The 57671-nt window shown below is 34.1% G+C and carries 51 protein-coding genes, 1 tRNA gene, 1 pseudogene, 1 riboswitch and 1 other annotated feature (1 of these 55 running past the window's edge); of the genes and pseudogenes, 38 read left to right on the top strand and 15 right to left on the bottom strand.

Annotated features, from left to right (window positions below; all coding sequences use genetic code 11):
• Positions 1-64 precede the first annotated feature (64 nt).
• The 4 genes from lacD to RYK07_RS01730 form a co-directional block, all read right to left on the bottom strand.
• Positions 65-1069, bottom strand: coding sequence for a tagatose-bisphosphate aldolase (gene lacD, locus RYK07_RS01715; RefSeq protein ID WP_314852098.1), 1005 nt, complete (start codon positions 1067-1069; stop codon positions 65-67).
• A 66-nt stretch (positions 1070-1135) separates the two neighbouring features.
• A complete protein-coding gene (gene nagA / locus RYK07_RS01720; protein WP_314852099.1) occupies positions 1136-2296 on the bottom strand; it encodes an N-acetylglucosamine-6-phosphate deacetylase in 1161 nt (386 codons plus the stop codon).
• 46 nt (positions 2297-2342) lie between these two features.
• On the bottom strand, positions 2343-3509 hold the full coding sequence (locus RYK07_RS01725; protein ID WP_006703138.1) for an SIS domain-containing protein: 1167 nt from the start codon (positions 3507-3509) through the stop codon (positions 2343-2345).
• 22 nt (positions 3510-3531) lie between these two features.
• Positions 3532-4266 (bottom strand): GntR family transcriptional regulator, encoded by a 735-nt coding sequence (locus tag RYK07_RS01730; protein ID WP_006703139.1) that lies wholly within the window; start codon positions 4264-4266, stop codon positions 3532-3534.
• Positions 4267-4542: 276 nt separating this feature from the next.
• On the opposite strand from RYK07_RS01730, the gene sdaAB reads away from it, so the two are divergent.
• The 10 genes from sdaAB to RYK07_RS01780 all read left to right on the top strand — a co-directional run bounded on the left by sdaAB (position 4543) and on the right by RYK07_RS01780 (position 13153).
• Positions 4543-5214, top strand: coding sequence for an L-serine ammonia-lyase, iron-sulfur-dependent subunit beta (gene sdaAB / locus RYK07_RS01735; RefSeq protein ID WP_006703140.1), 672 nt, complete (start codon positions 4543-4545; stop codon positions 5212-5214).
• A 20-nt stretch (positions 5215-5234) separates the two neighbouring features.
• Positions 5235-6137, top strand: coding sequence for an L-serine ammonia-lyase, iron-sulfur-dependent, subunit alpha (gene sdaAA, locus RYK07_RS01740; RefSeq protein ID WP_006703141.1), 903 nt, complete (start codon positions 5235-5237; stop codon positions 6135-6137).
• A 2-nt stretch (positions 6138-6139) separates the two neighbouring features.
• Positions 6140-6661: a peptide-methionine (S)-S-oxide reductase MsrA gene (gene msrA / locus RYK07_RS01745; RefSeq protein ID WP_084443534.1), complete on the top strand. Its 522-nt coding sequence runs from the start codon at positions 6140-6142 to the stop codon at positions 6659-6661.
• Positions 6662-6967: 306 nt separating this feature from the next.
• Positions 6968-8920, top strand: coding sequence for a BglG family transcription antiterminator (locus tag RYK07_RS01750; protein ID WP_006703143.1), 1953 nt, complete (start codon positions 6968-6970; stop codon positions 8918-8920).
• On the top strand, positions 8910-9374 hold the full coding sequence (locus tag RYK07_RS01755) for a PTS sugar transporter subunit IIA (RefSeq protein ID WP_006703144.1): 465 nt from the start codon (positions 8910-8912) through the stop codon (positions 9372-9374). Before RYK07_RS01750 ends, RYK07_RS01755 begins: the two co-directional genes overlap by 11 nt.
• Positions 9375-9475: 101 nt before the next feature.
• The gene (locus RYK07_RS01760; protein ID WP_006703145.1) at positions 9476-10801 is read left to right on the top strand and encodes a PTS galactitol transporter subunit IIC; all 1326 of its coding nucleotides are present in this window, start codon (positions 9476-9478) and stop codon (positions 10799-10801) included.
• Between the two features lie 12 nt (positions 10802-10813).
• Entirely contained in the window at positions 10814-11098 is a 285-nt protein-coding gene (locus RYK07_RS01765; protein WP_314852101.1) for a PTS sugar transporter subunit IIB, read from the top strand.
• 3 nt (positions 11099-11101) lie between these two features.
• The gene (locus RYK07_RS01770) at positions 11102-11926 is read left to right on the top strand and encodes a class II fructose-bisphosphate aldolase (protein ID WP_314852102.1); all 825 of its coding nucleotides are present in this window, start codon (positions 11102-11104) and stop codon (positions 11924-11926) included.
• 13 nt (positions 11927-11939) lie between these two features.
• Complete coding sequence (locus tag RYK07_RS01775) at positions 11940-12635, top strand: triose-phosphate isomerase (protein ID WP_006703148.1); 696 nt, start codon at positions 11940-11942, stop codon at positions 12633-12635.
• The gene (locus RYK07_RS01780; protein ID WP_006703149.1) at positions 12632-13153 is read left to right on the top strand and encodes a YjbQ family protein; all 522 of its coding nucleotides are present in this window, start codon (positions 12632-12634) and stop codon (positions 13151-13153) included. Before RYK07_RS01775 ends, RYK07_RS01780 begins: the two co-directional genes overlap by 4 nt.
• A gap of 70 nt (positions 13154-13223) precedes the next feature.
• Here RYK07_RS01780 and brnQ read toward each other — a convergent pair whose 3' ends face one another.
• Positions 13224-14540: a branched-chain amino acid transport system II carrier protein gene (gene brnQ / locus RYK07_RS01785; protein ID WP_314852103.1), complete on the bottom strand. Its 1317-nt coding sequence runs from the start codon at positions 14538-14540 to the stop codon at positions 13224-13226.
• A gap of 170 nt (positions 14541-14710) precedes the next feature.
• On the opposite strand from brnQ, the gene RYK07_RS01790 reads away from it, so the two are divergent.
• From RYK07_RS01790 to RYK07_RS01855, 14 genes and pseudogenes are all read left to right on the top strand, one after another.
• Positions 14711-15652: a nucleoside hydrolase gene (locus tag RYK07_RS01790; protein WP_314852104.1), complete on the top strand. Its 942-nt coding sequence runs from the start codon at positions 14711-14713 to the stop codon at positions 15650-15652.
• Positions 15653-15792: 140 nt separating this feature from the next.
• Positions 15793-16812, top strand: coding sequence for a tRNA dihydrouridine synthase DusB (gene dusB / locus RYK07_RS01795; protein ID WP_006703153.1), 1020 nt, complete (start codon positions 15793-15795; stop codon positions 16810-16812).
• Between the two features lie 90 nt (positions 16813-16902).
• A pseudogene (locus RYK07_RS01800) lies at positions 16903-17960 on the top strand (DMT family transporter).
• Positions 17961-18195: 235 nt separating this feature from the next.
• The gene (gene lysS / locus RYK07_RS01805) at positions 18196-19701 is read left to right on the top strand and encodes a lysine--tRNA ligase (protein WP_006703155.1); all 1506 of its coding nucleotides are present in this window, start codon (positions 18196-18198) and stop codon (positions 19699-19701) included.
• Positions 19702-19852: 151 nt separating this feature from the next.
• Entirely contained in the window at positions 19853-21238 is a 1386-nt protein-coding gene (dnaB, locus tag RYK07_RS01810; RefSeq protein ID WP_006703156.1) for a replicative DNA helicase, read from the top strand.
• Between the two features lie 26 nt (positions 21239-21264).
• The gene (locus tag RYK07_RS01815) at positions 21265-22560 is read left to right on the top strand and encodes an adenylosuccinate synthase (protein WP_314852105.1); all 1296 of its coding nucleotides are present in this window, start codon (positions 21265-21267) and stop codon (positions 22558-22560) included.
• Between the two features lie 38 nt (positions 22561-22598).
• Positions 22599-23315: a response regulator YycF gene (gene yycF / locus RYK07_RS01820; RefSeq protein ID WP_314852106.1), complete on the top strand. Its 717-nt coding sequence runs from the start codon at positions 22599-22601 to the stop codon at positions 23313-23315.
• A gap of 74 nt (positions 23316-23389) precedes the next feature.
• Complete coding sequence (gene walK / locus RYK07_RS01825; protein ID WP_314852107.1) at positions 23390-25240, top strand: cell wall metabolism sensor histidine kinase WalK; 1851 nt, start codon at positions 23390-23392, stop codon at positions 25238-25240.
• Positions 25231-26565 (top strand): two-component system activity regulator YycH, encoded by a 1335-nt coding sequence (locus RYK07_RS01830; RefSeq protein WP_314852109.1) that lies wholly within the window; start codon positions 25231-25233, stop codon positions 26563-26565. Before walK ends, RYK07_RS01830 begins: the two co-directional genes overlap by 10 nt.
• Positions 26555-27382, top strand: coding sequence for a two-component system regulatory protein YycI (yycI, locus tag RYK07_RS01835; RefSeq protein ID WP_314852110.1), 828 nt, complete (start codon positions 26555-26557; stop codon positions 27380-27382). The genes RYK07_RS01830 and yycI overlap by 11 nt, the downstream gene beginning before the upstream one ends.
• 33 nt (positions 27383-27415) lie before the next feature.
• The gene (locus tag RYK07_RS01840; RefSeq protein ID WP_314852111.1) at positions 27416-28222 is read left to right on the top strand and encodes an MBL fold metallo-hydrolase; all 807 of its coding nucleotides are present in this window, start codon (positions 27416-27418) and stop codon (positions 28220-28222) included.
• Positions 28223-28372: 150 nt separating this feature from the next.
• Complete coding sequence (locus RYK07_RS01845) at positions 28373-29686, top strand: trypsin-like peptidase domain-containing protein (RefSeq protein ID WP_314852112.1); 1314 nt, start codon at positions 28373-28375, stop codon at positions 29684-29686.
• Between the two features lie 465 nt (positions 29687-30151).
• Positions 30152-30239: transfer RNA gene (locus tag RYK07_RS01850), tRNA-Ser, on the top strand.
• A 158-nt stretch (positions 30240-30397) separates the two neighbouring features.
• Complete coding sequence (locus RYK07_RS01855; protein WP_314852113.1) at positions 30398-33169, top strand: AAA family ATPase; 2772 nt, start codon at positions 30398-30400, stop codon at positions 33167-33169.
• Between the two features lie 38 nt (positions 33170-33207).
• Here RYK07_RS01855 and larD read toward each other — a convergent pair whose 3' ends face one another.
• Genes larD through larA form a run of 4 tightly spaced genes read right to left on the bottom strand, consistent with a single transcriptional unit; the run spans position 33208 to position 37497 of the window.
• Positions 33208-33939, bottom strand: coding sequence for a D/L-lactic acid transporter LarD (gene larD, locus RYK07_RS01860; RefSeq protein WP_314679826.1), 732 nt, complete (start codon positions 33937-33939; stop codon positions 33208-33210).
• Positions 33940-33970: 31 nt separating this feature from the next.
• Positions 33971-35470, bottom strand: a complete 1500-nt coding sequence (gene larC / locus RYK07_RS01865) for a nickel pincer cofactor biosynthesis protein LarC (protein ID WP_314852115.1) — start codon at positions 35468-35470, stop codon at positions 33971-33973.
• A complete protein-coding gene (larB, locus tag RYK07_RS01870) occupies positions 35467-36210 on the bottom strand; it encodes a nickel pincer cofactor biosynthesis protein LarB (protein ID WP_314852116.1) in 744 nt (247 codons plus the stop codon). The genes larC and larB overlap by 4 nt, the downstream gene beginning before the upstream one ends.
• 9 nt (positions 36211-36219) lie before the next feature.
• On the bottom strand, positions 36220-37497 hold the full coding sequence (gene larA / locus RYK07_RS01875; RefSeq protein WP_314852117.1) for a nickel-dependent lactate racemase: 1278 nt from the start codon (positions 37495-37497) through the stop codon (positions 36220-36222).
• 165 nt (positions 37498-37662) lie between these two features.
• Between larA and RYK07_RS01880 the strand changes: the two genes are divergently transcribed.
• From RYK07_RS01880 to serS, 7 genes are all read left to right on the top strand, one after another.
• On the top strand, positions 37663-38325 hold the full coding sequence (locus RYK07_RS01880) for a Crp/Fnr family transcriptional regulator (protein WP_314852118.1): 663 nt from the start codon (positions 37663-37665) through the stop codon (positions 38323-38325).
• 27 nt (positions 38326-38352) lie between these two features.
• Positions 38353-39174 (top strand): ATP-dependent sacrificial sulfur transferase LarE, encoded by an 822-nt coding sequence (gene larE, locus RYK07_RS01885; RefSeq protein ID WP_314852119.1) that lies wholly within the window; start codon positions 38353-38355, stop codon positions 39172-39174.
• 60 nt (positions 39175-39234) lie between these two features.
• On the top strand, positions 39235-39765 hold the full coding sequence (locus RYK07_RS01890) for a DUF924 family protein (protein ID WP_314449968.1): 531 nt from the start codon (positions 39235-39237) through the stop codon (positions 39763-39765).
• A 123-nt stretch (positions 39766-39888) separates the two neighbouring features.
• Entirely contained in the window at positions 39889-41283 is a 1395-nt protein-coding gene (locus tag RYK07_RS01895) for a D-alanyl-D-alanine carboxypeptidase family protein (RefSeq protein WP_314852120.1), read from the top strand.
• Between the two features lie 184 nt (positions 41284-41467).
• Positions 41468-42067: a nitroreductase family protein gene (locus RYK07_RS01900; RefSeq protein WP_314852121.1), complete on the top strand. Its 600-nt coding sequence runs from the start codon at positions 41468-41470 to the stop codon at positions 42065-42067.
• A gap of 33 nt (positions 42068-42100) precedes the next feature.
• Positions 42101-42946 carry a VOC family protein gene (locus RYK07_RS01905; protein ID WP_314852122.1) on the top strand — a complete coding sequence of 282 codons (846 nt, stop codon included), beginning with the start codon at positions 42101-42103 and terminating at the stop codon, positions 42944-42946.
• Between the two features lie 57 nt (positions 42947-43003).
• Positions 43004-43221: a binding site (T-box leader), on the top strand.
• A gap of 91 nt (positions 43222-43312) precedes the next feature.
• Entirely contained in the window at positions 43313-44593 is a 1281-nt protein-coding gene (serS, locus tag RYK07_RS01910) for a serine--tRNA ligase (RefSeq protein WP_314852123.1), read from the top strand.
• Between the two features lie 55 nt (positions 44594-44648).
• On the opposite strand, the gene RYK07_RS01915 is transcribed toward serS, so the two are convergent.
• The 4 genes from RYK07_RS01915 to RYK07_RS01930 form a co-directional block, all read right to left on the bottom strand.
• The gene (locus RYK07_RS01915; protein WP_314852124.1) at positions 44649-45698 is read right to left on the bottom strand and encodes a HAMP domain-containing sensor histidine kinase; all 1050 of its coding nucleotides are present in this window, start codon (positions 45696-45698) and stop codon (positions 44649-44651) included.
• The gene (locus RYK07_RS01920) at positions 45695-46393 is read right to left on the bottom strand and encodes a response regulator transcription factor (RefSeq protein WP_314852125.1); all 699 of its coding nucleotides are present in this window, start codon (positions 46391-46393) and stop codon (positions 45695-45697) included. Before RYK07_RS01920 ends, RYK07_RS01915 begins: the two co-directional genes overlap by 4 nt.
• 70 nt (positions 46394-46463) lie before the next feature.
• Positions 46464-47645: an SSURE domain-containing protein gene (locus RYK07_RS01925; RefSeq protein WP_314852126.1), complete on the bottom strand. Its 1182-nt coding sequence runs from the start codon at positions 47643-47645 to the stop codon at positions 46464-46466.
• Positions 47646-47865: 220 nt separating this feature from the next.
• On the bottom strand, positions 47866-49653 hold the full coding sequence (locus RYK07_RS01930; RefSeq protein ID WP_314256692.1) for a glycerophosphodiester phosphodiesterase: 1788 nt from the start codon (positions 49651-49653) through the stop codon (positions 47866-47868).
• Positions 49654-49818: 165 nt separating this feature from the next.
• Here RYK07_RS01930 and RYK07_RS01935 point away from each other — a divergent pair, with 165 nt between their 5' ends.
• From RYK07_RS01935 to RYK07_RS01965, 7 genes are all read left to right on the top strand, one after another.
• On the top strand, positions 49819-50955 hold the full coding sequence (locus RYK07_RS01935) for an acyl-CoA dehydrogenase family protein (RefSeq protein WP_314852127.1): 1137 nt from the start codon (positions 49819-49821) through the stop codon (positions 50953-50955).
• 112 nt (positions 50956-51067) lie between these two features.
• A riboswitch (PreQ1 riboswitch) is annotated at positions 51068-51114 on the top strand.
• A 5-nt stretch (positions 51115-51119) separates the two neighbouring features.
• Positions 51120-51629: a QueT transporter family protein gene (locus tag RYK07_RS01940; RefSeq protein WP_314852128.1), complete on the top strand. Its 510-nt coding sequence runs from the start codon at positions 51120-51122 to the stop codon at positions 51627-51629.
• Positions 51630-51797: 168 nt separating this feature from the next.
• Positions 51798-52436 (top strand): MBL fold metallo-hydrolase, encoded by a 639-nt coding sequence (locus RYK07_RS01945; RefSeq protein WP_314852129.1) that lies wholly within the window; start codon positions 51798-51800, stop codon positions 52434-52436.
• A 21-nt stretch (positions 52437-52457) separates the two neighbouring features.
• Positions 52458-53240: a TatD family hydrolase gene (locus RYK07_RS01950; protein ID WP_314852130.1), complete on the top strand. Its 783-nt coding sequence runs from the start codon at positions 52458-52460 to the stop codon at positions 53238-53240.
• The gene (gene rnmV / locus RYK07_RS01955) at positions 53237-53788 is read left to right on the top strand and encodes a ribonuclease M5 (RefSeq protein ID WP_314852131.1); all 552 of its coding nucleotides are present in this window, start codon (positions 53237-53239) and stop codon (positions 53786-53788) included. Before RYK07_RS01950 ends, rnmV begins: the two co-directional genes overlap by 4 nt.
• Before the next feature lie 4 nt (positions 53789-53792).
• The gene (gene rsmA, locus RYK07_RS01960) at positions 53793-54677 is read left to right on the top strand and encodes a 16S rRNA (adenine(1518)-N(6)/adenine(1519)-N(6))-dimethyltransferase RsmA (protein ID WP_314852132.1); all 885 of its coding nucleotides are present in this window, start codon (positions 53793-53795) and stop codon (positions 54675-54677) included.
• Between the two features lie 71 nt (positions 54678-54748).
• On the top strand, positions 54749-55738 hold the full coding sequence (locus RYK07_RS01965; RefSeq protein ID WP_314852133.1) for a YeiH family protein: 990 nt from the start codon (positions 54749-54751) through the stop codon (positions 55736-55738).
• Positions 55739-56267: 529 nt separating this feature from the next.
• Here the strand turns inward: RYK07_RS01965 and fni are convergent.
• Both fni and RYK07_RS01975 read right to left on the bottom strand, forming a co-directional pair.
• The gene (gene fni, locus RYK07_RS01970) at positions 56268-57344 is read right to left on the bottom strand and encodes a type 2 isopentenyl-diphosphate Delta-isomerase (RefSeq protein ID WP_314852135.1); all 1077 of its coding nucleotides are present in this window, start codon (positions 57342-57344) and stop codon (positions 56268-56270) included.
• Positions 57341-57671: the end of a phosphomevalonate kinase gene (locus RYK07_RS01975; RefSeq protein ID WP_314852136.1), read on the bottom strand. The gene runs 782 nt beyond the window's last position; 331 of the gene's 1113 nt are visible here — the last part of the coding sequence; its start codon lies off the right edge, out of view; its stop codon occupies positions 57341-57343. Before RYK07_RS01975 ends, fni begins: the two co-directional genes overlap by 4 nt.

Consider the following 57671-nt stretch of genomic DNA (forward strand, 5'->3'; position numbering starts at 1 on the left):
AATTTTATAGTGCTTTCTTCTATTTTTGAGACTTTTTGCCCAGCCTCTTTTTTGCTTTATTAACTTATTTTACTTCTACACGATCTAACCATGAAGTAGCTGTTTCATCTAAGACAACATTTAAGTCTTCAATATTTTGACGACCAGTTGAAGCTAACCATTCACGACCTTTGTTGTCACCTTCGTTAGCGTAAACTGCTACTGAATCTTTCCAAGTAGCACGTCCACATAATACTCCATTGAATTTAGAACCTGCTTCTTGAGCAAAGCGTAAAGTTTCTTGGAATAATGATGCAGATACACCAGCACTTAAGAAGATAAATGGTAAGTGAGTGATTTCTGATTGTTCTTTGAAGTATGTTAAAGCTTCTTGACGAGTATATACAGGTTCAACCCCTTCAGCTGTAAATCCTTCTACAAAGTTCATATTGACAGGAACTTCAACTTTTAAGACGTCTACTTGATAACGAGGGTCAGAGAATACTTTCATCGCATCATTTACTTTATGAGGTTTTAAGCTTGCATAATGAGCAGATTTTACATCTTCATTACTTGCATCATAAGAAACGATTTCTAAGAAGAAAGGAATATCTTCCGCAGTACATTCACTACCAACACGTTCTACCCATGCATGTTTAATATCGTTAATTGCTGGATCTTCATCAATATCATAGTATAGTAATACTTTTACAGCATCGGCTCCGATTTCTTTAATACGTTTTGCTGACCAGATTGGTAATAAGTCAGGTAAGCGTCCAACTTCTGTAGCGTCATATCCTGTTTTTTCATATGAAATTAATAATCCACAATCTGCATTTCTTTTTTCTGCAGCAGGTAATCCATATTCAGGGTCTAATAAAATTGAGCTAGAATATTTTGTTAATTCTTCAGAAATTAATTCTTTAAAATGAATAATTCCTTCATCACCTGTTTGGTCTGGATTTCCAGCGGCAATCATTTTTTTAAGAGAACCACGTTGATCGATCGCTAATGCACCGATGACATGATTTTCATTTGATAAACGACGTAAATGTTCGTATTTTCCTTTTGTAACTGTATGTTTTGACATATTTAACACTCCTAATCATTTTATTGCAAGGGTTTCTCACGCCTTATATTCTCTGTCTAACTTTTTTTATTTTTCAAAATAAGCTTTACCGTCTAAATAAGTGGCTTGTAATTGTAAGTCATCATCTAAAACGATAAAGTCAGCTGCATATCCTGGTTCTAGGTGTCCGCAAACATCATCAATTCCTACTGATTTTGCAGGGACTAAACTAGCCATTAATAGAGCTTCGTGAGGAGTTGCGATTCCCCATTTTACAACATTTTGAACACCTTGGATTAGTTCTAAAATACTACCAGCAAGGCTGCCATTATGTTTCAATCGAGCTGTGCCATCTTTTACAATAACGTCAAATTCTCCTAATGTAGATTCGCATTCGCCTAATCCACCAGCACGCATACAGTCTGTAATTAAAGCTGTACGGTGTCGGCCGCAACAATTCATGACAATATTCGCAGCAACTGGATGAACATGGTGACCATCACAAATTAATTCGTCAAACACATCAAATTCATTTGGAAGAGTTAAGGCTGCTCCAACTACACCTGGTTCACGGTGGTGAAGTCCACGCATACCGTTATAAGTATGAACGAAAATATTTGCACCTGCGTCAACTGCATTTTTACATTCTTCATATGTTGCATCTGTATGAGCTAAGGCAACGTAGATATCTTCTTTTACAGCATGTTTGATAAAGTCAACGGCTCCATCACGTTCAGGAGCAATCGCAATTTTCTTTACCCAACCATTTGCTTTTTGTTGCCATTCATCTAAAATTTCTGATTTTGGATCTCCCATATATTTAGGATTTTGAGCCCCTTTATGAATTTCACTAAAGAAAGGTCCTTCTAAGAAAATTCCTCTAATTTTCGCACCAGGAATAGATGCAGCATTATCCCCGATTGTTTGACAAACATCATTTAGTAACTCTCTAGAAGCTGTTAGAGTAGTTGGTAAGTAGGAAGTAACCCCACAACTAGGTAAACCAGCAGAAATGGTTTTTAAGCCTTCTACATCATTATCCATGACATCTGCGCCTTTGTATCCATGAATATGTGTATCCACAAGACCTGGGGCAATGCTATAGGTAGCATAGTCTATAATAGAACCATCTGTTGGTCTTTCTTCTTGAAATTCTCCAAACACCCCTGATTCTAAAATTGGTAAATATCCAGGGCCTTTGACAACATCTTCAAAATAAAATTGTTTTGCATAAATATAACTAGTCATAATATCCCTCCTTTTAATCTTTTTTTACGATATATTTATGAACGAATTAAACATTTAATGGGTGAATGGTTACCCCTTTTACAACACGGTTTACTGTTCCACTTGGAGAAGGTGTGTCAGGTTTATTTCCCACTTTAACAGAAGATAATAGTCCAATTGTTTGTCCGAAGATAGCATATGGTAGTGCTAAATAAGCATCTGGAACTGAAGAGAATTCTTCTGCAAAATTAAAGCTTGTTCCTTCATATTGACCTTCAACAGATACTCCTACTGCACAAACTAATGGAGCAATACTGTCCCCATTCATTTCTTCTAAAATATCTAAGTCATATTGACGTGTATAAGCATCATTTGAAACAAAGACAAATGCTAGAGAACGAGCATCTACGAATGATTTAGGACCGTGACGGAATCCCATAGAAGAATCATAGATTGTAGCAATTTTACCAGCTGTTAATTCTAGAATTTTTAATTGTACTTCACGTGCTAGACCCGCTAATGGACCAGATCCAAGATAAATGACACGATTATAGTCTAAGTCTACAAATTGTTGTAAGACATGTTCACGTTCTAACACACTTTCTCCCATTTGACGAATAGCTGTTATAAAAGCTGCTTTTTCTTCAAGTGAGTGTCCTTCATCGAAAATTAATAAAGCTGTTAATGTCATACAAGTAAAGCTACCAGTCATCGCAAAACCAGCATCATTTGAGCGGGCAGGCATCATTAATAATAAGTTATGGTCATCGCCAGGTGCTGCTAGAGCTAATTTTCCTTCTGGAGCACAAGTAATGGTAATTTGATAGAAGTCTTTCACAATTTGTTGTCCTAATTGAACGCTGGCTAAACTTTCTGGAGAATTTCCGCTACGTGCAAATGATACTAAAATAGTAGGGATTTCTGCTTTGAAATAATCTAGAGGATTACTTACTAAGTTAGTTGTTCCTACAGATTGGAATTCAAAACGATCCTCACGTCCATGACGTTTTAAATAAGGTAAAATTGTATCTCCTACATATTGAGATGTACCTGCACCGGTAAAAATAACACGATAGTGATCATGTGGTAATGACTTTAAGAATGCTTGAATACGGTTTAAGTTTTCTGAATAATAATCAAATGCTTCCTGCCATAATTCTGGTTGTTGGCGAATTTCACGAGTTGTGATTTCTGCTGTTAGTGCTTCTAGTTGTTCTTTTGAAAATTGAAACATTTCAAAACCTCCCATTTTTGATTTATTTATGTGAATTTCTATGGTAACGAACTTTATAGAAGAATTGGTCACTTCTTGCAACACTGATTGTAAATTCGATGACATGATTTTCGTTATTTACACTAATTCTTTTTAAGCGTAGACAAGCAGCATGCATCGGTGTTTCCAAGATAGGGGCCTCATCTTTTGTAAGAATACTCGCTGAAAATTCCTCATCTGCATAAATGATTTTTTGTTGAAAATCATCTGAGAAAACTTCATACAAGGAACGATTTTGTAATTGTTCTTGTGTGAGATTAGGGAATAGTCTAGCGGGTAAGAAGGTAGTTTCCTTCATCATTGGTACGCCATCTGCAAAACGAATTCGTTTGAGTCGATAAATATATTCACCAGTTTCAATTCCTAATTGCTGAGCAATATAGCTATCGGCTTTGTAGTAATGAAATGCAGTAATACTGGTTGAAGGAGTTCTGCCTAATTCTTTCATTTGTTCCGTAAAACTATAGCCTTCTAGTAAATTTTGACGTTCTTTCCATTGGCTAGAAATAAAAGTGCCTTTTCCATGGCGTTTGTAAATGTAGCCTAAGGATTCTAATTCTTTTAAGGCTGTGCGGACAGTCGTGCGACTTACACCATATTCTTTACAAATTTCTCGTTCGGACAACATTTTTTGGTGTACTTGTCCATGTGTTGTAATATATTCGATAAGATCTAAACTTAATTTAGAATAAAGTGGCACTTGTTCTGTTTCTACCATTGGATTTCCCTCCTTTCTAAAACATTAACGTCTACTGGTCATTACCAGTTATTGTTATTTTAAGTTTAAAAAACTCATAAGTCAAGAATTCTATCAAAAAAACTATTCTAAGCAAGAATTTTCCTTTCTTAGAAATAGTTTAAAAGAGAGTAGGCAATCTATAGCAAAAAGTGATGAGTGGTTTGTATTATTTTGAATAGGAGAAGATGATGCAAAACTTGACGAGCTTCTTAGAAAAAAAGTACAATAAAGGGTACAAAAGAGAGGGGTATCATTGTGGATAAAGTGTTCAATTATAAAAGTTGTTTCGATATTATCGGTCCTATTATGATTGGACCATCAAGTTCTCATACAGCAGGAGCGCTTGCGATTGGAAGATGCGCTAGACAATTGTTTGGTGGAACTCCCAAAAGTGTCCAATGTATTTATTATGAATCATTTGCTCAAACTCATAAAGGGCATGGCACAGATTTTGCCATTATTAGTGGAGTTCTGGGCTTTGAAACAGATGATGAACGTGTTCCACAAGCGGTGGAGATTGCTACGAAACAAGGCGTTTCCATTGAATTTATCGAAAGAGATGAACCAAGTCCAGTCGCTCATGCGAATACGGCGGATTTAACGTTGATGTCTGCAACAAGACGAGTCCGTTTAATCGGGACTTCTATTGGTGGAGGAACTGTGGAAATCAAATATGTGGAAGTAGATGGATTTATCTCCAATTTTTCAGGACCATTACCGATTATTTTAGAAATTCTTCCAATTGAAGAAAATTCAATAGTGAAACCTCTATTAGAAGAATTTGGTGTTTCGATTGGGAAACAAAAAGAATTAAAGGAAGGTTCATCGCGCTTTATTAGTTATGAATTGAATGGATTAATTTCTCCAACTCTTCAAGAAAAATTACAATTCATTCAACAAGAAAAAACAATCTATGTCTTTACATAAAATAAGAAAGGAATTTCGTGATGTTTGTTAGCATACAGGAATTAGTCGCATTAGCAACTAGCCAAAATAAATCTATTTCTGAAGTAATGATTGAACAAGAAATGGAAATGACCCAACAAAGTCGAGAATTTATTTGGGCGAAGATGGAAAAAAATCTTCAAACAATGAAAAATGCGGTAGAAAGAAGTGTACAGGGTCAAGGTGTATTCTCTCCAACAGGACTAACCGGTGGCGATGCTGTAAAAATGAAAAAATATCGCGAAAAGGGAAAAACTTTATCTGGAGATAATATTTTAGCAGGAGTGCAGTACGCTCTAGGAACAAATGAAGTGAATGCAGCAATGGGAATTGTGTGTGCGACACCAACTGCGGGAGCAAGTGGGACATTACCAGGCGTTATATTTTCCATTGCAGATAGCATGGACTTAACTCAAGAACAGCAAGTGAGATTCTTGTTCACTGCTTCAGCATTCGGAATGGTCGTTGCCAATAATGCGATGATTTCGGGCGCTATGGGTGGTTGCCAAGCAGAAGTGGGAAGTGCTAGTGCGATGTCTGCAGCAGCAGCTGTTGAAGCTGCTGGAGGGACGCCGCAACAATGTTCAGAAGCTTTTTCGATTGCATTAGGGAATTTGCTAGGATTAGTGTGTGACCCTGTTGCCGGATTAGTAGAAATCCCATGTGTGAAGAGAAATGCGATTGGAGCAGGAAATGCATTGATTGCGGCTGATATGGCGTTAGCAGGAATTACAAATGTCATTCCAGCAGATGAAACGATTGAAGCAATGCGTTCTATCGGTAGAAGAATGCCAAGTGAATTAAGAGAAACAGGATTAGGCGGAACCGCCGGTACTCGAACAGGACTAGCGATAAAAATGAAAATTTTCGGGCAAGATGTTTCGCTAGAAAAAGAGGAGGAATAATGATGGCAAAAGAAATCGCAACATTTGCAGGAGGCTGCTTCTGGTGTATGATTAAACCATTTGATACACAACCAGGAATTGAATCTGTCATTGCAGGTTATACAGGGGGACATAAGGAAAATCCTACTTATAAAGAAGTTTGTTCAGGAAAAACAGGACATACAGAAGCTGTACAAATTACCTTTGATCCAGAAATCTTCTCTTATGAACAATTAGTGGAAGTCTATTGGCAACAAACAGACCCAACAGATGCGATGGGACAATTTGTAGATAGAGGCGATTCTTATCGACCAGTGATTTTCTATCATTCTCCTGAACAAAAAGCGATCGCAGAAGCTTCGAAAAAAGCTTTACAAGAAAGTGGACGATTTAAAAAAGATATTGTAACAAAAATTGAACCAGCTAGTACATTTTATCCAGCTGAAGAATACCACCAAGATTTTTATAAGAAAAATCCAGATCATTACTACCGTTACCGTGGGATGTCTGGACGTGATACGTTTATTGAAGAAAGTTGGAAATAGGATTTCAGTTGAAGTTATTTAAAGAATTGAATCATAAGAAATGTGGACAACCCGTTTTACTTTTTAGGAAGTAAGCGGGTTGATTTTTTGTATTAGTATAGAAATAATCTTTATATATATTGAAAAAATACGAAATTTATAGGAATAAATGTTGTTGACAAATAGAGTTGAGGGGATAAAAATAGAAACACTTCCACATTAATATGGAAGTACATTGACTAAAAAATGGCAACTGCTTACTTTATACTAATAGTAAGTTAAACGGTACCATTAAATTCAATGAAACCTTGAGTTAGGGGTGAGGGGATGAATAAAAGGCAAGTATTATTATTAGAGTACCTAATGAAAAATATAGAGTATTTATCTGCTAATCAATTAGCTGATAGATATAAGGTTTCGACTAAAACTGTTTATCAAGATATTGATAAGATTAATGATTTTTTGAAGGGGAATTCAATAGAAACAGAAGTAATAAAAATTCCAAGAAAAGGAATTAAATTATTATCACAATTGGAAAATAAAAAGATTCACACGAAAATAATAAAACTGAATGGAGAAATGAAAGAATCATTTTCTCCTGAATATCGTGAAAAAGAGCTTATAAGGAAATTATTTATTACTCATGAAAAAGTAGACTTATATGAATTTTCAGAGGAAATGTTTGTTACTGACTCTACGATTCATAGACTGATTGATAAATTAAATAGTATATTTATTTCCTTTGACGTGAAGTTAAAAATAAAAAGGGATGAGATAATTCTAAAAGGAAATGAAAGAAATATACGTAAGGCTCTTGAAATATTTATTGTGAAATTTGTATCAAACGATAGAGATCGTTTTAAAAATTTGGAATTATTTTTTTCGAAAGAAGATATAAATAATTGTCAAAAATCTATTGTTAAACTATCAGAAAAGTATCAATTTCATTTTACAGATGAATACTTATATTCATTATTACTTGATTGTTTAATTTTTAAAAAACGAAACGAGGCTAATGAAATTTTAACTAATAGATTAAGTAACTTAGTTAATGATGTAAACCATTTAGAAGTATATTTCTTTGCTGGAGAATTATTAGAGACTATTCTAAATTTTACTCTTGAAAAAATTTCTCCTTATGAAATTGAAGCGATGGCATATAATTTATTAGCCTTTGGATTTAATATCCAGTCTGTTGAATATATGAAAAATGTTAACGAACAAGTAAAAACATTGATACAAAAGGTTTCTAATTTATTAAGTTTAAATCTTACAACAGACGAGCATTTACAGATGATGCTTAGTGCTCATATTTCAAAAATGATTATAAGATTACGAAATCAAAATTTTATTTCTAACCCTGCCTTGGAGGAAATAAAAAAACAATATTCTAGTTTATTTAATGTCATTTGGTTATCAATAAGAACTTTATCTCAATATTATGAATTAAGTATACCGAATGAAGAATTGGCTTTTATTGTTATACATTTTCAAGTAGCTATTGAAAAAATAATGAAACCTTTGAATATTGTCGTAATTTGCCAAAATGGAATTGCTACTTCTGAATTAATCATGAATAAGCTACGTAGAATCTTTTCTAGCAATGAGAAACTGACAACTATTAGTTTAAGAGAGCTAGATTTCTATGATTTAAGAAATATTGATTTAGTAATTTCTACTATTGGATTACCTGAACTAAATATACCTGTTATAGAAGTTAGTCCTATTATTACAAAAGAAGAGTTAAGAATGATTCAACAGTTTTATGCTGAACAAAGTACAGATAACTATCGAATGATGAAAACTTCTTTAAATGGAAGGGAATTTAATGTAGCATCTTTGAATACTCTATTAAAAGAACCAAAATTAATTAAGATAAATGTCAAAAATAAACAGGAATGTATTGAACGACTGATAATTGAATGTAGTATTGGAAATCAAACGGAAGAATTTAGAGATTCCATTAACCAAAGAGAGTTATTAGGAAGTACGAGTGTTTATACAGGTATAGCTTTACCACATTGTGATCCAAAAGTTGTTAAACAATCTGAACTAATTTTAATGAGTTTAGATAAACCTATTGAATGGGGAAAAAATCAAGTTAGTTTAGTATTACTAATAGCAATCGCTGAACAGGATATTCCAGTATTTAAAGACAGTCTAATAGCCTTATATTCCGTTATAGAAAATCAAAATTTGATGTCGGAATTAATGTTGATGTCAGATGGAAAGAAAATTAAGAATAAAATACTTGAGGAGGTGAGTCAAAATGCTAGATAAAGAAATTTTTGAAATTAATATAAAAAATATTAGTTCTAAAGAAGAAGCGTTGACTTATTTGTCAGATAAACTGATTGAAAAAGGAATTGTGAAAGAATCGTATAAGGAAGCTATTTTAAATAGAGAAAAAGTATTTCCAACAGGATTACAGTTTGAAAAATATGGAATCGCTATTCCTCATACAGATGTAGAACATGTTAATAAGGAACAAATAGCAGTAATGACGTTAGAAAATCCAGTTTCATTTTATCAAATGGGGACAAATGATGTGGAAGTTTCTGTAAAAGTAATTTTTATGCTTGCTTTGAAAGAGGCTCATAGTCAATTAACGATTTTACAACAATTAATAGAAATTCTTCAGGATAAAGAAATCATGGAGAAATTAATGAATATGGATGAATATACAACATCCAAAGAAGTAAAAGAATTGCTAGCAATTAAAAATATAAAATAATAAAGGAATAAGTTTAGTAAAAAAGAAAGGAGGAAAATTTACTAAACAACCAGAATCAGACTGTTTAAACTGAGTATTTTAATTATTAGGAGGAAAAGATTATGTTGGCATTATTTCAAAAATTTATCGATTTAGGCGCAATTGTAGTATTACCAATTTTAATTTTTATTTTTGGTATGATTTTAGGAACTAAACCTAAAAAAGCATTTGTATCGGGTGTAATTGTCGGGGTTGGTTTTGTTGGATTGAATATGGTAGTTGATTTATTAGGAGGTAGCTTAGGACCTGCAGCTCAAGCAATGGTTGAAAGATTTGGATTACATTTAACAACAATTGACGTTGGTTGGCCTGCAGCAGCAGCAATTTCTTATGGAACATTATTAGGAAGTTTAGCTATTCCAATTGGTATCGGAATTAATGTTTTATTACTATTCTTAGGATTAACAAAAACATTAATGGTAGATATGTGGAATTTCTGGCATGCAGCTTTTGTAGCATCTTTAGTATATGCACTTACTCAAGATTTTACATTAGGATTATATGCAACAATTGTATATTTAGTAATGATTTATTTATTAGCAGATATTATTGCTCCAGCTATTAAAAAATTCTATGGATTCCCTAACATTACATTCCCACATGGAACATCAGCACCTGGATTTTTAGTAGCTATTCCATTAAATTGGGTGTTTGATAGAATTCCTGGATTTAATAAAATTGAAGCAAATCCAGAAAGTATTCAAAAGAAATTTGGTATTTTTGGTGAAAGTACAGTATTAGGTCTTGTAATTGGTATTGTTATGGGATTATTAGCAGGTTACGATCCAAAAGGTGTTTTACAATTAGGTGTTAAGATGTCAGCTGTTATGGTCATTATGCCTCGTATGGTATCACTTTTAATGGAAGGTCTTACTCCAATTTCTGAGGCTGCAAATGAATTTGTTCAAAAACGATTCCCTGGTCGTGAAGTAAATATTGGTATGGACTCTGCTTTATCAGTTGGACATCCAGCAGTATTATCAAGTTCATTAATTTTAGTTCCAATTACAATTTTATTAGCAGTAATTTTACCAGGAAACCAAACATTACCATTTGGTGATTTAGCTACAATTCCATTTGTAGTATGTTTAATGGCAGCTGTATTTAGAGGAAATATTGTTCGTACAGTTGTTGGGGGAACAATTTATATTGCAAGTATTTTCTACATTACTTCATGGGTAGCTCCTTTAGTAACAAAAGCAGCTCAAGCAGCAAACTTTGATTTAGGTGGAAATACAAGTATTACTGCTTTAGCAGAAGGTGGATTATGGCCAACATGGTTGTTTGTGTTTGCAGGAAAAACTGCACCTTGGGTAATTCTGTCAGTAGTTCTAGTAGCTTCATTAGCAGGATTATATTATGTAAATAAAGTTCGTGCAGAGAAATAGGAGAATAAGATTATGAAAAAATTATTAATTATGTGTGGTTCTGGAATTGCAACATCAACAGTTGTTGCTGGGAAAGTAAAACAATGGTTATCTGATAATAATTATTCAGATAAAGTTCAAGTTTTTCAATCCAAAGTTTCAGAAGAAGTTAATCGTATTGATGAATATGATATTGTAATTTCTACAACAGTTGTACCTGATTCAATTAAAGATAAAGTGATTATGGGATTACCTTTATTGACAGGTATGGGAATTGACGCTTTATGGAGTGAATTGAAAGCAGCGTTGGAGGCTTAGTCAATGAAAGCATATATGAGAGATGTATTAGGAAAAGCAAAACAAGGTAATTTTGCAATTCCAGCAACAAACTTTATTGATTGGAATTCTGCCAAAGCGTATGTAGAAATGAGTGAAGAATTGAATCTTCCACTAATTTTAGCTTTTGCACAAGTACATTCTCCTTATTTAAGTTTAGAAGAGGCTGCTAGTATTGGAAAATATTTTCAGAAAAAAGCAAAAACTCCAGTTGTGTTACATCTAGATCATGGACAAGATTTAGCATTTATAAAAAGAGCAATTCAATTAGGATTTAATTCCGTAATGATTGATGCATCTTTAGATTCTTTTGAAGAAAATGTTAGAAAAACAAAAGAGGTTGTTGAAATTGCCCATGAATTTGGAGTTGATGTTGAAGCAGAAATTGGTTTTGTTGGAGCAAATGGAGATGTATCGAAAGACGAAATAAAGTCTATTTATACAAATGTTGAAGATGCTGAAAAATTTGTTCAAGAAACTAATGTTGATTCTTTAGCAGTTTCAATAGGGACTTCTCATGGCTTGTATAAAGGTATTCCAAAAATTAATTTCCAACGATTATCTGAGTTACGGAATGTATTAAATATTCCATTAGTTTTACATGGTGGATCAGGTTCAGGAGATGATAATTTGAACCGTTGTGCACGAGAAGGAATTTCAAAAATTAATATTTATAGTGATTTTATGGACTCTGGTGCAAAATCAGTTTCTGAAAAATCATTTACAAACTATATTGATGTATTAAAAGCTTCAAGAGAAGGTATGAAAACTACTTTAAAACATTATTATCGTGTGTTTGAGACTAAATAAAAGGAGAAAACAAATGGAAACTATTAAAGATAAATTTTTCATTTTTAATCCGAAGTCATATTTATTTGGAAATGAATTATTAGAATTAGCAAAAGAAGCTGATCGATTAGCTGAACAGTATCCAGAAATTAGTATTTTTGTGACGTGTCCATATGCAGATATTCATAAAGTATCCAGCGAAACGAAACATATTATTGTGACAGCTCAACACTTAGATGGAATTGATTGTGGTAGAGGAATGGGAGCAGTTTTGCCAGCTTCATTATATAACGCTGGAGCAAGAGCTACTTTTTTAAATCATGCTGAACATCCATTAACAACATCTCAAGTAGTCGCTTCAATCAATCAAGCTGAAAAATTGGGACTTATAACGATTTTGTGTGCAGATTCTATTAAAGAAGCACGAATGTTGGCAATGTTAAATCCAACAATCATGTTATGTGAACCTACAGAGTTGATTGGGACAGGACAAACAAGTGACGATTCATATATTTTAGAAACTAATCATCAAGTGAAATCTGTTAATTCAGATATTTTAATGATGCAAGGTGCTGGAATTATGAATGAGAATGATGTCTATCGTACAATTAAGCTTGGTGCAGATGGTACAGGCTGCACAAGTGGAATTGTTAAAGCAAAAGATCCGAAACTAATGTTAAAATTAATGATTGAAGCTATTGACAAAGCAATGAATGAGGAGAAAAAATGACGGTATTTCAAAAAGAATTTAAAGTAGATGCAAAAGAAGGTCAAGTATCATATATTGATATTACAAATTCTATACATCAAACTATTACTGAAAGTGGTATTCAATCAGGAATATGTACAGTTATCACAGCACATACAACATGTTCTGTTTTCTTTGAAGAGGATACACATGATAAAGATGAAAATGGTGTAGATTATTTACAATTAGATTTAAATACTATTTTAGACAAGATTATTCCACCCCATTTAAGTGCGGATAGTTATCATTATCCTGGTGAAAAACATTATCAAGAAGTTGAATCTTGGCCTAACCCTGAAGAATGGTTACCAAATGGAGATAGAAGTGCATTATGGAATGGAGATGCTCATCTAAAAGCCACAATCTTGGGTTCTAGTGAAACCTTAGCTGTTGTAGATGGTAAACTGGCAATAGGAAAAACAGGTTATGTTTATTTTGCAGACTTTGATAAAACTCGAGAAAGAACAAGAAAGTATCGAGTTGTGATTATTGGAGAATAATTAATAGATATACAACAAACCCCGAGGAAATTCGAAAAATGAAATTCCTCGGGGTTTCTACTTAATGTATTTAAAATCTCTTACTCCCCAACCCAGTGAATTTACTAATAACCGTAAAGACTACTGAACCGATAATAGCAGGTACTAACCATTCAAATCCAAATTGATGTAATGGTAAGGTGTTTGTCCAATCGGCTAATCCAGAGAGGAAGTTGCCACCTTGCATTTGAGAGAATAGATGAATAGCTTGAATTCCTCCAATGAAGAATGCTCCAACAACTGCACCGGTATAAGTCCAGTTATAAACAATATAGCGGTCAAAAATTGATAAAAAGATTAAGGCGATGACCATTGGGTAAATAGCGCTTAGTACTGGAACTGCTAATTGTAATAAGGCATCCACTCCTAAAAGTGATAGAAGGAAGGAAAGAACGACTGATACTACAACAATTTTTTTGTATTCTAATTTTCCATTTGTTAAGGTTGAAAAATAATGACCACAAGTTGTAATTAATCCAACAGATGTTGTTAAGCAAGCAAAGGATACAGCAATTCCCATAGCGACTTTACCAAATGAACCTAATAATTGTTCAATTAATCCGATTAGTAATGCAGGACGTTGAACTGTTGAGTCATAAACCGTACTTACAGTAGCTCCAGCATACGTTAAGCTGCTGTACACTAATGCTAGTAAAATGAAAGATACAATGCCGACTCCAAACATCATTTGATGTTGTTCTTTTTTCTCTGTATAACCTCGTCTAGTTAAGTCAGAAATCACAACTCCTGCCATTAAAGCTGCGCCAAGTGCGTCCATTGTTTGGTAGCCTTCTTTAAAACTTTGAGAAAATAATCCTGCAGAAGTTGTTGTTTGGAAGCTTGCATTTGGCTGAACTACAGCTGCAATAAATACTAGTAATAGAATGATTAATAAAATTGGAGTTAAATATTTTCCAATCGCATCAATAACGGTGTGCGAATGAATCGCAATATATAAGGTTAATCCAAAAAAGATAAGAGAGGTAATCCATTGTGGAGCAGTTGGTACAAATGATTGTACAAAAATCTCATGAGTAGTAGCTCCGGTTCTTGGAACGGCAAATAATGGTCCAATTAAGATAATGGAAATCGCTCCAATAATGATAGAAAAATGTTTACTAACTCTTTTTCCTAAATCGGTTGCTTGTCCTCCTAATAGAGCTGTTACAATTACCCCAAGAATTGGTAAAAGTGGATCTGATAGTAAGAATGCAATATTTGCAATTCCCCAGTTATTTCCAGAAATAACTCCTAAATAAGGGGGGAAGATTAAATTCCCAGCACCAAAGAAGATGGCAAATAATGCAAATCCACAAATAATAATATCAGTGATTTTCTTTCGAGACATAAATTTCCTCCTAGGCATATTCTTAAAAAATGATTAAAAAATAATTATAAATAGTGTACCATTTCTTTTTTAGGATTGCTAGTTTTATGTATAAATTTTCACGAGTAGATTTTATAAGAGTAATTGATTACAATATTAGTAGGAAAACAATTTGTTAGGAGGTTGCCCTTTTGCGTAAAGTATATTTAAACCATGATGGTGGAGTAGATGATTTAGTCTCATTATATTTATTATTAAAAATGGAAGATGTTGAACTAGTTGGTGTAGGTGTTATTGAAGCCGATTGTTACTTAGAACCTGCGGTTGAAGCAAGTAAGAAAATTATTCAAAAATTTGGTTCTACAAAAGATCAAAGAATCCGTGTTGCTTCTTCAAATTCACGACCGGTTCATCCATTTCCAAAAGAGTGGAGAATGCATGCATTTACAGTAGACGCTTTGCCAATCTTAAATGAACATAAACCGATTTTAGTACAAGATTCCCCTTATAAAGCACATGAGGATTTAGTGCATGTTTTAAAGGAATCAACGGATAAAGTGGATTTATTATTTGTAGGGCCATTAACGGATTTAGCTCGAGCATTAGATTTGGATGCAAGTATTGAAGAAAAAATTGGAAAATTATACTGGATGGGCGGTACATTTTTAGACCAAGGAAATATTGAAGAACCGGAACATGATGGAACAGCTGAATGGAACGTTTATTGGGATCCATTTGCTGCAAAACGTGTTTGGGAATCATCAATTCCAATTGAATTAGTCGCTTTAGAAAGTACTCGTATGGTTCCATTAACGTTGGATGTACGTGACCGTTGGGCGAGGGAACGTAAAGTAGAAGGTATTGATTTCTTAGGACAATGTTATGCCATTGTTCCTCCATTGACGCACTATGTTACGAATTCAACCTATTTCCTATGGGATGTATTAACAACAGCTTCTTTTGGAAAAGAAGATTTAGTGAAACGAGAAGTTGTTCCTTCAGATGTGATTACAATAGGTGCAAGTTCTGGTAGAACGATTCGTGTAGAAGACGGTCGTCCAGTTGACCTTGTTTATCATGTAGACCGTGATGCATTTTTTGATTATATTACAGGCTTAGCAAGAAAAGATTAAAAAGTTAGATTGACTACAAAAGGGAGAGATTCTTTTTGTAGTTTTTCTTTTTTATTATTGAAATAAACCATGATAATACACGAATGACAGCTATCTATGGTACAATAGCTAAGCAGAATGATTGAAAGTGAGGAAATGAAATGAGTTTTAAGATTGGCAATATTCAAATTGACAATCCAGTAGTCGTTGCACCGATGGCTGGAATTAGTAATTCAGCTTTTCGTGTAACGGTCAAAGAATTTGGAGCAGGCTTAGTTGTTTGCGAAATGATTAGTGATAAAGGGATTCAATTTAGAAATGAAAAAACATTAAGTATGTTGCATATTGAACCAAATGAATATCCATTAAGCGTCCAAATTATGGGTGGGAATAAAGATACATTAGTAGAAGCTGCAAAATATGTTGCAGAAAATACAGAGGCTGCAATTATTGATATTAATATGGGATGTCCTGTTAATAAGGTGATTAAAGCTGAAGCTGGTGCAAAATGGTTATTAGATCCAAATAAAGTTTATGAAATGGTTGCTGCAGTAGTGGATGCAGTCGATAAACCTGTAACAGTGAAAATGCGTACTGGTTGGGATGATGAACATTTATATGCCGTTGAAAATGCCCTTGCAGCAGAACGAGCAGGTGCAAGTGCTGTTGCGATGCATGGTAGAACTCGTGTACAAATGTATGATGGAAAAGCAAACTGGGAAATCCTTGGGGAAGTGAAGAAAAACTTAACACGCATTCCATTAATTGGAAATGGAGATGTGCGTTCTCCTCAAGATGCTAAGAAAATGATTGAAATAGCGGGTGTTGATGGAGTCATGATTGGTCGAGCTGCTCTAGCAAATCCATGGATGATTAAACAAACCGTTCATTATTTAGAAACGGGAGAATTATTACCGGAAAATACAGTTCCTGAAAAAATTGAAATTGCTAAAACTCATTTAGATCGTTTAGCTAACTTAAAAGGTGAGTCAGTAGCGACAAAAGAATTCCGTAAATTAGCTGCTTATTACTTAAAAGGAATTCCTCGTGCAACAAAAACAAAAGTTGCGATTAATGAATCTACAACGGTATCTCAAGTGAAACAAATTTTAGACCAATTTGTTCAAGAACATTTAGAACGTGTTGAAAGACAGTTAGAACGAGGAAAAGAAGTAGAGTAAAAAATTATCGAATTTACTATTATCACTAAAAATAGAGGCTGTTCTGATTAAGAATAGCTTCTTATATTTTTCTAGTATTGGGGATGAGATATTTTGAAGGGGAAAACAAAGACAAGTGCGATTATATTAGCGTTGTTAGCAGCTGTATTTTATGCCATTAATACACCGTTTTCAAAAATTCTATTGGAAAATGTTCAACCAACTTTTTAGCAGCTTTTCTGTATCTTGGAGCGGGTGTTGGGGTTGGAATGATGTATTTATTTCACATCAAAAAAGAAGATAAATCAGAGAGACTTACAAAACAGGATTTACCTTATACGGTTGGAATGATTCTATTAGATATAGTTGCACCTATATTTTTAATGATAGGAATAAAAATGGGGACAGCATCTAATGCCTCACTCCTCGGTAATTTTGAAATTGTAGTGACTACATTAATAGCGTTACTTATTTTTAAGGAAAAAGTATCAGGAAAACTGTGGATTGCAATAGGGTTTATTACATTATCAAGTATTGTTTTGTCATTTGAGGGAATCGGTAGTTTTCAGTTTTCTATAGGCTCTCTTTTCGTTATCTTAGCAACTTGTTGCTGGGGGCTTGAAAATAACTGTACAAGAAAGATATCAGAGAAAAGTACATATCAGATTGTTTTGTTAAAAGGAATTTTTTCCGGGGGAGGCGCATTTGTTATTGCTGTCTTACTTGGTGAAAAGATTCCAGAAATGAAATATATTGTCATGATTATGTTGCTTGGTTATGTTTCATATGGATTAAGTATTTTTCTTTATATACGAGCACAAAGAAATTTAGGTGCAGCTAAGACGAGTGCCTATTATGCAGTAGCACCTTTTGTAGGATCGTTTTTAGCGTTTGCAGTAAATGGAGAAAAACTAGCTGTAGAATATTTTGTGGGATTAGCTTTGATGTTCATTGGAACGGTGTTTGTCGTGTATGATACTATGATAAAAAATCATCTTCATGGGCATATGCATACGATTGTTCATACACATAATGGAGTCACACATACTCATTTGATTACTCATACTCATGAGCATTATCATTTTGGAAATGAAGAGTTTCATCATCATGAACATGAAGATTTTATCAATAGTCATGAACATAAATTGGCTCATGAGAATGGAGTATAAAATTCAGTTTATCACGTGAAATAGAGACGCAATAGGCGATAGAAAGGAAAATCTATCGTCTTTTTTATATGTATGTTTAAAAAATATTGACGATGATAAAAGAAAAAGACCAGAATGTCAGGAAGGCTTAATAAAGAGAAATAAACATAATCATAAACGCTTTATTTATCAGTCAATAATTGGTACAATAGACTAGAAATACAGTGGCTCATGTCACAAAAAAGGAGGAAATACAGTGTCTAACGAAGTAGAAGTACAAGAAACACTGAATGATCAATTACAAGTTCGCCGTGAAAAAATGCATCAATTACGTGAAAAAGGAGTAGAGCCTTTTTCAACAGGATTTAAACAAAAACAATCCACTGAAGAAATTCATCAACAATTTGAAGGTGCGACAAAAGAAAGCTTAGCTGAACAAGAAGAAGTGACTGTTCAAATCGCAGGTCGTATTATGACAAAACGTGGAAAAGGAAAAGCAGGTTTTGCTCATATTCAAGATGGTAAAGGTCAAATTCAAATTTATGTTCGTAAAGATGTTGTCGGAGACGAAGCTTATGAATTATTTGATAAAGCTGACTTAGGAGATATCGTTGGTGTTGTAGGGACAGTTATGGTGACAAACACTGGTGAATTATCTGTTAAAGCTACTCAATTTGTTCATTTAACAAAAGCTTTACGTCCATTACCGGATAAATATCATGGATTAACAAATGTAGAACAACAATATCGTCAACGTTACTTAGATTTAATTAGTAATCGTGACAGTATGGATCGTTTCGTAACACGTAGTAAAATTATCCGTGAAATTCGTCATTACTTAGATTCTCGTGATTATTTAGAAGTGGAAACACCAGTATTACACACATTAGCTGGGGGTGCGAATGCTCGTCCATTTATTACTCACCACAATGCTTTAGATATGGAATTATACATGCGTATCGCTCCAGAATTACACTTAAAACGTTTAGTAGTAGGTGGGATGGAACGTGTTTATGAAATTGGTCGTGTATTCCGTAATGAAGGAATTGATACAACTCACAACCCTGAGTTTACATCTATCGAAATCTATACTGCTTACACTGACTATCAAGATGTTATGGACTTAACAGAAGGAATCGTATCGAGTGTTGCGCAAGAAGTTTTAGGTAAAACAAAAGTTCCTTATGGAGAATATGAAGTTGAATTAAAAGCTCCTTGGAAGAGAGTTCATATGGTAGATGCCATTAAAGAAGTAACAGGAGTAGACTTCTGGGTAGAAATGACAGATGAAGAAGCTCGTGCGATTGCTAAAGAAAAAGGTGTGAAAGTTGAAGACTCAATGACTTATGGTCACGTCGTAAATGAATTCTTCGAAACTTTTGTAGAAGAAACATTAATTCAACCAACATTCATTTATGGACATCCAGTAGCAGTGTCTCCACTTGCTCGTAAAAATGATGAAGATCCACGATTCACAGATCGTTTCGAATGCTTCATTTGTACAAAAGAATATGCAAATGGATTTACAGAGTTAACTGATCCAATTGATCAACGTGAACGTTTCATGAAACAAGTAGAAGAAAAAGAAACAGGTAACGATGAAGCTCATCCATTAGATGAAGATTTCGTACAAGCATTAGAATATGGATTATCTCCAACTGGTGGGGTAGGTATCGGTATTGACCGTTTAGTAATGTTACTAACAAATAGCCAATCAATCCGTAACGTATTACTATTCCCAACAATGAAACATCAAGATTAATTATTAGAAAAAGGCACTTCTTAGAAAATCCAAGACGGAGAAATCGTCTTGGATTTTTTCTGTTCTACGAAAGGTTCTGTCTGTTTCTTTTGTAGAATTTATGGTAAAATGAAACCGTATGTATTGAATGAAAGAAGGTGTCAATGGACAAGTGGATGAACAATTTGAAGGAAGAATTCCACCGCAAAATTTAGATGCAGAACAATCTGTTTTAGGAGCAATTTTATTAGATCCAGATTCAATTGTGTCTGTAATGGAATTTTTAATGCCAGAAGATTTTTATCGAGTAAACCACCAAGTGATTTTTAAAGCGATGGTGGAATTAAATAATGATTCTTCGCCCATTGATATTGTTTCAGTTGCAGAACGTTTAAATCAAAATAAACAATTAGAAAATGCAGGAGGGCAATTTTATTTATTAGAATTAGCTGAAAAAGTTCCGACTGCTTCGAATGTAGAATATTATTCTAAAATCGTTAGTGAAAAATCAACTTTACGAAAATTAATTCGAACTTCTACGGATATTGCAACAGATGCATATGGTGAAACAGATGAAGTAGCAGCAGTGTTGGATAGAGCTGAGCGAAGTATTTTAGAAGTTTCTGAAAAGAGAAATCGAGCAGGATTTGTAGATATTACAAAAGTCTTGAACGAAGCCTATTTATCTCTTGAAGAGCGTATGAAAAATACGGGAGAAATTACAGGGATTCCAACAGGATACATTGATTTAGACCGAATGACATCAGGACTTCATTCGGATGAATTAATTATTTTAGCAGCTCGGCCATCTGTTGGTAAAACAGCGTTTGTATTAAATATTGCGAAAAATGTTGCGACAAAAACAAATGAAACAGTAGCAATTTTCAGTTTAGAAATGAGTGCCGAGTCCCTTGTAAACCGGATGTTATGTTCGGAAGGAAGCATTGATGCAAGTAATATGCGAAATGGTCGTTTAACGGAAGAAGAACTTCGTAGTTATTTTGTGGCATCGGGTACTTTGTCGAATGCTCCTATTTATATCGATGATACTCCAGGGATTCGAGTATCAGAAATTCGTGCAAAATGTAGACGATTAAAACAAGAGAGAAATAATTTAGGATTAATCGTAATTGATTACTTACAATTAATCGAAGGAAATGGACGAGAAAGTCGTCAACAAGAAGTTTCAGAAATTTCAAGAAATTTAAAGAAACTTGCTAAAGAATTAAGTGTTCCAGTCATTGCTTTATCTCAATTATCTCGTGGAGTAGAGCAAAGACAGGACAAACGTCCGGTGATGTCGGATATTCGTGAATCAGGTTCGATTGAGCAAGATGCGGATATTGTAGCATTCTTATATCGTGAGGATTATTACCGACAAGAACCAGATGAAGATGGAAATGTTCCAGAACAAGAGTCGAATAATATTATTGAAGTCATTATAGAAAAGAACCGTAGCGGTCCACGAGGAACCGTAGAATTAATGTTTATTAAAGAATATAATAAATTTACATCGATAGCATCGAAAAGTTTAGAAGCTTCAATGCCACCAATGTAGAAAAAATAATTTAAAGAGGTGCGGATATGTCATCAGTAGTAGTAGTAGGTACACAATGGGGAGACGAAGGAAAAGGTAAAATTACTGATTTCCTTAGTGAAAAAGCAGAGTATGTGGCTCGTTATCAAGGGGGCGATAACGCTGGACATACGATTCAGTTTGGTGGAGAAACTTATAAATTGCATTTAATTCCGTCAGGAATTTTCTCACCAGAAAAACTTTGTATTATTGGAAATGGGGTTGTGGTTAATCCAAAATCATTAGTAACAGAGTTAGCCTATTTACATGAACGAAATATTACGACTGATAATTTAAGAATTTCAGATCGTGCGCACGTAATTTTGCCATACCATATTGAATTGGATCGTTTACAAGAAGAAGCTAAAGGGGACAAGAAAATCGGTACAACGATTAAAGGAATTGGCCCTGCTTATATGGATAAAGCAGCTCGTGTAGGGATTCGTATTGCAGATTTATTAGATCGAGAAGTTTTTGAAGAACGTTTACGTTTGAATTTAGAAGACAAAAATCGTCAGTTTACGAAATTATATGATGCAAATCCGATGAATTTTGAAGAAATTTTTGAAGAATATTATGAATATGGTCAACAAATTAAGCAATATGTTTGCGATACTTCTGTATTATTAAATGATGCTTTAGATAATGGAAAACGAGTATTATTTGAAGGCGCACAAGGTGTAATGTTGGATATTGATCAAGGAACTTATCCATTTGTAACTTCTTCTAACCCATTAGCAGGTGGAGTGACAATTGGTAGTGGCGTAGGCCCTTCAAAAGTGACAAAAGTAGTCGGTGTTTGTAAAGCATATACATCTCGTGTTGGAGATGGCCCATTCCCTACAGAATTATTTGATGAAATTGGAAGTCGTATTCGTGAAGTTGGTCGTGAATATGGAACAACAACAGGACGTCCACGCCGTGTTGGATGGTTTGATAGTGTTGTGATGAGACACTCTAAACGTGTATCTGGTATTACAAATTTATGCTTAAATAGTATTGATGTATTAACTGGATTAGAAACAGTAAAAATTTGTGTTTCTTATCGTAAACCAAATGGAGAAGAAATTAGTCATTATCCAGCAAGTTTAGTAGAACTAGGACAGTGTGAACCAGTTTATGAAGAACTTCCTGGTTGGACTGAGGACATCACAGGATGCCGTACATTGGATGAATTACCAATTGAAGCACAAAACTATGTTCGTAGAGTTTCAGAATTAGTAGGAGTGAAGATTTCAACATTCTCAGTAGGTCCAGATAGAAACCAAACCAACATTTTAGAAGATGTTTGGGATAGTGAATAATATTTCCCAAACGCTCGATCGCAAGAGAGGAGCTAGTTATGAAAAAGATTTTAGTAGTAGATGATGAGAAACCAATCTCAGATATTGTCAAATTTAGTTTATCAAAAGAAGGTTTTGAAGTTGTTACCGCATTTGACGGTGAAGAAGGATTAGCAGTTTTTGCTGCAGAAAATCCTGATTTAGTTATTTTAGATTTAATGTTACCAAAAATTGAAGGCTTAGAAGTTTGCCGAGAAATTCGTAAAACAAGTAATGTTCCGATTATTATGGTAACCGCAAAAGACTCTGAAATTGATAAAGTTTTAGGGCTAGAATTAGGAGCTGATGACTACGTAACTAAACCATTTTCAAATCGAGAATTAATTGCTCGTGTGAAAGCTAATTTACGTCGTCAACATATTTCACCAAGTGAACCGGATGAAGAAAAATCTGCAAACGAAATTGTATTAGGAAGCTTAATTATTCATGAAGATGCCTATGTAGTATCTAAACGAGGCGAAGAAATTGAATTAACACATCGTGAATTTGAGTTACTTCACTATTTAGCAAAACATATTGGTCAAGTCATTACGAGAGAACACTTATTACAAACGGTTTGGGGATATGATTACTTCGGAGATGTTCGTACAGTAGACGTAACGGTTAGACGTTTACGTGAAAAAATTGAAGATACACCGAGTCATCCTACATGGATTATGACAAGACGTGGAGTAGGCTACTATATTAAAACTCCAGAACAAGAAAAAGAAGCTTAGAAAGATGCGCTTTTCTTTACCAAGAAATATTCTGGGAAGAAAGGCGCATTTATTTTTAATAAAGGAGAAAAAACATGCAAAAAGTGAAACGATTCTTTCGTTCCATTCAATTTAAAATCCCTGTGTTATTTATTTTTATGCTGATGATTTCGTTGCAATTGATTGTTGCAAACTTTCTTCGTCAATTAGAAACACAGATGATTTCAAACTTCCAAGAACAAATTCAATTACAAGTTGGATTTTTAAAAAATAGTGTTCAACCGATTGTGTCAAAAGATGATAAAGATGAAGTCAAAATAGCAGAAATTTCTAAAATACTGCAAGATTATCCAACAGGAAGTAGTATTGTAGAGGCTCGAGTATTAGATTCTCAAGGATATATTTTAGGGACTACGAATCAATCCCAACAATCTGTTGTAGGAACTCGAACGACAGAAGCAGATGCGCAACAAGTATTATTAACAAATACCGTGTATGCTTATAATTTTACAGAACATGATACTCGTTATTGGAAAATTGTCTCTCCAATTTCTTCCACTAGTGGAAATTCAGGAAATCCTCTAGGAATTATTTCTGTTACGACGAATATCGAGTCGAGATATACCCAAGTAAAAGATATCGGGGTTATTTTCGTAAGTTCATCTTTAATCGCTATTGTCTTGGTTATTATTATTACTTTCTTAATTTCTCAAGGAATTACAAAACCGATTGCGGAAATGAAAAAGCAAACGGAAAAAATTGCTGAAGGAAATTATACTGGTGAAGTAAAAATTTATAGTGATGATGAGATTGGTCAATTAGGGCAAGCTATTAATGATCTATCTTTTAAAATTAAGGAAGCTCAAGAAAGTACAGAATCGGAACGACAACGTTTAGATAGTGTCTTACGTCATATGAGTGATGGAGTAATCGCAACAGATAGACGTGGTCGTATTGTCATTATGAATACAGCAGCTTTAGATATTTTAAATTTAAAATCGGAAAAAGTAATAGGAATTCCATTATTATCTATTTTGCCGTTAGATGAAAAAGTAACGTTTAGAGAGTTATTAGAAACACAACAAGAAAGATTGATTCATTTAGAAGAAGATGGAGAAGACTCAATTGTTCAATGTGAGTTTTCTGTTATCCAGCGTGAATCTGGCTTTATTAGTGGGTTAGTTTGTGTTTTAACAGACGTTACGGAACAACAAAAGATTGATAGAGAACGTAGAAATTTCGTATCGAATGTATCACATGAATTACGTACACCATTGACAAGTATTAAGAGTTATACGGAAGCATTAGTAGATGGAGCTTGGGAAAATAAAGAAATTGCCCCAGGATTTTTAAAAGTTATTGAAACTGAAACTGATCGTATGATGCGAATGATTACGGACTTACTGAATTTATCTCGTATGGACCAAAATCGTCTAGGGTTGGAAAAAGAATTTATTAATATGAATGAATTGGTCGTTCATATTGTCAATCGTTTTGAGATGGTGTTGCAGTCTGAACCGTATCGAGAAAAAAATTATCGTATTTTAACAGATATTACCCAGCGTGACTTATGGGTCGAATTAGACCAAGATAAGATTACGCAAGTATTAGATAATATTATTAACAATGCGATTAAGTATTCTCCAGATGGGGGAAGAATTATTGTTCGTTTAATGGAAACTCATACGGATATTATTGTAAGTGTGAGTGATGAAGGCTTAGGAATTGCCCGAAAAGATATTCCTCATTTATTCGATCGATTCTATCGTGTAGATAAGGCACGTTCTCGTGCAATGGGAGGTAGTGGTCTTGGATTAGCGATTGCTCAAGAAGTTGTCCAATTACATGGTGGAAAAATCTGGGTGAATAGTATTGAAAACAAAGGTTCAACCTTCTTTGTTTCCTTACCATATATTCCATTTGAAGAGGATGGTGAATGGGAATGAAAATTCGTTTAAGATATTTAGTATTTATTTTAATACTATTAAGTATTATTAGTTTAGTATTAACGATGGCGGTTGTATTCCGTCCTGTAGAAATTTTCTCTCCAAATGGATTTACAAGAAATGTAGCTTCAACCAACCAAGATGCTAGTACTCAAACAAGAGTTTCTTATTCAATGGAAGATGTTTTTAGACCAACTCGCTTTATTATTTCCCATGAGAATAAAGGAAAAATGACGAGTGATTCTACAATCATTGCATCTGTTAATGAAGGTTTGGTTGGCAAATTTAAAGATATTTCAAAAAAAGAAATATTGAGTCAAGAAGTATATGAACAATTAGTATTAAGAGATTCATTTGGGCAGTTATTATTTGATGCACCAGTGACATTTGGAGTAATGACCAGATATTTTAATGATGTACCTGAGGAATACAAACAAGAAACATTTAGTCGAATTCTCTATCGTCATGATGATTCAAAAAATGTTTACTTTATTAATGATTATACAAAGCAAGTATTCCAAGCTAAAACAGATCAAGATATTCAATCAGAGTTATCTAACTATTATGATGATACAAAATTCCACTTAGTCGAATCATATATTTTAAAAAATAAACAGATTTTTATTGAAGTAAATGATCTAGCATTAGAAAAACAAACTTATCTGATGGAACAAATTCCAATGAGTTTTTATATTACTCAATTGTTTGCGAATCCTTCAGAATTAAGAAATAGAAGTGATGGACAATCCATTATATATAATGATAATCTATCCCAATTAAAAATGGATCGTTCTACGAATGTCATTTCCTATTATCAGAATCGAGTGGATGATGAACAGTTAACAACAACGGTTCATTTACAACAATCATTTGCGCAAATGAAGAAATTAGGCGGATGGAAATTAGGAATGAGTTTTTCGGACTTTGATAGTGAACGAAAAATTGTAGAATATATGCGTTATGTAGGAACGTATCCAATTCTTTCAAATGCAAAAGAAGGGTTATCTCAATTTATTATTACAGCAACAGGAATTGAAAAAATGCGAGTTTCTTCTCTAATTGCGGAGACTCCAATTCCTTCAAAAAATGAATCGATTGATTTAATGAGTGGAAAAGAATTAATGGATCAAATTTTAGGAAAAGGAATTGCATTAGATACATTAGAGGATATTCGTTTAGGGTATGCTTGGCAATTAAGCCGAGAAAGTAATCAAGTTGTTGAGTTTGTTCCAAATTGGTTTATCAAAATCGATCATAAATGGAAAACTTTAGAAGAAATTTCTTTACCAACATTGGATCAAGGAGGAGATAGCGATGGATTTTAGACGATCAACTTTAGTATTAATTCTTAGTTTTCTCTTTCTAGATATCTTTTTATTTGGAACTTTTTGGCAAATGAAAAAGGAAGTAAAAAGTCCTTTGAATACAAGTATTAATGTGATGGAGCAAATGAGAACGGATGGAATAACGGTGACAGGGGTAAATACGACGGTAGAATCTCTACCGATTATTCAAATTAGCCCTACTAATATTGAACATTTAATCAGCATTTTACCGAGCCAAGTTGCTACATATGATAAAGGGGTTATTTCATCACAATTATTAGCACCGATTCAATTGACATTAGATGCGAATACTACAGCTACCATCGAAAATTTTGCAGAATTAACAACTTATGTAGAAAGTGGTTCTATTATTAATGGAAATCAATATACATGGTTTAATTATAATCCGACAACACGTAAAGTGATTTATGCGCAACGTGCGAATCAAATTCCAGTCATGGATGGAAGTAGTCAAATTATTTTTACATTAAATGCGAATAATCAAGTGATCAGTTATGAACAGACTTTTGCAGGAAATGTATCAGTGCTTGGGACCAATCGTACTCTAATTACGTCTCAAAAAGCGATGGAAGTATTATACTTAGCTGGGAGAATTCCAACTCGTTCAACAGTTTCAGTTGTTCGATTATCGTATTACAAATCTTTAGCACTAAAAGATTTATCCATTTATTCTCCAGCTTGGTATGTAGAATTTAAACAAGTAGATGGACAAACTCTCGTTCGTCGAGTAGATGCAATTAGAGGTACTGTATTGACGAATGAAGCAACAGAAACGGTGAATACAACAACACCGTAATAGAACTGTAGCTGCAATAGAAAGGAAGACAATATGAGCGAATCAAGTTTTTTAGTGAGTTTACTAACGAGTGGAAGCTCGGGTAATGCAACGTATATTGAAACACCACAAAGAAAAATTTTAGTTGATTGTGGGTTAACTGGGAAAGCCATTGCAGCACAAATGGAAAAAATTGGACGATCAGTGGCAGATATTGATACGATTTTAGTCACGCATGAACATGTAGATCATATTAAAGGGATCGGAGTATTAGCAAGAAAATATGGCATGGATATTTATGCAAATGAGAAAACATGGAAAGCCATGGAAAATAAAAATATCGGTGTGATTAAGCAAGAGCAAAAACATTTATTTGAACCAGGAGTAACAAAAACTTTTGGAGATATTGATGTAATGAGTTTTGCAGTGTCTCATGATGCAGCTTGTCCCCAATTTTACTCATTTCAAAAAGATCAAAAACAATTTGTGATGTTAACTGATACAGGTTATGTTAGCGAGAAATTAAGGAGATTACTATCTAATGCGGATGCTTACTTAATGGAAAGTAATCATGATGTAGATATGCTTCGTATGGGAAATTATGCATGGCATTTAAAACAAAGAATTCTTAGCGATAAAGGGCATTTATCGAATGAAGATGGCGCATTAGCGATGTGTGAAATGCTAGGAGATAAGACAAAGAGAATTTATTTAGGACATTTAAGCCAAGATAACAATTTGAAAGAATTAGCGTATCAAACAGCTGAATCTATTTTATTACAGCACGACTGTGGAATTCATGAAACTTTTGAAGTCTATCATACCGATCCGTATGAACCGACTGAATTGTTTAGAGTTTAATAGAATTTTCAAAAAATAATGGAATTTTTAACAGCTTTATAACGATTTAATTACATTATCTTCAAACTTTTTTCAAAAAGCTAGATTAGTATAAGAGTGTCAAAAGAAAGCAATAAAGAAATTACTAAAGTGAAAAAGGAGGGGATATTCATGACAAATGAATTCCATGAAGAAGTAGAAAACACACAAGAAAATACAGTATTAAATGAAGAAACACAAGAACGTACTCCAGTAGAAAAGAAAAACACTAAGAAGAAAAAAGCTTTTCGTTCAGGTTTTGTTGGTGGAGTAACCGGTGGACTATTAGCCGTTATCATTGGATTTGGTGCTATGAGTGCGACAGGAACGTTAAACCAATTAACTGGAGCAAAATCAACTGCAACAAGTACAACAACTGTGAAAACAAGCCCGACAGCATTATCTAATAAGGGTGCTGGAGATGTTTCAGATGTTGTTTCAAATGTAAAAAATGCAGTCGTATCTGTGATTAATAAACAAAGTTTAAATCAAAATAATTTATTTGGAAGTAACGGACAAAGTCGTCGACAAAATCAAAAAACAGAAGATAGTGATTTAACAACTGCTTCTGAAGGTAGTGGAGTTATTTATAAAGTTGAAAATGGCTATGCTTATATTGTAACGAATAATCATGTTATTTCAGGTTCTCAAGAATTAGAAGTATTAATGGCAGATGGTACTCGTGAAAAAGCAGAATTAATTGGCGCAGATAAGTGGACTGACTTAGCAGTATTAAAAATTAAAGCAGATAAAGTAACTACAGTAGCTGAATTTGCGAATTCAGATGAAGTGAAAGCTGGTCAAACAGCAATTGCGATTGGTTCTCCTTTAGGAACTGAGTTTGCTACAAGTGTAACGCAAGGAATTGTATCTGCAAAAGATCGTTCTGTTCCAACAGATGTAGATGGTGATGGTAAACAAGACTGGGTTGTAAATGCTATTCAAACAGATGCAGCGATTAACCCAGGGAATTCTGGTGGTGCATTAGTTAATGCAGCAGGACAAGTTATCGGAATTAACTCTATGAAGATTAGTAAATCTAGCGTAGAAGGAATTGGATTTGCGATTCCAAGTAATGAGGTAGTTTCTATTATTAATCAATTAGAAAAATCTGGTAAAGTAATTCGTCCAGTTTTAGGAATTTCAATGGTAGATTTAACCTCTGTTTCTTCTCAAGGTCGTCAACAATTAGAGTTATCAAACGATGTTAAAGAAGGTGTCGTTGTAGCGGATGTCCAAGAAAATAGTAGTGCAAGTAAAGGTGGATTAAAACAATACGATGTCATTACAGAAATTGATGGTAAACCAGTTACAGGAGTACAAACATTAAGAAAAGCATTATATAGTAAAACAGTTGGTTCTAGTATGGAAGTTACATACTATAGAAATGGACAAAAACAAACAACAACTATTCAATTAACAAGCTCAGATAGTCCAAGTTTATAAAAAATAGAATAAGATGATACTATCCACATAGTTATCCACAGAAATGTTGATAACTATGTGGATATTTATTTTAATTGTGTAGAAAAAATAAAAAAGTTTTTTTAAAAAACATTGATATAATAAGCTTTTTAATAAGTGGAGTTATCCACAGAATAATGAACAGTTGTGAATAAGTTTAGTTTAAAACTCATAAAAAAGCCTTTATATCAACGTTTCTGTATGTTTTGTATATCTTTGGATAATAGGATAAAATTGTGGATAAAGTAATCGAACAAGATGTAACAGAAAAATTACAAAAAAAGGGTATTGACCAATATATAGGGGATAAGGGGGAAATAATAAACAAAATTTAGTAGCGAACATGTGTACATGTGGATAACTCTGTGGATAAGTTGTGAGTTTCTTATAAATTTTTGAAAAAATCTTGAGCAGTTGAGGAAAAGGGAATATACTATTGTTAATAGTGGAGAAGTACCCAAGAGGCTGAAGGGGTCGCACTCGAAATGCGATAGGTCGCGAAAGCGACGCGGGAGTTCAAATCTCCTCTTCTCCTTTTATGTTCTTGATATATCAACGTTTTTAGAGGTTTTGTTCCAAGTTTGTTTTGTGAATGAAGCCTTTTTTTAATAGAGTTTTCTAATGAACGTTGGTATAATAATATTATTATAAGTAGAAATTTTAATGAAATAAAAAGAAACAAGGAGTGAGAATATGCCAAGATTTCTTGTTGGAGCAACTGAAGACACTTGGGATTTTGATGCGGCTTATGAAGCTACGAAGGATGGAGATATTATTGAATTTACTCCTAATTTGATCATGAATTTTACAAAAGAACCTTTTACTGAGATTACAAAAAATATTACAATCGTTGGTCATATAGAAGGAAATACATTTCTAAATACGATTACGGGGAAAATTAAAATTTCTAATAAAGCAAAGGTGACGTTTCAAAATTTGTGGATGTCCGTATTAGAAAATCAAAATATGTTTCGCATTAATGGAGAATCAGAAGTAACTTTTGAAAATTGTGTACTGCAAAGCGAATTTCCATCAAATGAGTATTTCTTGTTGCTTTCAGAAGAAAAAAGTAAAGTCAATTTTAAGAATTTTACAACAAAATTACCAGACAAACATCAATTAGGAATGAAATTTGTTCATTCAGCTGTTTCTATTCAAGATTCTACCATTCAAAATCGATTATGGATTCGAGAAAATTCTGAATTAGAGTTTGTTCGTTCAAAAATGGAGTGTAGTCGTCCTAAATCTGTATGGAGTGAAGATTCAAAGTTAACAATTATTTCGAGTCAAATTTATGGAACTTTTGAAGAAGGAACGAATCCTGTTTTGGATTTGAATCAGAGTGAAATCAATTTGGAAGATAGTATTGTCGAGGGCGTTGGAACAAATTATTACACCATTTTACTTCAAAGTGGTAGTAGGGGAGTTTTCAAAAATTTAACCGTTAGTTTTATGAGAATCAAAAATAGCCATATTCGTATGGTGAATGGATCTGTAAAGCATAATTTAGCAATAGCAGAAGAATCAACTTTATATTCACAAGGTAGATTACACTTTTTAAATAAAGAAAGTAGACATATTCCAATTAGTTTAACAACAAACGCTGTATTTGTCGGAGATAGTATAGAAGTGGAAAAAGAAATTTCTCCTATTATTCGTGCTAAAGAGGGTTCGTGCTTCGTTACAAATGACTTTATTCATTTAAATGGAGATGCCACTAAACTAAATTATGAAACAGATGAAACGAGTCAATGCAGAGTTGCTCAAAAACATAAAGCAGCTCCAGAAAGAAGCGAAAAAGGGGAGATTATTCGAACTGAGGATGCACAAAAGGCCCATCATACGAATACTGATTACTATGCACAATTACAAGGATTAATTGGACTAAAAACCGTCAAAGAAAAGGTTGATAAATTAATTCAACAAGCAAAATATAATCAATTACAAATCGAACAAGGATTACCTCCTGAAAAAATGACGATGCATGCAGCTTTCTTAGGAAATCCAGGAACAGGGAAAACCACTGTAGCACGTTTAATGGGACAAATCTTATTCCAATATGGAGCCTTAAAAGGGGAAGAGTTCAAATTTGTAGAAGTATCAGCTGCTGATTTATTGTCTGGATATGTGAATCAAACAGCAGAACAAACTCGTAAGAAATTAGAAGAGGCTAAAGGTGGCGTGTTATTTATTGATGAAGCGTATGCTTTAAATAAAAAAGGTTCGAATAGCACAGGCGAAGAAGCGATTAATGAATTATTAACGTATATGGAAAACCATCGTGATGATATTATGGTGATTTTTGCAGGATACACAAAAGAAATGGAACAATTTTTTGATGTGAATCCAGGATTCAATTCTCGTGTGCCACATCAATTAACCTTTGAAGATTATTCACCAGATGAAATTGTACAAATGGGACTTAAAATTTTTGAAGGAAAAGCTCGAAAAGTTGAAGATCCAGAATTTTATACTCGTAAAATTAAAGAAGCCTATAAACGTTCCTTAGATAAGAGTAATGCTCGATGGATTCGTAATCAAAATGAGAAAATTATGCAAGAATTTATTTTCCGTGTGATGTCACAAGAAAACGAAGATATGACTTTAATTAAAAATCAAGATATTGAAAAAGCATTGTCACAAGGAAGCTATGAAGAATCCGACAATAAAGTTGATGCATGGAAACAATTAAATCAATTAATTGGTTTAGAAAAAGTCAAAGAACAAGTCAGTGCCTTTATTAATCAAGTAGAATTATCGAAGGTAAGACAAGAACAAGGAATCGAAACGAAAAATATTACGTTACATTCGTTATTCTTAGGAAATCCAGGAACAGGTAAAACAACAGTTGCTAGAATAATTGGCGAATTGTTGTATCAAAAAGGGATGATTGCAACCAATAAAATGGTGGAAGTTTCTCGTGGGGACTTAATTGGTGGATACCAAGGGCAAACAGCCATTAAAACAAGAGAACATTTACAAGCTGCTCTAGGGGGAGTACTTTTTATAGATGAAGCTTATTCCTTAAAACATGGGGCTAATGACAATTTTGGACAAGAGGCCATTGATGAAATCTTGAAGTTTATGGAAGATCATCGTCATGATATGGTTGTTATTTTTGCAGGATATCATAAAGAAATGAGTGCTTTCTTAGAAACAAATTCAGGACTAGCGAGTCGTGTTCCAAATACATTTGATTTTGAAGATTATACATCTGAAGAAATTGCTCAAATTGGATTGTATGAATTAGCTAGTGATTCCTTAACAGTAGATGAAGAAGCATATCGTCAAGTTGTTGCAACAGCATATGCTAGAACAAATGACCGCAGTAATGGTCGTTGGATTCGTAACTTCAATGAGAAGTTAAGATTACGTCTAGCTACTCGATTTGGTAATAATCCATCCATTGATCCAAACCAAATAATCCAACAAGACTTAGAGGATGTTTTAGTGATGTCAAAATAAGAGTAAACAAAAAAAGCTGCTAACGCAGCTTTTTTGTTTTACATGAAATATCCTAAGTAATAACGTACAAATAATGCAGCAGCTACAGCACCTACAAATGGAGCAGTACCTGGAACTAATAATCCATATTGCCAGTCATTATTTACTTTATTTTTGATTGGTAATACTTGGTAAGCTAAACGAGGTCCTAAGTCACGAGCTTGGTTCATTGCGAATCCTGTAGTACCTCCAAGACCCATACCAACAGCCCATACAAGTAAACCAACAATAATGTTTAATTGATCTTTATTCACTTGTTCAGTAGCTAAGATAGCTGTTAAGAAAATAAATGTTGCAAATGCTTCGACGAAGTAGTTACGAGGTAAGTTACGGCAGTTAGGGTTAGTAGAGAAGATGTTACGAATTGCAATTCCATCTACTTGACCTTCAGAAGCTGTAAAGTGGTCTGCATACATGAACCATACGATAACTGCACCAACGAAAGCTCCTAAAAATTCAGCAATTGCTACAGGGATAAATTGTTCAGCAGGTAATAAACCTAAAACAACTTTTGCTAATGCCATTGCTGGGTTAATACTAACTCCACCAAAGATGAATAATGTTACTGTGATACCGAATGCCCATGTTGTGATGGCGAATAAGTGACCTGAACCATTGTATTTAGTTTTTTTCAATACTTCGTCACAGTGTACCCCAACCCCGAATAAAATCATTAGGGCAGTTCCCATAAATTCTGATAATAATAAGTGAATAAATTGTTGTGTAAACATATAAAATATAAGACTCCTTTTTATTTTTAAATTATGATAATATTTCTTTTTCTAATAGTTGATAAACTTTTCCAATGGGCAATTGATGCTGTTTGGCTAGTCTAGCACAATCCTCATATTCGAGAGTTGTTTTAGAGATGTTTTGGTATGTGTTTTGTTTGACACGAATGGTTCCTAAACTCGTTTCTATTTCTTGAAAAGTTCGTTGCATCACTTTTCTTGAAATTTTTTGATAACGAAATCCAATCGTGCTTGTTTGCTCAAATAAAATTTTTGTAAATTCTTCTAATTGAGACAGAGAAATTAAAATCGTTACATGAATTGCTGGACGATTCTTTTTAGCTAGAACACTGAAATAAGTGACATCTAGTGCTCCTTTTTCATATAGGAAATCCATTAAGAATCCCATTTGTTCAGGCGTTTGATCATCAATCGTCGTATCGATTTGATAAATATCATCGTCTAACTGATGTACTTCTTTGAAAGAGTGAGTTGTTGGATGACATAAACTTCCACGTAAAGCATTGAATTTTCCAGTATCTCTCTTTCCAAATCCATATCCTACAGAAGTGATTTCTAAGTTTTCTGGAATGGTAAAGTCTGGATGAATTGCTTTTAGTAAGGCAATCCCTGTTGGTGTAATCAACTCAGTTTTAATATCAAAATCTTGATGAATTAAGATAGAAGTTCCTTTTCTTAATTGCATGACTGCCGGAACAGGCACAGGCATAACGCCATGAGCGACTTTGATTGTACCACTACCTTCTACTAAAGGAGCGCTATATACTTTTGTAATCCCTAAGTTTTCAAATAAGATAAAGAAACTAGCGATATCTACAATCGAATCAATTGCTCCCACTTCGTGGAAATGAATGTGTTCAATTGGAACTTGATGAACAGCAGATTCTGCACGAGCGATGTCACGGAATACTTCCATACTTTTTTCTTTTACAAATTCAGAAACGGTACTATTTTCAAAAATTTCAATAATTTCTTGTAATCCACGAACGTCATCGTGATGATGGTGACCATGTTCATGGTGATGATCGTGTTCATGATGATGATCGTGTTCGTGATGATGATCGTGTTCGTGATGATGATCGTGTTCGTGATGATGATCGTGTTCGTGATGATGATCGTGCTCATGATGATGATCGTGCTCATGATGGTGATCGTGTTCATGGTGATGGTCATGGTGATGGTGATGGTCATGGTCATGTTCATGATGGTGATCGTGTTCATGATGATGATCGTGTTCATGATGATGATCGTGTTCATGATGATGATCATCATCATGAGTGAAATCTCCATGGACTCCATGGTCTTTTTCTCCATGTTCTAAATGAACATCGAAATCAATTCCATAAATACTGCTTTTAGCAATTTTATGAATATGTAAATGATAGCCATCTACAGCTAATTTTTTTAGTTCTTGTTGTAAATAGTCTGAACTGGCTCCTAAATCAATAAGAAGACCATTCAGCATATCTCCACTAATACCAGATAAAGGTTCTAAATATAAATGTGTCATGATGAAACACCTCGAATCTGATTAATCATACTAGCAGAATAAGCAGCGCCAAATCCATTATCAATATTGACAACTGTCACACCAGAAGCACAAGAAGTTAACATACTCATCAGAGTTGTTAGACCTTGTAAGTTACTTCCATATCCTACACTTGTAGGCACTGCAATGACAGGGACATCTACTAATCCTGCGACTACACTCACAAGAGCACCTTCCATTCCAGCAATGACAATAATGACACTAGCACCACGAATATCATCCAAGCGATTGAATAGTCGATGGATACCAGCAACTCCAACATCATAAATACGTTTCACAGGATTTCCAAATGTTTCAGCAGTAATAGCAGCTTCTTCTGCTACAGGCATATCACTTGTTCCTGCCGTTACTACAGCAATGTAATGTTTACTATGAATTGGTGAAGGATTAACAACAAAAGCTCTCGCAGTTTCATAATAAAATCCGTGAGGAATTTTTTCTAATAAATATTGTCCTTTTTCGCTATTTACTCTAGTTGCTAGTACAGGAAGATTTTCTTTTTCTAATGATCCAATAATTTTTTCGATTTGCTCTTTTGTTTTTCCTTCACCATAAATGATTTCTGGAAATCCATTTCTTTTATTTCGAGAAAGATCTAAAGAGGCAAATCCCATATCGTCGATACCTTCTAATAGAGAGGCAGCTTCCTCTAGTGAAAGCTGTCCCTCTTGAAAGCGAATAAGAATATCTTTTTTATTCATAATAATATCCTAGTCTTCAACGATAACAGATAAACCATCACGAATAACGGTAACTTTAGCATCTTGTCCTTCAATTTCAAAGGCGCGAGCTAATGCTTCGTCAAATGTTTTCGCAATTTCCATATGCATATCTGTAATTAATGTAGGATCTACTAAATCAGAAACAAAAATAACACGGTGATGTACTAAAATACGTGCTAAAATTTGAGCAGTCCATTGGTCTGGAATTGTTTCTAAGCGTGGAGTGTTAATTGCTTTTTCTAAAAAGTCTTTTGGTTCTTTATAATCAGCTAAGTTGTGATAGAATCCTGAACCACCATGTCCGTCACGGCATCCGGCAACCATAATAATTACGCCACCTTCTTTATTAGTAGCTTCAGCAGCAGTCATTCCTTTAACCGCTTGATAAATATTTTGGTCTAGTGGAAATCCACCATTTGTTGAAACAGCGATATCGCAAGGGATTTTTTTAACATGAGCTAATTTACGTACAAATTCACATCCAACATGGTGAGCTTCTTCCATATCACCAGCGAATGAACCGATAATACGTTTTTCTCCATCTAATACTACGTTAACGATAAAAGCTAAGTTTGCAGTACGAGCTGCATAAACCATATCTTCATGGATTAAGTTGTGTTTTAAGTTCCCTGTTCTTGATTTATCAGAGTCGATAAATTCACCAGAGTGGTTTGCCATAATGGTTTTATAAGAAGCTACTCCAGGTAATACAGATTTACGTCCGCCTGAGAATCCCGCAAAGAAATGAGATTCAATGAATCCTTCAGCGATTAATAAGTCTGCTTCTGCAGCAACACGGTTAATAATGCAGTCACCACCTGAAGGTAATTGACCGATTTTTACCATATCGTCATCATTTGTAGAAATATGCATTACGATTTCTTCGTTGTCTACAATTTCTTGACCGTACTTATTAATTAACTCTTCACGAGTTGAAGGACGGTGGAAACCTGTTGCTACTAAAATACGAATACGAGCATCTGGAGCAACGCTACGAATACGACGTAAAATAATTGGAGTAATAATATGAGAAGGAACTGGACGAGTGTGGTCTGAACTAATTAAAACAATGTCTTTTTTTCCTTTTGCCAATTCTTCTAATGATTTACTACCAATAGGATTATCCATTGATTTTTCAACAGTTTCTTGTTCAGAAAGAGGATTTGAAAAATTCTCAGCTTCTGATTCTAACAATCCTGCAAAATTTTTATCGGGAATGCTAGCAGTTATTATTTGTTTGTCATAAGGTAATTTAATGTCTACCATTTTTAACATCTCCTTTGTTAATAGCTAACACAATATAGTATATAATTTTTTCTTTTGAATGTGAATACAAATGGTGTTAATATATGTTAACAAAAATATTTTTATCAAGAGGATAATAATGTTTGAGAAATGCAAGTGAATTTTTTGAAAAAAAGGAGTATAAAAATGGAAGAAAATTATCTTGTAAACTTTCTTGAAGCGCATAATGCACCTGTCATTAAAAAGAAAAAGCACATGTATTTAGCGTATCACGGATTAGAGGAATCTTATACATATGTATTAAAAGAAGGCGTTGTTAAAACGAGTATTATCTTGAAGGATGGTAGGGAATTTAATTTAGCGTATATTACACCGATTGATATTATTTCCTTATTAAGAGATGAAGTGTCGAATTATACATCTGCACCCTTTAATGTGCGAGTAGAATCAGAAGAAGCAAGTTTTTATCGAATTCAGCGGATTAAGTTTTGGGAATATGTAAAAGAAGATCGAAAACTGCAAGATTATATTCGAGAATATTATCGCCAAAAATTATCCGAAAATATTGAATCGTTACAATATATGACGATGAATGGAAAAAAAGGTGCGGTATGTGCGTTCATTTATAAATTAGTCAAGCAATTTGGGGTACAAACAGAGGATGGAATACTCATTGATTTTGCAGTTACGAATGAAGATATTGCAGGATTTTGCGGCATTTCTACTCGAAATAGTGTGAATCGTATTATTCATGACTTGAAAGCAGACGATGTTGTAGAAATCAAAAATCAGAAAATCATTGTAAAAGATATTAGTTACTTAGCTGATTTTACTGGAAGAGAAGGCTAATAAGAGCCTGTAATAAGGAGAACCATTATGGATGAAAAAGAACTAAAACTAAAAGAATTATTAAAGGAAATCGGGAAGCTTGTTGTTACATACTCAGGTGGAATTGACAGTAGTTACCTATTAAAAGTAGCGCTGGACACTCTTGGAAGTGAGAATGTTTTAGCAGCTGTAGTGAATTCTGAATTATTCCCAGATTACGAGTTCGATATGGCTATTGATTTAGCTAATGAAATGGGGGCTCGTGTTATCGGATTAGAAATGGAAGAATTATCAGACCCAAGAATTGCAGCAAACACTCCAAAAATTTGGTATTACAGCAAGAAATTATTGTATCAAACAATTAAACAACATGTAGAACAAGAAGGCTTTACCGTTTTATCAGATGGTACAATTATGGATGATGTGGATGATTTCCGTCCAGGAGTAAAAGCTCGTAATGAAGAAGGGGTTCGCAGTTTATTACAAGAAGCAGGATTATATAAAAATGAAATTCGTCAGTTAGCGAAAAGACTTGGTGTAGAAAATTGGAATAAAGTACCTTCTTGCAGTATGGCATCTCGTTTCCCATATGGTACAAAAATTACAGCTGAAAAGGTTCGTTGGGTTCAAGAAGCAGAAGCGTATTTAATTCAATTAGGATTTGAACAAGTACGTGTACGTGTTCACCAAGATTTAGCAAGAATTGAAGTATCTCAGGATTTAATTCCAACATTACTAGACCATCGTCAAGAAATAGAAAGTACATTACGTTTGATTGGATTTAGCTATGTGGCATTAGACTTAGCAGGATATCAATATGGGCGAATGAATCAAGTATTAACGGATAAAGAAAAAGCAAAAATTGGATAAGAGATAAGGAAGAACTTTGTAAAAGGAGTTCTTCTTTCTTTGCATAGAAAAGAGGAGAGTATGGAAGCTCAAGAAGTATTACAATTTTGGTTTAAGGAATTAGAACCAAAAGACTGGTTTATTAAATCTGACGCATTAGATGAAGAAATCAATCTACGTTTTTCTAAGATTCATCAAGCAGCCATTGCGGGTGAATTAAGTCATTGGAGAAATACGATCCAAGGAAGATTAGCAGAAATTATTGTGTTGGATCAATTTTCTAGAAATTTATATCGTAATGATGCGAGAGCATTTTTATATGATGGCATGGCGCTTGTATTAGCGCAAGAAGCTTTACCTTATTCAGAAGAATTAACGGTCATTGAACGAAGCTTTTTATATATGCCATTTATGCATTCAGAGTCATTAACGATTCACCAAGCAGCGGAAAAATTATTTTTTGAACCTGGAATGGAAAAACGTGCGAAATATGAAAAAATGCATCGAGAAATAATCGAACAGTTTGGACGTTATCCGCATCGTAATGAAATTTTAGGCAGAAAATCCACTGAAAAAGAGTTGGAATTTCTTCGAAATCATTCAGGATTTTAATCAGAGCGATTATGTAAAACGGATTAAAAAAAGTAATAAAACCTTAATATAAATAGAGTTGTTTTTTAAGTGAAAATTCGATACGATGGATAGGCAAAAAGAGAGAATTATGGAGATAAACTTATGAAAAAAATCAAATGGATGAAAGCCGTTATAACAACTTTAATCGCTTGTTGTTTAGCAAGTCCGATGCAAGTAATGGTTCACGCTGAAGAAGCTGAAAAGCCTAAGACTGCAGAAGAAATTGCAGCTTTAGAAGATGTTGCATCTTATATTGCTATCGAACAAACAAGTGGAAAAATTTTGATGGAAAAAAATCAAGATGATGTTCGAGGCATTGCTTCGATGAGTAAAATGGTTAGTCAGTATTTAATATTAGAAGCGATTAAAAATTCAGAAATTACATGGGAAACAAAAATTCCAATAAGCGAACGAGCAAGTAAATTGAGTGCCAATTATTCTTTATCAAATGTGCCATTATGGCCGAATGAGAAATATAGTATTCAAGAGTTATTTGAAGCAAGTTCGATTTATTCTGCCAATGCAGCAACCATTGCGATGGCAGAGCATTTAGCGGGAAGTGAAGCTAAATGGATTGAACGAATGAAAGAAAAGCTTGAATCTTGGGGTATTCATGATGCAACGATTGTAAATGCGACAGGATTACCGAATAAATACGGTACGACAGAAAAAAATCCAGATTTTGGAGATGATGCAGAAAACAGTATGTCTGCTCGTTCAGTTGCGATTGTAGCAAGACGATTAGTATTAGATTTTCCAGAAATTTTAAAAATATCTTCTGTTGCGACGAAGGAATTTCGACCAGGAACTGCTGGTATGACTAAGATGGATAATTTTAACTATTTAATTCCAGGATTATTATTTGGTTATGATGGTGTAAATGGTTTAAAAACAGGAACTTCTGAATTGAGTGGAGCTTCGATTACTACAACAGCAACGCGTAATAATTTCTCAGTCATTGTTGTTGCGATGGGCTCTAAACAACCATTGAATCGTTTTAAAGTAACTACGAAAATGTTAGATGAATTATTCAAGAAATACGAAGGCTTAGTTGTAGGGATTCCAGGTAAATCTGTTCAAAATATTCAACCTTATCCAGTAAATGGTGGGGCTGATGAAAAGATTAGTGTAGATTATGGAGATAATTTTGTAGCAGCTGTTCCAAAAGGCACTGCCATGAGTCAAGTAAAAGTACGTTTTGAACCATTTAAGGAATTACTAGATGAAAATAATGCCTTACAAGCTCCTATTACTGCAGGCAAAACAATTGGAAATTTATACTTCCAAATGCCAGGAGAGGATTTAGGATATGTAGATGGTCAAACTGAAGGACATGTTCCAGCTTTTGCAGGATATGAAATTGATCCATCAAATATTGTGACAGATAGCTATCGACAAGCAAGAGGCTTTTTTGAAAAGATCATTCACCGAATCCAAGAGTTTTTTGGCAATATCTTCCAAAAAGTAAAAGGATTCTTACATGCTCAAGAAGCGTAGAGATTTATTTGATTAAAGTGGGGACGACGAAGGTCGTCTCTTTTTTATGCTTAAAAACTATTTCTATATAGAACGTTTTTGTTGACAAGGCATTTATTTCTATATAGAATTAATTATAAAGAGTTAGAAGACTAGTTCTAAACTCTAAAAATCATTTAACAATAAGAGAAAAGAGGAAATCAATATGACAAACTTTACAAATTTACAAGAAAAACGCCGTTCAATTTACGCTTTAGGAAAAAATGTGGAACTTTCTAATCAAGAATTGGTGGAAACAATTCAAGGAGCTATTCTTAAAACACCTACAGCTTTTAACTCACAAACAACTCGTGCTGTGATTTTATTTGATGAAGAATCAGATGCATTTTGGAATGAAATTGCTTATTCAGAATTAGAAAAGGTAACACCAGCAGAAGCGTTTGAAGGAACAAAACAACGTTTAGCAGGATTTGCTCAAGCAAAAGGGACAATTTTATTTTATGAAGATCAAGATGTTGTAAAAGGTCTTCAAGAACAATTCAAACTTTATGCTGAGAACTTCCCAGTATGGTCAGAACAAGCTCATGGAATTTCATTATATGCAACATGGTTAGCATTAGCAGAAAAAAATATTGGAATGAATGTTCAACACTATAATCCATTAGTAGATGCAAAATTAGCAGAAAAATATGATATTCCATCTAACTGGAAATTACGTGCTCAAGCACCATTTGGAGCAATTGTTGCACCAGCTGGTGAAAAAGAAGTTCAAACAGAAAATCGCTTCAAAGTATTTGGAGCTTAAGAGAGAGTTTTAAAAATAGAGGAGGAAGACTTTATGTACCAATCATCATTTGAATTAGGATATGTTGCATTGAATGTACGTAATTTAGACTTGCAAAGCCAATATTATCAGCAAGTTCTTGGACTTAGTGTGATTCATCAAGATGAGACAATGATTGACTTAGGTGTGGGGAAAACAGTTTTAGTTCGATTGATTCAAACGGAAGAATTACTAGATATTGCTGGTAGTTATGGTCTTTATCATTTAGCGATTTTACTTCCTTCTAGAGAAGCTTTAGCGCAGATTTTTAAACATTTTGTAGATAACTCTGTTCCATTAATTGGAGCAAGTGATCATGATTATAGTGAAGCGATTTATTTAGAAGATACAGAAGGAAATGGAATTGAAATTTATCGAGATAGACCTGTTTCCGAATGGGATATTAAAGAAGATGGACGTATTATTGGGACAACAGAAGCGATGGATGAAGAAGGATTGTATCGCTTAGCAACTTCTTTAGAAGGTCCTTATAAAATGCCAGAAGGTAGTCGAATGGGACATGTTCATTTATCGGTTCGTAAGAGTAGTATTTCGAGTGAATTTTATCAAAATGTTCTTCAAGTTCAAGATAAATTCTCTGTTCGTTCTGCTTCATGGTTAGCCTCTGGAAATTATCACCATCATTTAGCAGTCAATGAATGGGGTGGGCAAGGCTTAACAACTAGAACAGAAGGAATGCGAGGACTAGCTTACTATACCGTTATTTTCGAAGATGAACAATTGTATCGAGATACGATTGAAAGAGCGAAAAGATTTGCTAAAAATGTTGAAATTGGAGAACAGGAAGCTAACTTTACAGATTTAGATGGCATTAAAATACGTTTAATGTTGAATCGTTAATTCTTTGTGGATTACCTGTTGCACAAGTCTAGAGAATATTGTAAAATACAGTCATATAAAAACTGTATGAATAGTAACTTGAAGTCTTTTGTAGAGAGCTAGCGTTTGGTGAAAGCTAGTAAAGTATGACAAGCGAATCCACATACTATGATGCATGGCGAAAGCATTGATTAAGCCATCCGGAGCAAACCGTTATCGCAAATGAGTGCAATGGAAACATTGAATACGGGTGGTACCGCGAAGATAAAAGTGAAACACACAACTTCGTCCCAGTGACAATTTGTCGGGGATGAGTTGTGTGTATTTTTTTACAATGGTTTAAACAAAGTTTTAACAGGCAAAACAAAAGAAATTGGAGGAATCAATATGTTAGATATGAAACGAGTGAGAGATCACTTTGAAGAAGTTGTGGTTGGATTACAAAACCGCGGAGTAGAACGTAAAGTAGTAGAAGAATTACGTGATTTAGACGAAAAACGTCGTGAATTAATTTTAAAAACGGAGCAATTAAAACAATACCGTAACACAGTAACGGAAGAAATTTCTCAATTAAAACGTAATAAAGAAGATGCTAGTGCAAAAATTGCTGAAATGAAACAAGTTGGGGAAGATGTAAAAGCAACAGATGCTTTATTAGCAGAAGTAGAAGAAAAATTAGAATACATCGCTTCACACTTACCAAATATTGCTGCAGCAGATGTACCAGTAGGAGAAGATGAAAACGAAAACGTAGAAATCCGTCGTGAAGGAACTCCACGTGTCTTTGATTTTGAGCCAAAACCACACTGGGAAGTAGCAGAAGCATTAGATATTTTAGACTTTGAAAGAGGCGCTAAAGTATCAGGAAGCCGTTTCTTATACTATAAAGGATTAGGTGCTCGTCTAGAACGTGCCATTTACAACTATATGTTAGATTTACATGTGGAAAAACATGGCTATACAGAAATGATTACACCATATTTAGTAAATGAACAATCAATGTATGGTACAGGACAATTCCCTAAATTTAAAGAGGACGTGTTCCAATTAACAGACGAACGTAATTTAACATTAATTCCAACAGCAGAAGTTCCATTAACAAACTATTATGCAAATGAAATTTTAGAAGAAGCACAATTACCAATTTACTTCACAGCGTTAAGCCCTTCATTCCGTTCAGAAGCAGGTAGTGCCGGAAGAGATACTCGTGGATTAATTCGTCTACATCAATTTAACAAAGTAGAAATGGTGAAATTCGCAACTCCTGAAACATCATTTGATGAATTAGAAAAAATGACAGATAATGCAGAAGATGTATTACGTGGATTAGGCTTACCATTCCGTACAATTGTATTATGTACAGGAGATATGGGATTCTCAGCTTCTAAAACATATGACGTTGAAGTTTGGATTCCAGCACAAGATACTTACCGTGAAATTAGTTCATGCTCAAACTGTGTAGACTTCCAAGCACGTCGTGCGAAAATTCGTTACCGTCAAGCTGAAACCGGAAAAATTGAATTATTACACACATTAAATGGATCTGGTTTAGCAGTTGGTCGTACAGTAGCAGCCATCTTAGAAAACTACCAAGAAGCAGATGGAAGTGTAACAATTCCTGAAGCATTAGTTCCATATATGGGTGGAGTTACAAAAATTACTAAATAATTTTGAATAGAAGAAAAGGAATTAACGAAGCAAATAGCACGTTAATTCCTTTTTCTTATTTAGAATTTTTATTTTCAAATGGGATAGAAAGGATGAAGGTACTTCCTACATCTTTTTGGCTTTGAACCGTAATTTTTCCGCCCAGTTGATGAGCTAATTCTTGAGCAATGGCTAGACCAAGCCCATGGCCTCCAGTTTTCATGTTTCTTGAACTTTCAACTCTATAGAGTCTTTTAAAGATATGTTCAAATTCTTTAGCATCAATGCCTTTTCCTTTGTCCGATACACTAATTGTGAGAATGTTATCTTCTAACGTACCTTTAACATTGATTGGTGTGCCAGGTTCAGAGTATTTAAAAGCATTATTCAATAAGTTGATTAGAATACGTAACAATTTATCGTAATGGCTCATAAATTTAGCAGATTCTGGTAGAACTTGTATATTAATTTCTCTATTTTCTTGCTCAATTAAAAGGTGAAATTCATTCATAGCATGAACTAATAACTGATCTAAGAAAATCACTTCATTTTTTTGAGGATGCTCTTCCGTTTCTTGTGTATTAAGCGTTAAGTCATCTAATTCTTCTACTAATTTATTTAATCGTTCCGTTTGACGGTTAATCGTTGTTAAGTAATGAAATTGTTCTTCTTGAGTAATGATTCCATCTAAAATCCCTTCAACGGTTGCTTGTATCGAAGTAATGGGAGTCTTTATATCATGGGAAAGTTGTGCAATCATGATTCTCTTTTCTTTCTCACTTTCTTCTAGGGAATCAAAGGATTTTTTTAAATCGTCTGACATATGATTAAAAGCTTTTCCGAATTCTTGAAATTCAATTGGACCTTTAATATTGACGGAATCATTAAAATTTTTATTGGCAATATCTTTTGCTTTCTTTTTGAGTTCGTTAAGAGAAGAGAATATTGGTGATAGAAGCAATAAACTAATCATAGCGCCAATGAAGCTAGCGAATAATGTAACTCCTATTAAAAAGTAAATTTCTCCTTTTTCAATTAACATTTTTTGAACTGCCCAAAAAACAGCGAGTATGGTTAAAATAGTAGAGATAAGATAACCAATAATAATATAATTTTTTAATTTCATAATGAACCTCGTGGTTTTTCAATTTTATATCCTAAACCCCATACGGTTTTAATCGTTGGAGTATGTAAACTAGAGTGTTTAGACAATTCTTGCCTTAAAGCATGGATATGAACGTTTAGTGTATTTGTATCGTCTATAAATTCCTCTTGCCAAACTTTTTCATATAATTCTGTTTTTGAGAAAACTCGTTCAGGATTTTTGCATAAAAGCCATAAAAGTTCAAAAGCTTTTACCGTTAAGTTGAGTAGATGATTGTCTACATAAACTTCATAAGTTTCGTGGTTTAATTTTAGATTTCCTAATTGTACTTGAGTAGGATTTCCACCTCGATAAATTCTTCTAAAAATATTATTGACGCGAAGTACAAGTTCTCTTGGGCTGAAAGGTTTTGTAATAAAGTCATCAGCTCCCATACTAAGACCAAATATTTTATCTTGTTCACTTGTTTTAGCTGTGATGAATAGAAACGGTTGGTCAGGAGATAAATATTGAACTTCACTAATAAAATCATATCCATCCATTTTGGGCATCATAATATCAGTAATAATTAAATCGATGGATTTGTTTTTAAATAGTTCTAACCCTTCAACTCCATCATGGGCCACAAAAACCGTGTAACCAGCTTGTGATAAGTAACGATTTTGGATATCTGTAATTTCAAACTCATCATCTACGAGTAATATTGTTTTTTCCATTAGAGACTCCTTTGATAAAAATAGTGCTATACTTTTGCTCAGTATAACACTATTTTTAGGGGAATTAAACTTAGATTCTTTCTTTTTTAGCTTTTAATCCTAAGATTCCTAGAACGAATGCTAATCCAGCTGAGAATGCTCCTAAAGCAGAAGTGTTTGTAGTAGTTTCTCCTGTTACCGGTAGAGTAGCTTTATTTTCTTTCTTCATAGAATCATTCTTTTTCATTTCTTTTGCTTCTTCTTTTTGTTGTTTCATCATTGGAGTAGAAAGCTCTTCTTTTTTAGCTGTTTCTTGTTCCATTGTTTTAGAATTCATTTGTTGAGAGTGCTCCATAGTTGTTGGTTTCATCTCATCTTTTGTAGCATGTTCTTCTTTCATTGTAGATGTAGTATTTGTAGTTGAAGAAGATTGATTGGTTGCCATGCTTTCTTTATGCAAAGTAATACGAACTTCACGTGTAGCAATAACATTAGATAAATCAGCTTTACCGTCTTTATTACCGTAAACTTTTACGGTAGCTTGGTAAGTTTGAGTACCATTAGCACGAAGTTGATCAAGAAGAGCTTGTCCTTCTTTACCAGTAGTGTTTCCATTTAAATCAACTTCATAGAAATATTGACCTTTTGTAAGACCTTCAAGAGGAAGTAATGCTGGATTTTTAGCAGTCCCATTATCAGACCAAGGTGCATTTTCAGAAGATTTTAGTAATAGACGAGTTAACATACCGTCGCCACCGAAGAATTCATAAGGAATCACTTGGTTAACCCCAGCGAGGAAAGGTCCAGGAACATTGGCTTTTTCAAGATAGCTAGCAGGCACTTCAGTTTGTGCTTTAATATTATTTGCTACAGAATTCTTTACTTGTTGAGGTGAAGTAACAGGAGTAGTTTCTGCTGGAGTTGCAGCTCTATTTTCTGAGGTAGCTTTTGGAGTATTTGTAGCATCTACTTTATTTTCAGTAGCTGGTTTATTATTACTGCTTTCAGCAGTAGTTTCTTTTGGTGCAGCTAAAGCAGTATCAACAGCATTTTTAATGAGTTTATTAACATCATCCGATTTTGATTCTTTCTCTTTATTAACCTTATCTAGGGTTGTTTGAGTAACCGGTGTAACATTGCCTTCTTTTGCTAGCACGGAATTTGCTGGAGAGGTAATCATAAAGAATCCACTAGCAACCACGACAGATGCTACACCGACACTTAAACGACGAATTGACCAACGAGTAACTTTCTCTTGCATATTTTTTTTCATAGTAAAACCTCCTAAGTTTTGTATGTGTTTACTATAAGAGGTAAAAATAAAGTGAGTATAATGAAAAGTTAAAATAATTCTTAAATATCCGTTATGAAATACTTATATACGAAAAAATTAGTGAAAATAATGCTAGATTAATTTTATTTACAGGATAGAATAGGAGTTTTTCTAACTAAAAAAGGAATGAATGAACCTTACAGTACGTCATTCCTTTTCCTTATTTTTTCACACTAACATTAATTGCATCTAACACACGTTCAACAGGTGTGCTTTCTTCGAGCAATTGTTTTTGTTCTTCTTTAGCTATATCAGGATGGTCAGTTATGATGCCTGAAACAGAGCTGTGAAGATATTTATTAATTTCTTCGGGTTCATTAATTGTCCAAACATAAACTTCATGACCTTGTTGCTGAGCAGCAATAGTTGTTAAGTCATGGTAAGAGAAATCTTCCACTACGTAAAAGTCTACTGCAGGATTTCCAAATCCACCGAATTGGAGTGGAATGACATATCCTGTGTCCATTTCAGAAGCTTTTCTTTCAATTTCTTCAATAACGTCTAAGTTGATAGACATGACTTTATAAGTTTGGTCAACACCTAATTCTCTCATTTTTGCAATGAAGAGGTCGGTGTAATCTGCACCTTCAAAACCATGAGGTTTCAATTCAACGAGCAGTTTAATATTCAGTTCCTTTGCTTTTGCAACAAATTCTTCAAAAGAAGGAATGTGACTTTCATACCCATTTTGGTAAATTGGAAGTCCAACGATTTCGTCATAAGTCATATCTTTTACTTTTTTATTGAGATGCGCTAGTCGCTTCAAATTATAATCATGCATGACAATAAAGCGATTATCTTTTGTGAGTAAAATATCCATTTCGACATAATCGGCGCCTTCTTTTGCAGCAGCTTCTAAAGCTTCAAGAGAATTTTCCACTCCATATTCTGTAAATCCTCGGTGAGCAACGATAGCAGCTGACGAAGAGTTTTCCCAGTGATATTTTGTAATAGCTTCACTAGAATAGTAAATCGTTAAACCGATAAAAGCAGCCACTGTAATAATGGTACTTTTAAAGGGAATTTCGGGAATATGATGCTTGATTGTTACATCTACAGCGTCTTGATCATCTGCTAGTTTTACTAAAATAATGATAAGCGCAATTTTTGTATAAATTGCCATAAAGAAAATAACTAGTTTTGATAGAACGAACAGGATTGTTACAATAAAGACATTATCCATTATAGAAGATAAGTAGCCTAAAGTAATTGTAAGAATAAACGTCACTAAAAATCCGATAAGGGATAGGACGATTTCAACAAGTAAGAAGATACCAATATGTCTCCATAATTTCTTCTTTGTGAGAGACCAACTTGTTTTCAGATTTTCTAAAAAACAATGGTTCGTCAAAATTTGTAGTGGAATAGCATAAATGAATCGAAGATGAAAATAAGTTAGTACTACAAATAAAAGGATAGAACCGATAGCTCCAGCAGTCGTTTTTTGAATTTCTTCTGTAATAAAGTTTGGAATATACAATTGTTCGGTTAAAAACGAAGTCATCCCAAATTTTCCTAAAGGTAATAGTGTTAATAAATACAATAAGAAATAAATAAATTGTGGGCTAAAAAATTCCCTCACTTCTCCAAAAGCATTTTTCAAACTCGTTCGCCATGAGAAATGTGTTTTAGAAATCGTTCCATACACCATAAAGGTAAGAATCGAGAATTCAATAAAGACAAATAAAATGACGGCGAATAAATACGCAATAAACGCTAAAATAATAATGGGTGAGGAGAAAAATAATTTCATATTGCTAAAATTAAAATTACTTTGCCCCGACAAAAAAATAATGCCTTTAAATAAGGTTGATAAAATTCGAAAGCCAACAAAGGATACAAAAAATTGTAAGAAGGCAGCATTTCGAACATACATAATTTTGTTGGAAAATAAATTATTCAATACGAATCGAACGGTTTTCCAAATAGGTAAAGTTTGATTTTCCATAAAGCCTCCTTATAGAAAGATTGAGAATATTGTAGCACAGATTGGAAGAAAATTCTTGTTGAAATTTGGAAAAATCCTTAATAAAGATACAAGCTTTCTTCATTGTAACAAGAGGAAGATTGCCGTATACTTAAAGCATAATCATGATTTTATAGGAGGGGTTTTATGTTTTTATCAGAGGAATTACTCGAACAAATTCATCAAAGAGCAGCGCAATATGACTTGGAAAATGCGTGGCCAAAGGAAGATTATGAGGCATTAAAAGAAGCGGGGTATTATAAAGCTTTTGTGCCAAAAGAATATGGGGGATATGGTTTATCTCTTCAAGAAATTGCCCAAGAACAAACAAGATTAGCAATGGCAGCACCAGGAACAGCTCTTGGTATTAATATGCACCAAATTATTGTTGGATTAGCAAAGCATATGGTTCGATTTGGTAATAAGAAGGGTGAACAAATTTTACGAGATGCGGCTGATGGGAAGTTGTTAGCATTTGGTATTTCTGAACCAAGTAATGACCGAGTTTTATTTGGATCTATTTCGAAAGCAGAGCCACAAGAAGATGGCGGCTATCGTTTTTATGGAAAGAAAGTTTTCCTATCGATGGGGAAATATTGCGATAAATTAGTTTCATTTGGTTCAGATAATTCTGGAGAATCTCCATTGTCTGTCTTTGCTTACTTAACACCTGATGCAGAAACATTCGAAGTAAAAGATGATTGGAATACATTAGGAATGAAAGCAACTCAATCAAACACTGTCGAATTAAAAGGTATTTATGCTGCAGAAGAGCAAATTTTAACAAAAGTAGCTCCTGGTCCAAGTTTTGATCCAGTTGTGTTTGGTATTTTTGCTTATTTTGAAATTTTATTAGCTGCTACTTACCATGGAATTGGAAAACGTGCATTAGAAATCGGAATTGAAACGGTGAAAACTCGTCATTCTGTATCGAATGATGCGCCGTATTCTCAAGATAAAAATATTCGTTGGAGAATTGCCGAAGCAGCTATTATTTTAGATGGCATTCAACCACAAATTAATGAATTAAGTCAAACATTGGAATCAAGCGAAGAATATAGCTTTATTTGGTTACCACGTTTATCTTCTATTAAAAATCGTTCTGTTGAAGTATCGAAAAAAGCAGTGGAAGAAATTGTACGTGCTAGTGGAGGAAGTTCTTATTATAATACGACAGAACTTTCACGCTTATATCGTGATGTATTAGCTGGCTTATTCCAACCATCTGATCAAGAATCTCTCCATGATGCATGGGCAAATATTTTATTAGGACCTATTGCGTAGTTAGTTGGTAGGAGGATGAGTTTTGTTTGAATTTCTTCTCTTTCAAGGGTTCGCTTAGGATAATCCTAGTATTTTCAAGAGGTTTATAGTATAATCGTTCGTGGCGTTTTGAACGCTCGAGGTTCGCAACCATCCCTCGATTCAAAAAACTAGGAGGAAAAGAAATGAAACAAAACAATGTAAAAGTATTGATTATCAATGCGATTGTAGCAGCATTATATGTGGTGATTACAACAGTATTTGTCTTTATGTCCTTTGGGAATATCCAATTCCGTATTTCAGAAATGTTAAACCATTTATTTGTCTTTGATAAAAAATATGGGTACGGGATTATTGCTGGTGTTATTTTAGCCAATACTATTTTTATGTCTAGCTCTGGTTTAGGAGGGTATGATTTAGTATTTGGTTTAGGACATTCTATTTTATCTTTAGTGATTGGTTCATTCGTGTTCCGATTTGCCAAAGATTTAAAAGGGAAGATGTTATTATTATCCATCGTATTTAGTGTGATGATTTTCTTAGTAGCTATTGAGTTAAAACTTGTATTAGAATTACCATTTTGGTTAAGCTACTTTGAAACTTTTGTTGGTGAAATTGTCGTTATGCTAGTGGGAATTCCAGTCATGTTAGTAGCCGATAAAGCAATTGGTTTTACAAAACAAATGAATGCATAATTTATGTTTTAAAAGGTATATTCGAGAAATCGGGTATGCCTTTTATTGTTAGTTGAAAATGGTGCCGGTTTGTTTATTAAAAAAGGCATTTCGTAACCTCATGACTTGTAAAAAAGTATAAAAGCATCTAAACTATAGTAGATTAAGAATCAGAAAAGAGGAATTTCAGTGGAATTATTAAGTTTAACAGTAGGACGTCTACAAGAGAACGTTTATTTTTTAATTGATGAAAATAAAGAAACATTAATTTTCGATCCAGGTGCACAAGCAGAGGATATTAAAGAATTAATTCAAGAAGAAGGATTGAAGCCAATTGCGATTGTGTTAACACATGCGCATGGAGACCACATTGGAGCAGTAGACGAATTAAGAAAAGCCTACAATATTCCAATGTATATGAATGAGATTGAAAAAGAATTTTTAACAAACACAGATTTCAATCGTTCATTATATTCAAACGAAAATATTACGGTAGAACCTGCTGATGGATACTATCCAGCAGAATTAGGAAAATGGAAAATTGGAAGTTTTGAACCTGAATTAGCGTTAATTCCGGGACATTCTCCAGGTAGTACAGTATTTATCTTCAAAGATAATGGATTTGTTATCGGAGGAGATGTTTTATTCAAAGGTAGCGTAGGACGTAGTGACTTCTCATATGGTAGTCATATGACATTAATGGAAGGAATCGAACGTTATTTATTACCATTGCCAGGAAATACAGTTGTTTTCCCAGGACATGGTGAGCCAACAACATTACAAGATGAAATTGCAAGTAATCCATTTTTAAATGGAGCAACTAGATAGAACTCAGTAGGAGAATTCAAAATGATTTTTGACACACATACACATTTAAATGTAGAGCAATTCGAAGGGGAAGAAGCAGACGTTATTAAGCGTGCAAAAGAATTAGCCGTTACACGTTTTGCCGTTGTTGGATTTGACACACCAACGATTGAAAAAGCTCTCCAATTAAGTGAAACGTTTGAAGAAGTAGTGGCGATTGTAGGATGGCATCCGGTCGAAGCACATGCCTATACACCAGAAATTGAGAAAAAATTAATCACACAATTAATCCATCCAAAAGTAGTGGCAATGGGGGAAATGGGATTAGACTATTACTGGGATGACTCTACACCTGAAGAACAAGAACGAGTATTCCGTCGCCAAATTGCCATTGCAAAAGAGATGAAATTACCAATTGTCATTCATAATCGTGATGCGACAGAAGATTGCTATCGTATTTTAAAAGAAGAAGATATTCGAGATATCGGCGGAATTATGCATAGTTATAATGGTGATGTGGAATATATGAAATGTTTCTTAGATTTAGGGATGCATATTTCTTTTAGTGGCGTAGTGACGTTTAAAAATGCTCCTCAAGTTCGTGAGTGTGCGAAAATCGTTCCACTAGATCGTTTTTTAGTGGAAACAGATGCCCCTTATTTAGCGCCTGTTCCTTATCGTGGAAAGAGAAACGAAACAGGTTATACTCGTTATGTTGTTGAAACAATTGCTAAGGAAAGAGAAATGGCTTGGGAAGAAATTGCAAAAGCTTCGACAGCAAATGCGATGAAGCTATTTCGATTTGAAGAAAGAGGATTAAAATGAATCCAATTATAGTAGTAGAAGGACGAGATGATACTCGCCGATTAAAGGAAGTTTTTCCAGAAATTGAAACAATTGAAACGAATGGTTCAGCTATTGATGACGAAACACTTGCTTTAATTAAAAAAGCAAGTGAAATTCGAGAAGTCATTGTATTTACAGATCCAGATTATCCAGGACAAAGAATTCGTTCAATTATTCAAGAAGCGATTCCGACAGTTAGTCATGCTTTTATTGAAAGAGAAGAAGCGGTTCGTAAAACGAATCATAAAAGTCTTGGAGTGGAACATGCTAGCAATGAAAGTATTCAAAAAGCATTGGAGCATGTGTATAAACCAGTAGCAGATCTTCAAGAAGAAATTTCTCAATCTGTGATTTTAGAACTAGGATTAATTGGCTATCCCCATTCGTCTTATTTAAGAAAAGAAGTGTCTAAAGAATTACGCATTGGACATACAAATGGAAAGCAATTAACAAAACGATTGAAATTATTTGGCATTTCAGAGCAACAATTACGAAATGCGGTACAAATTGTACAAGAAAGGAGTTAAAAAGATGTTTGAAAAAGATATTGCCACACCGACTCGAACACGTGAAATTATGGAACGCCATGGCATTAAAGTGAAGAAGAGTTTAGGGCAAAACTTTTTGATTGAACCGAATATTTTAACAAAAATGTTAGATGTGGCAGATGTTAACAAAGAAACAAATGTCATTGAAATTGGACCAGGAATTGGTGCGTTAACGCAACGCTTAGCAAGAGCTGCTAAAAAAGTATTAGCGTTTGAAATTGATGGGCGATTAATTCCAGTTTTAGAAGATACTTTATCTGAGCATGATAATGTCACTGTCATTCATGAAGATATTTTAAAAGTTGATTTAGAAACAGTGATTAAAGAATACTTCAATGTGGAGGAGAGATTAGTAGTTGTAGCAAACTTGCCGTATTATATTACGACACCGATTATTATGAATCTCTTAGAATCAGGCTTACCAATTGATGGATTTGCGATGATGATGCAAAAAGAAGTGGCAGAAAGAATGACTGCTCAACCAAATTCAAAAGCTTATGGATCATTAACAGTGGCGATTCAATATTGGTGCCATGCTAAAATTGGATTTATTGTTCCGAAAACAGTTTTTAATCCAGCCCCAAATGTAGATTCAGCTATTTTAGTATTGGAACGTAGAGAAGAACCATTAGTAACAGTTAAAGATGAAGCTTTCTTCTTTGATTTAGTAAAAAATAGTTTTGTCCAACGTAGAAAAACATTATGGAATAATTTAGTTAAAGCTTATGTACCAGGAAAACTAACAAAAGAACAAATTCAAGAAGCTTTGGACTCTGTTTCAATTGAACCAAATCGTCGAGCAGAAACACTAACCATTGAAGAATTTGCAGCCTTATCAAATCAATTACAACAATTTGTAGAAGAGTAACAATTGTTCACGGAAAAAGATAGAGAAAGTGATACATTTGTGTGTGATTGTTTTTGAAAGGATGGAGAAAAATGGAACAATGGGTTCAACGAAGTAAAGGAATTTTATTAACTTTTGGATTAGCAGTATTAGCTGTTCTTTTAGGAGATGTAATGCCGGTTATTGGAAGTGCGGTATTTGCGATTATTTTTGGGATGTTAGTAAGTAATTTCTATACATTACCAAGTGATTTTAAACCAGGAATTAATTATTCCGCTAAAAAATTATTACATTATTCGATTATTGCATTAGGGTTTACAATGTCATTTGCTCAAGTTCAACAAACAGGATTAGAGTCTTTACAAGTAACACTGGTTACGATTGTGGCAGCCTTCTTAACAGCAGCTCTTGTAGGAAAATGGTTAGGCTTGTCTGATCATTTACGAACATTAGTAGGATTTGGGACAGCCATTTGTGGAGGTTCTGCGATTGCAGCAGCTTCTCCAATTATTAAAGCAGATGATGAAGAAATTGCCTTGTCGATTTCAACAATTTTCTTATTTAATATTATTGCTGTGTTCTTATTCCCGTTTTTAGGACATGTGTTACAAATGACAGATGCACAATTTGGATTATTTGCTGGAACAGCGATTAATGATACTTCCAGCGTAGTCGCTGCTGGTTATAGTTATAGTAGTGGAGCTGGAGATATTGCTACGATTGTAAAATTAACACGTGCGTTAATGATTTTACCAGCTTGCTTAATTTTGTCACTTATTGAAGCGAGACGTCAAAAGAAATCTGGGGAATCTGTGAATTGGAAGAAAATTTTCCCAATATTTATTTTATGGTTTTTAGTTGCCTCTGTTGTGACAAGTGTGGGAATTTTCCCTAAAGAATTTATCCCATATGCAAAATTAGCTTCTAAATGGTTAATGGCAATGGCGTTAGCAGGAATTGGTTGCCAAGTATCATTTAAGAGTTTCCGTGAAGCGGGAGCTAAACCGATTGCTACAGGGTTGGCAACTTGGTTTGTAGTAGGAGCTACTAGTTTGTTTATTCAATATTTTGTAATGAAGTAATCCCTGAATGAAGGAGAGTTTATGAAGCGCCTATTGAGTTTAGGATTTTGGATAGGTTTGATTTATATTTTGATTTTTTCGAAAGTAAATGCGGTTCAATCGTTTGTAAATACTTCGATGGTTGGAGTTTATTTGCATGTGGTGATGATTTGCTTGTTGATAATCGGATTTTTCGCCTATCTGTTAAGAATCATTCATTTCTTATTTGTGTCGTAGAATAGAAAAACAAAAAAATTGTTATGAATAGCATCGGACGCCAGCAGACCTTCGGTCTCATGGCTAAAATTCGAGCCTAAGATCTCGAATTTTCCGGCAACTAAAACCGCTATTGCGGTTTTGGTTGCTTGTGCTATCATGACAATTTTTTTGTTTTTCTATTTACTTTTTTAAGTAGCAACGGACTGCGAGTCTCATTGCTAAAATTTGAGCCTAGGTCTCAAATTTTCCGGCAACTAAACTGCTAGTGCGGTTTTAGTTGCTTCTGCTATTATGAGAAGTTCTTTGTTTTTTGTTTATCTTTTTTGTTTTTCTATTTACTTTTACTTCTGTTTGCGAAGGTTGTCCAGTCTATGTGGCGGGCGTTGCACCAGTGGGCGGTTGTGTGTGGAAGAATGATGTCTGTTTGACGTAATGCTTCGGTTTTTGAAACGCCTAATAGGGTGTAAATATTTTTCAATTGATTCTTCCAGTCATTAACGGTTTGAATGGCTGTTGGTAGGGAGTCTTGTGGGCGAATTAAGTGTAAAAATTCTCCTGACATGCCTACAGCACTTGCTCCTAGAGCAAGGCATTTTACGATATCTAATGGTGAATGAATGCCCCCAGAAGCAATCAGTTCACAAGGTAAATCATAGCCTTCTACTAAGGACTGAACCGTTGTTTGTCCCCAGTCTTCTAATTCATCGAATAAATCATCTTCTCTTCGAGCATTTTCGATGGCTGCAAAATTTGTGCCTCCACGTCCACTAATATCAATCGTTTGAACTCCGATGTTGATTAGTTCTTGCATGGCTTCTCTACTGAATCCAAATCCGACTTCTTTAACAATAACAGGGACGTCTACATGAGAGACGATTTCCTCAATATTTTTTAACCAATGATGGAAAGAGCGGTCGCCTTCCGGCATCACTAATTCTTGTAACGTATTTACATGAATTTGAATGCCATTTGCTTCAATGAGGTCAATCGCCTTTTTAGCAGATTCAACCGTATAATGGGCTCCTAAATTCGCCAATACAATTCCATTAGGATTTTCTTTTCGAATAATGGTAAAGCTTTCTGCAGTAGAAGGGTCTTTCATGGCGATACTCATCGATCCCGTTGCCATGGCAATTCCTGTTTCATGCGCCAATTGCGCTAGTCGTTGATTAATGAGAGTCGTTCTAGGACTTCCACCAGTAATCGCATTAATGAAAAATGGAGTTTCTAAAGTGAATCCTGCTATTTTTGTTTGAAGAGAAACTTCATCTACAGCCATTTCAGATAGAGGATGATGGACAAATCGAGTTTGTCGTAATTCTAAATTCGACTGTGATTGATATTGTTGAGTCGCATGCCCTACATGTTCATCTTTTCTTTTCATTTGTTGTGTATAGGCTTGTGTCATGAGAGCTCCTTTCTAATAGCACCTTTTGTAGGGGCTATTTCTAATTTTAGTGGAAGAATACCAGCTTTTTCCCATTGGGTCGTAATGGTTTCTTCTTGTTGAGGTTTTGTAATAAAGCAAATTCCACAATCGCCTCCGCCAGCTCCAGAAGTTTTGGCACTTGCGTTTTCTTGAATCGCAATTTGGCAAAGTTTTGTAAGAGATGGAGTTTCGAGGATGATACTCATCTCTTTAGCAAAGTTTAATAAGAGAGTTCGATTATTCGTAATTCCTTGTAGAAATGCTTCCGTATCTTCATTTTCTAAGGCAGTCGTTATTTGATCAAGA

It is taken from the genome of uncultured Granulicatella sp., from assembly GCF_963528315.1.
Lineage (GTDB): Bacteria > Bacillota > Bacilli > Lactobacillales > Aerococcaceae > Granulicatella.

Coding starts and splice junctions, on each gene's coding strand:
- lacD (WP_314852098.1), bottom strand. CDS start 1,069: ATGTCAAAACATACAGTTACAAAAGGAAAATACGAACATTTACGTCGT.
- nagA (WP_314852099.1), bottom strand. CDS start 2,296: ATGACTAGTTATATTTATGCAAAACAATTTTATTTTGAAGATGTTGTC.
- RYK07_RS01725 (WP_006703138.1), bottom strand. CDS start 3,509: ATGTTTCAATTTTCAAAAGAACAACTAGAAGCACTAACAGCAGAAATC.
- RYK07_RS01730 (WP_006703139.1), bottom strand. CDS start 4,266: ATGGTAGAAACAGAACAAGTGCCACTTTATTCTAAATTAAGTTTAGAT.
- sdaAA (WP_006703141.1), top strand. CDS start 5,235: ATGTTTGTTAGCATACAGGAATTAGTCGCATTAGCAACTAGCCAAAAT.
- msrA (WP_084443534.1), top strand. CDS start 6,140: ATGGCAAAAGAAATCGCAACATTTGCAGGAGGCTGCTTCTGGTGTATG.
- RYK07_RS01750 (WP_006703143.1), top strand. CDS start 6,968: ATGAATAAAAGGCAAGTATTATTATTAGAGTACCTAATGAAAAATATA.
- RYK07_RS01755 (WP_006703144.1), top strand. CDS start 8,910: ATGCTAGATAAAGAAATTTTTGAAATTAATATAAAAAATATTAGTTCT.
- RYK07_RS01760 (WP_006703145.1), top strand. CDS start 9,476: ATGTTGGCATTATTTCAAAAATTTATCGATTTAGGCGCAATTGTAGTA.
- RYK07_RS01765 (WP_314852101.1), top strand. CDS start 10,814: ATGAAAAAATTATTAATTATGTGTGGTTCTGGAATTGCAACATCAACA.
- RYK07_RS01770 (WP_314852102.1), top strand. CDS start 11,102: ATGAAAGCATATATGAGAGATGTATTAGGAAAAGCAAAACAAGGTAAT.
- RYK07_RS01775 (WP_006703148.1), top strand. CDS start 11,940: ATGGAAACTATTAAAGATAAATTTTTCATTTTTAATCCGAAGTCATAT.
- RYK07_RS01780 (WP_006703149.1), top strand. CDS start 12,632: ATGACGGTATTTCAAAAAGAATTTAAAGTAGATGCAAAAGAAGGTCAA.
- brnQ (WP_314852103.1), bottom strand. CDS start 14,540: ATGTCTCGAAAGAAAATCACTGATATTATTATTTGTGGATTTGCATTA.
- dusB (WP_006703153.1), top strand. CDS start 15,793: ATGAGTTTTAAGATTGGCAATATTCAAATTGACAATCCAGTAGTCGTT.
- RYK07_RS01815 (WP_314852105.1), top strand. CDS start 21,265: ATGTCATCAGTAGTAGTAGTAGGTACACAATGGGGAGACGAAGGAAAA.
- yycF (WP_314852106.1), top strand. CDS start 22,599: ATGAAAAAGATTTTAGTAGTAGATGATGAGAAACCAATCTCAGATATT.
- walK (WP_314852107.1), top strand. CDS start 23,390: ATGCAAAAAGTGAAACGATTCTTTCGTTCCATTCAATTTAAAATCCCT.
- RYK07_RS01830 (WP_314852109.1), top strand. CDS start 25,231: ATGGGAATGAAAATTCGTTTAAGATATTTAGTATTTATTTTAATACTA.
- yycI (WP_314852110.1), top strand. CDS start 26,555: ATGGATTTTAGACGATCAACTTTAGTATTAATTCTTAGTTTTCTCTTT.
- RYK07_RS01840 (WP_314852111.1), top strand. CDS start 27,416: ATGAGCGAATCAAGTTTTTTAGTGAGTTTACTAACGAGTGGAAGCTCG.
- RYK07_RS01845 (WP_314852112.1), top strand. CDS start 28,373: ATGACAAATGAATTCCATGAAGAAGTAGAAAACACACAAGAAAATACA.
- RYK07_RS01855 (WP_314852113.1), top strand. CDS start 30,398: ATGCCAAGATTTCTTGTTGGAGCAACTGAAGACACTTGGGATTTTGAT.
- larD (WP_314679826.1), bottom strand. CDS start 33,939: ATGTTTACACAACAATTTATTCACTTATTATTATCAGAATTTATGGGA.
- larC (WP_314852115.1), bottom strand. CDS start 35,470: ATGACACATTTATATTTAGAACCTTTATCTGGTATTAGTGGAGATATG.
- larB (WP_314852116.1), bottom strand. CDS start 36,210: ATGAATAAAAAAGATATTCTTATTCGCTTTCAAGAGGGACAGCTTTCA.
- larA (WP_314852117.1), bottom strand. CDS start 37,497: ATGGTAGACATTAAATTACCTTATGACAAACAAATAATAACTGCTAGC.
- RYK07_RS01880 (WP_314852118.1), top strand. CDS start 37,663: ATGGAAGAAAATTATCTTGTAAACTTTCTTGAAGCGCATAATGCACCT.
- larE (WP_314852119.1), top strand. CDS start 38,353: ATGGATGAAAAAGAACTAAAACTAAAAGAATTATTAAAGGAAATCGGG.
- RYK07_RS01890 (WP_314449968.1), top strand. CDS start 39,235: ATGGAAGCTCAAGAAGTATTACAATTTTGGTTTAAGGAATTAGAACCA.
- RYK07_RS01895 (WP_314852120.1), top strand. CDS start 39,889: ATGAAAAAAATCAAATGGATGAAAGCCGTTATAACAACTTTAATCGCT.
- RYK07_RS01900 (WP_314852121.1), top strand. CDS start 41,468: ATGACAAACTTTACAAATTTACAAGAAAAACGCCGTTCAATTTACGCT.
- RYK07_RS01905 (WP_314852122.1), top strand. CDS start 42,101: ATGTACCAATCATCATTTGAATTAGGATATGTTGCATTGAATGTACGT.
- serS (WP_314852123.1), top strand. CDS start 43,313: ATGTTAGATATGAAACGAGTGAGAGATCACTTTGAAGAAGTTGTGGTT.
- RYK07_RS01915 (WP_314852124.1), bottom strand. CDS start 45,698: ATGAAATTAAAAAATTATATTATTATTGGTTATCTTATCTCTACTATT.
- RYK07_RS01920 (WP_314852125.1), bottom strand. CDS start 46,393: ATGGAAAAAACAATATTACTCGTAGATGATGAGTTTGAAATTACAGAT.
- RYK07_RS01925 (WP_314852126.1), bottom strand. CDS start 47,645: ATGAAAAAAAATATGCAAGAGAAAGTTACTCGTTGGTCAATTCGTCGT.
- RYK07_RS01930 (WP_314256692.1), bottom strand. CDS start 49,653: ATGGAAAATCAAACTTTACCTATTTGGAAAACCGTTCGATTCGTATTG.
- RYK07_RS01935 (WP_314852127.1), top strand. CDS start 49,819: ATGTTTTTATCAGAGGAATTACTCGAACAAATTCATCAAAGAGCAGCG.
- RYK07_RS01940 (WP_314852128.1), top strand. CDS start 51,120: ATGAAACAAAACAATGTAAAAGTATTGATTATCAATGCGATTGTAGCA.
- RYK07_RS01950 (WP_314852130.1), top strand. CDS start 52,458: ATGATTTTTGACACACATACACATTTAAATGTAGAGCAATTCGAAGGG.
- rnmV (WP_314852131.1), top strand. CDS start 53,237: ATGAATCCAATTATAGTAGTAGAAGGACGAGATGATACTCGCCGATTA.
- rsmA (WP_314852132.1), top strand. CDS start 53,793: ATGTTTGAAAAAGATATTGCCACACCGACTCGAACACGTGAAATTATG.
- RYK07_RS01965 (WP_314852133.1), top strand. CDS start 54,749: ATGGAACAATGGGTTCAACGAAGTAAAGGAATTTTATTAACTTTTGGA.
- fni (WP_314852135.1), bottom strand. CDS start 57,344: ATGACACAAGCCTATACACAACAAATGAAAAGAAAAGATGAACATGTA.